This is a genomic window from Antarcticimicrobium sediminis, assembly GCF_004348975.1.
Classification (GTDB): domain Bacteria; phylum Pseudomonadota; class Alphaproteobacteria; order Rhodobacterales; family Rhodobacteraceae; genus Antarcticimicrobium; species Antarcticimicrobium sediminis.
This window is the reverse complement of record NZ_SMFP01000004.1, coordinates 169,899-225,442: the sequence shown is the minus strand read 5'-3', so window position 1 is coordinate 225,442 and position 55,544 is coordinate 169,899. Positions and strand designations below refer to the sequence as shown.

56 protein-coding genes (2 of these 56 cut by a window edge) are annotated in these 55,544 nt (G+C 63.9%); 24 read left to right on the top strand and 32 right to left on the bottom strand.

Features of this window, described 5'->3' with window-relative positions:
* The 3 genes in view from E1B25_RS08485 to E1B25_RS08475 are tightly spaced (at most 15 nt apart) and all read right to left on the bottom strand, a layout consistent with a single transcriptional unit that may run on beyond the window.
* On the bottom strand, positions 1-898 hold the 5' portion of the coding sequence (locus tag E1B25_RS08485; RefSeq protein WP_132828370.1) for a sensor histidine kinase. 503 nt of this gene lie to the left of the window's left edge; the window shows 898 of its 1,401 coding nt (coding positions 1-898); the start codon lies at positions 896-898; the stop codon falls past the left edge of the window.
* Positions 899-913: 15 nt separating this feature from the next.
* Positions 914-2,332, bottom strand: coding sequence for a dihydrolipoyl dehydrogenase family protein (locus E1B25_RS08480; RefSeq protein ID WP_132828546.1), 1,419 nt, complete (start codon positions 2,330-2,332; stop codon positions 914-916).
* Between the two features lie 5 nt (positions 2,333-2,337).
* Positions 2,338-3,078, bottom strand: coding sequence for a TVP38/TMEM64 family protein (locus tag E1B25_RS08475; protein ID WP_132828368.1), 741 nt, complete (start codon positions 3,076-3,078; stop codon positions 2,338-2,340).
* 290 nt (positions 3,079-3,368) lie between these two features.
* Between E1B25_RS08475 and rpmH the strand changes: the two genes are divergently transcribed.
* The 11 genes from rpmH to E1B25_RS08420 all read left to right on the top strand — a co-directional run bounded on the left by rpmH (position 3,369) and on the right by E1B25_RS08420 (position 12,303).
* Positions 3,369-3,503, top strand: coding sequence for a 50S ribosomal protein L34 (gene rpmH, locus E1B25_RS08470; protein WP_012177012.1), 135 nt, complete (start codon positions 3,369-3,371; stop codon positions 3,501-3,503).
* Positions 3,504-3,521: 18 nt separating this feature from the next.
* Positions 3,522-3,971 (top strand): ribonuclease P protein component, encoded by a 450-nt coding sequence (gene rnpA, locus E1B25_RS08465; RefSeq protein ID WP_132828367.1) that lies wholly within the window; start codon positions 3,522-3,524, stop codon positions 3,969-3,971.
* Positions 3,968-4,231: a membrane protein insertion efficiency factor YidD gene (gene yidD, locus E1B25_RS08460; protein WP_132828365.1), complete on the top strand. Its 264-nt coding sequence runs from the start codon at positions 3,968-3,970 to the stop codon at positions 4,229-4,231. The genes rnpA and yidD overlap by 4 nt, the downstream gene beginning before the upstream one ends.
* Positions 4,232-4,301: 70 nt before the next feature.
* Complete coding sequence (gene ttcA, locus E1B25_RS08455) at positions 4,302-5,198, top strand: tRNA 2-thiocytidine(32) synthetase TtcA (RefSeq protein WP_132828363.1); 897 nt, start codon at positions 4,302-4,304, stop codon at positions 5,196-5,198.
* Positions 5,199-5,265: 67 nt separating this feature from the next.
* On the top strand, positions 5,266-6,813 hold the full coding sequence (locus E1B25_RS08450; protein WP_132828362.1) for a putative bifunctional diguanylate cyclase/phosphodiesterase: 1,548 nt from the start codon (positions 5,266-5,268) through the stop codon (positions 6,811-6,813).
* Positions 6,814-6,956: 143 nt separating this feature from the next.
* The gene (gene yidC / locus E1B25_RS08445; protein ID WP_132828360.1) at positions 6,957-8,768 is read left to right on the top strand and encodes a membrane protein insertase YidC; all 1,812 of its coding nucleotides are present in this window, start codon (positions 6,957-6,959) and stop codon (positions 8,766-8,768) included.
* Positions 8,765-9,526 (top strand): MOSC domain-containing protein, encoded by a 762-nt coding sequence (locus E1B25_RS08440; protein ID WP_342635589.1) that lies wholly within the window; start codon positions 8,765-8,767, stop codon positions 9,524-9,526. The genes yidC and E1B25_RS08440 overlap by 4 nt, the downstream gene beginning before the upstream one ends.
* Positions 9,526-10,182, top strand: a complete 657-nt coding sequence (yihA, locus tag E1B25_RS08435) for a ribosome biogenesis GTP-binding protein YihA/YsxC (protein ID WP_132828358.1) — start codon at positions 9,526-9,528, stop codon at positions 10,180-10,182. Before E1B25_RS08440 ends, yihA begins: the two co-directional genes overlap by 1 nt.
* A gap of 50 nt (positions 10,183-10,232) precedes the next feature.
* On the top strand, positions 10,233-11,096 hold the full coding sequence (argB, locus tag E1B25_RS08430; protein WP_132828356.1) for an acetylglutamate kinase: 864 nt from the start codon (positions 10,233-10,235) through the stop codon (positions 11,094-11,096).
* 47 nt (positions 11,097-11,143) lie between these two features.
* Positions 11,144-11,797 carry a ferredoxin gene (locus E1B25_RS08425; RefSeq protein WP_132828354.1) on the top strand — a complete coding sequence of 218 codons (654 nt, stop codon included), beginning with the start codon at positions 11,144-11,146 and terminating at the stop codon, positions 11,795-11,797.
* The gene (locus E1B25_RS08420; protein WP_132828352.1) at positions 11,794-12,303 is read left to right on the top strand and encodes a SixA phosphatase family protein; all 510 of its coding nucleotides are present in this window, start codon (positions 11,794-11,796) and stop codon (positions 12,301-12,303) included. Before E1B25_RS08425 ends, E1B25_RS08420 begins: the two co-directional genes overlap by 4 nt.
* Before the next feature lie 51 nt (positions 12,304-12,354).
* On the opposite strand, the gene E1B25_RS08415 is transcribed toward E1B25_RS08420, so the two are convergent.
* The 10 genes from E1B25_RS08415 to E1B25_RS08370 all read right to left on the bottom strand — a co-directional run bounded on the left by E1B25_RS08415 (position 12,355) and on the right by E1B25_RS08370 (position 22,729).
* Positions 12,355-13,146 (bottom strand): amino acid ABC transporter ATP-binding protein, encoded by a 792-nt coding sequence (locus E1B25_RS08415; RefSeq protein ID WP_132828350.1) that lies wholly within the window; start codon positions 13,144-13,146, stop codon positions 12,355-12,357.
* 12 nt (positions 13,147-13,158) lie between these two features.
* Positions 13,159-14,466, bottom strand: coding sequence for an amino acid ABC transporter permease (locus tag E1B25_RS08410; RefSeq protein WP_132828348.1), 1,308 nt, complete (start codon positions 14,464-14,466; stop codon positions 13,159-13,161).
* A 1-nt stretch (position 14,467) separates the two neighbouring features.
* The gene (locus tag E1B25_RS08405) at positions 14,468-15,736 is read right to left on the bottom strand and encodes an amino acid ABC transporter permease (protein ID WP_132828346.1); all 1,269 of its coding nucleotides are present in this window, start codon (positions 15,734-15,736) and stop codon (positions 14,468-14,470) included.
* A 135-nt stretch (positions 15,737-15,871) separates the two neighbouring features.
* Positions 15,872-16,888 carry an amino acid ABC transporter substrate-binding protein gene (locus E1B25_RS08400; protein ID WP_132828345.1) on the bottom strand — a complete coding sequence of 339 codons (1,017 nt, stop codon included), beginning with the start codon at positions 16,886-16,888 and terminating at the stop codon, positions 15,872-15,874.
* A gap of 209 nt (positions 16,889-17,097) precedes the next feature.
* Positions 17,098-17,802, bottom strand: coding sequence for an ATP12 family chaperone protein (locus E1B25_RS08395; protein ID WP_132828343.1), 705 nt, complete (start codon positions 17,800-17,802; stop codon positions 17,098-17,100).
* Positions 17,799-18,473: an HAD-IA family hydrolase gene (locus tag E1B25_RS08390; protein ID WP_132828341.1), complete on the bottom strand. Its 675-nt coding sequence runs from the start codon at positions 18,471-18,473 to the stop codon at positions 17,799-17,801. Before E1B25_RS08390 ends, E1B25_RS08395 begins: the two co-directional genes overlap by 4 nt.
* Positions 18,470-19,513, bottom strand: a complete 1,044-nt coding sequence (locus E1B25_RS08385) for an RluA family pseudouridine synthase (RefSeq protein ID WP_132828339.1) — start codon at positions 19,511-19,513, stop codon at positions 18,470-18,472. Before E1B25_RS08385 ends, E1B25_RS08390 begins: the two co-directional genes overlap by 4 nt.
* The gene (gene crcB, locus E1B25_RS08380; RefSeq protein ID WP_132828337.1) at positions 19,510-19,890 is read right to left on the bottom strand and encodes a fluoride efflux transporter CrcB; all 381 of its coding nucleotides are present in this window, start codon (positions 19,888-19,890) and stop codon (positions 19,510-19,512) included. The genes E1B25_RS08385 and crcB overlap by 4 nt, the downstream gene beginning before the upstream one ends.
* 130 nt (positions 19,891-20,020) lie before the next feature.
* Complete coding sequence (locus tag E1B25_RS08375) at positions 20,021-21,331, bottom strand: replication-associated recombination protein A (RefSeq protein ID WP_132828335.1); 1,311 nt, start codon at positions 21,329-21,331, stop codon at positions 20,021-20,023.
* A gap of 3 nt (positions 21,332-21,334) precedes the next feature.
* Positions 21,335-22,729 carry a trypsin-like peptidase domain-containing protein gene (locus E1B25_RS08370; protein ID WP_132828333.1) on the bottom strand — a complete coding sequence of 465 codons (1,395 nt, stop codon included), beginning with the start codon at positions 22,727-22,729 and terminating at the stop codon, positions 21,335-21,337.
* Positions 22,730-22,898: 169 nt separating this feature from the next.
* Between E1B25_RS08370 and E1B25_RS08365 the strand changes: the two genes are divergently transcribed.
* Entirely contained in the window at positions 22,899-23,345 is a 447-nt protein-coding gene (locus tag E1B25_RS08365) for a host attachment family protein (protein WP_132828332.1), read from the top strand.
* Positions 23,346-23,432: 87 nt separating this feature from the next.
* Here the strand turns inward: E1B25_RS08365 and rplQ are convergent, their stop codons facing one another.
* The 7 genes from rplQ to rplO all read right to left on the bottom strand — a co-directional run bounded on the left by rplQ (position 23,433) and on the right by rplO (position 28,708).
* Positions 23,433-23,852, bottom strand: coding sequence for a 50S ribosomal protein L17 (rplQ, locus tag E1B25_RS08360; protein ID WP_132828331.1), 420 nt, complete (start codon positions 23,850-23,852; stop codon positions 23,433-23,435).
* Between the two features lie 151 nt (positions 23,853-24,003).
* Positions 24,004-25,020, bottom strand: coding sequence for a DNA-directed RNA polymerase subunit alpha (locus tag E1B25_RS08355; RefSeq protein WP_132828329.1), 1,017 nt, complete (start codon positions 25,018-25,020; stop codon positions 24,004-24,006).
* Positions 25,021-25,134: 114 nt separating this feature from the next.
* A complete protein-coding gene (rpsK, locus tag E1B25_RS08350) occupies positions 25,135-25,524 on the bottom strand; it encodes a 30S ribosomal protein S11 (RefSeq protein ID WP_132828327.1) in 390 nt (129 codons plus the stop codon).
* A 15-nt stretch (positions 25,525-25,539) separates the two neighbouring features.
* Positions 25,540-25,908, bottom strand: coding sequence for a 30S ribosomal protein S13 (gene rpsM / locus E1B25_RS08345; RefSeq protein WP_132828325.1), 369 nt, complete (start codon positions 25,906-25,908; stop codon positions 25,540-25,542).
* Positions 25,909-26,102: 194 nt separating this feature from the next.
* On the bottom strand, positions 26,103-26,747 hold the full coding sequence (locus E1B25_RS08340; RefSeq protein WP_132828323.1) for an adenylate kinase: 645 nt from the start codon (positions 26,745-26,747) through the stop codon (positions 26,103-26,105).
* On the bottom strand, positions 26,744-28,120 hold the full coding sequence (gene secY / locus E1B25_RS08335) for a preprotein translocase subunit SecY (protein ID WP_132828322.1): 1,377 nt from the start codon (positions 28,118-28,120) through the stop codon (positions 26,744-26,746). The genes E1B25_RS08340 and secY overlap by 4 nt, the downstream gene beginning before the upstream one ends.
* A 108-nt stretch (positions 28,121-28,228) precedes the next feature.
* Positions 28,229-28,708 (bottom strand): 50S ribosomal protein L15, encoded by a 480-nt coding sequence (gene rplO / locus E1B25_RS08330; RefSeq protein ID WP_132828320.1) that lies wholly within the window; start codon positions 28,706-28,708, stop codon positions 28,229-28,231.
* 474 nt (positions 28,709-29,182) lie between these two features.
* Between rplO and E1B25_RS08325 the strand changes: the two genes are divergently transcribed.
* Positions 29,183-30,568 (top strand): aminotransferase family protein, encoded by a 1,386-nt coding sequence (locus E1B25_RS08325; protein WP_132828319.1) that lies wholly within the window; start codon positions 29,183-29,185, stop codon positions 30,566-30,568.
* 90 nt (positions 30,569-30,658) lie between these two features.
* Here E1B25_RS08325 and E1B25_RS08320 read toward each other — a convergent pair whose 3' ends face one another.
* Both E1B25_RS08320 and E1B25_RS08315 read right to left on the bottom strand, forming a co-directional pair.
* Entirely contained in the window at positions 30,659-31,717 is a 1,059-nt protein-coding gene (locus tag E1B25_RS08320) for a permease (RefSeq protein WP_132828317.1), read from the bottom strand.
* Complete coding sequence (locus E1B25_RS08315) at positions 31,710-32,018, bottom strand: ArsR/SmtB family transcription factor (protein ID WP_132828316.1); 309 nt, start codon at positions 32,016-32,018, stop codon at positions 31,710-31,712. Before E1B25_RS08315 ends, E1B25_RS08320 begins: the two co-directional genes overlap by 8 nt.
* Before the next feature lie 365 nt (positions 32,019-32,383).
* Here E1B25_RS08315 and pdxR point away from each other — a divergent pair, with 365 nt between their 5' ends.
* Positions 32,384-33,859, top strand: coding sequence for a MocR-like pyridoxine biosynthesis transcription factor PdxR (gene pdxR, locus E1B25_RS08310; protein WP_132828314.1), 1,476 nt, complete (start codon positions 32,384-32,386; stop codon positions 33,857-33,859).
* A gap of 55 nt (positions 33,860-33,914) precedes the next feature.
* On the opposite strand, the gene E1B25_RS08305 is transcribed toward pdxR, so the two are convergent.
* Positions 33,915-34,823: a phosphate acyltransferase gene (locus E1B25_RS08305; RefSeq protein WP_245510650.1), complete on the bottom strand. Its 909-nt coding sequence runs from the start codon at positions 34,821-34,823 to the stop codon at positions 33,915-33,917.
* Positions 34,824-35,050: 227 nt separating this feature from the next.
* On the opposite strand from E1B25_RS08305, the gene E1B25_RS08300 reads away from it, so the two are divergent.
* The 3 genes from E1B25_RS08300 (at position 35,051) to E1B25_RS08290 (ending at position 39,593) form a co-directional block, all read left to right on the top strand.
* A complete protein-coding gene (locus tag E1B25_RS08300; RefSeq protein WP_132828313.1) occupies positions 35,051-37,882 on the top strand; it encodes a molybdopterin oxidoreductase family protein in 2,832 nt (943 codons plus the stop codon).
* Between the two features lie 87 nt (positions 37,883-37,969).
* Positions 37,970-38,722: a 4Fe-4S dicluster domain-containing protein gene (locus E1B25_RS08295; RefSeq protein ID WP_132828311.1), complete on the top strand. Its 753-nt coding sequence runs from the start codon at positions 37,970-37,972 to the stop codon at positions 38,720-38,722.
* Between the two features lies 1 nt (position 38,723).
* Positions 38,724-39,593, top strand: coding sequence for a dimethyl sulfoxide reductase anchor subunit family protein (locus tag E1B25_RS08290; RefSeq protein WP_132828310.1), 870 nt, complete (start codon positions 38,724-38,726; stop codon positions 39,591-39,593).
* 103 nt (positions 39,594-39,696) lie between these two features.
* Here the strand turns inward: E1B25_RS08290 and dapA are convergent, their stop codons facing one another.
* Positions 39,697-40,569, bottom strand: a complete 873-nt coding sequence (gene dapA, locus E1B25_RS08285; RefSeq protein ID WP_132828308.1) for a 4-hydroxy-tetrahydrodipicolinate synthase — start codon at positions 40,567-40,569, stop codon at positions 39,697-39,699.
* Positions 40,570-40,709: 140 nt separating this feature from the next.
* Here dapA and E1B25_RS08280 point away from each other — a divergent pair, with 140 nt between their 5' ends.
* A complete protein-coding gene (locus E1B25_RS08280) occupies positions 40,710-42,677 on the top strand; it encodes a lytic transglycosylase domain-containing protein (RefSeq protein WP_132828306.1) in 1,968 nt (655 codons plus the stop codon).
* On the opposite strand, the gene E1B25_RS08275 is transcribed toward E1B25_RS08280, so the two are convergent.
* Both E1B25_RS08275 and mnmC2 read right to left on the bottom strand, forming a co-directional pair.
* Entirely contained in the window at positions 42,651-43,526 is an 876-nt protein-coding gene (locus E1B25_RS08275) for a DMT family transporter (RefSeq protein WP_132828305.1), read from the bottom strand. The genes E1B25_RS08280 and E1B25_RS08275 overlap by 27 nt on opposite strands.
* A complete protein-coding gene (gene mnmC2, locus E1B25_RS08270; RefSeq protein ID WP_132828304.1) occupies positions 43,523-44,194 on the bottom strand; it encodes a tRNA (5-methylaminomethyl-2-thiouridine)(34)-methyltransferase MnmC2 in 672 nt (223 codons plus the stop codon). Before mnmC2 ends, E1B25_RS08275 begins: the two co-directional genes overlap by 4 nt.
* A gap of 54 nt (positions 44,195-44,248) precedes the next feature.
* On the opposite strand from mnmC2, the gene E1B25_RS08265 reads away from it, so the two are divergent.
* Positions 44,249-45,292 (top strand): NAD(P)/FAD-dependent oxidoreductase, encoded by a 1,044-nt coding sequence (locus E1B25_RS08265; protein WP_132828302.1) that lies wholly within the window; start codon positions 44,249-44,251, stop codon positions 45,290-45,292.
* A gap of 74 nt (positions 45,293-45,366) precedes the next feature.
* Here E1B25_RS08265 and E1B25_RS08260 read toward each other — a convergent pair whose 3' ends face one another.
* The 3 genes from E1B25_RS08260 to E1B25_RS08250 all read right to left on the bottom strand — a co-directional run bounded on the left by E1B25_RS08260 (position 45,367) and on the right by E1B25_RS08250 (position 47,797).
* Complete coding sequence (locus E1B25_RS08260) at positions 45,367-45,909, bottom strand: NADPH-dependent FMN reductase (protein ID WP_132828301.1); 543 nt, start codon at positions 45,907-45,909, stop codon at positions 45,367-45,369.
* Positions 45,910-45,978: 69 nt separating this feature from the next.
* Positions 45,979-46,641 (bottom strand): YiaD family glycine zipper/OmpA-like lipoprotein, encoded by a 663-nt coding sequence (locus E1B25_RS08255; RefSeq protein ID WP_132828299.1) that lies wholly within the window; start codon positions 46,639-46,641, stop codon positions 45,979-45,981.
* A gap of 268 nt (positions 46,642-46,909) precedes the next feature.
* Entirely contained in the window at positions 46,910-47,797 is an 888-nt protein-coding gene (locus E1B25_RS08250; protein ID WP_132828298.1) for a methylated-DNA--[protein]-cysteine S-methyltransferase, read from the bottom strand.
* A gap of 112 nt (positions 47,798-47,909) precedes the next feature.
* Between E1B25_RS08250 and nth the strand changes: the two genes are divergently transcribed.
* The 3 genes from nth to E1B25_RS08235 are packed head-to-tail and all read left to right on the top strand — an operon-like array spanning position 47,910 to position 50,142.
* Positions 47,910-48,554 (top strand): endonuclease III, encoded by a 645-nt coding sequence (nth, locus tag E1B25_RS08245; protein WP_132828296.1) that lies wholly within the window; start codon positions 47,910-47,912, stop codon positions 48,552-48,554.
* The gene (locus E1B25_RS08240; RefSeq protein ID WP_132828295.1) at positions 48,551-49,540 is read left to right on the top strand and encodes an adenosine kinase; all 990 of its coding nucleotides are present in this window, start codon (positions 48,551-48,553) and stop codon (positions 49,538-49,540) included. The genes nth and E1B25_RS08240 overlap by 4 nt, the downstream gene beginning before the upstream one ends.
* A complete protein-coding gene (locus E1B25_RS08235; protein ID WP_342635588.1) occupies positions 49,540-50,142 on the top strand; it encodes a GNAT family N-acetyltransferase in 603 nt (200 codons plus the stop codon). The genes E1B25_RS08240 and E1B25_RS08235 overlap by 1 nt, the downstream gene beginning before the upstream one ends.
* Before the next feature lie 122 nt (positions 50,143-50,264).
* Here the strand turns inward: E1B25_RS08235 and E1B25_RS08230 are convergent, their stop codons facing one another.
* Positions 50,265-50,750, bottom strand: a complete 486-nt coding sequence (locus tag E1B25_RS08230; RefSeq protein WP_132828293.1) for an RNA pyrophosphohydrolase — start codon at positions 50,748-50,750, stop codon at positions 50,265-50,267.
* Positions 50,751-50,881: 131 nt separating this feature from the next.
* Here E1B25_RS08230 and E1B25_RS08225 point away from each other — a divergent pair, with 131 nt between their 5' ends.
* The gene (locus tag E1B25_RS08225) at positions 50,882-52,909 is read left to right on the top strand and encodes an NADPH-dependent 2,4-dienoyl-CoA reductase (protein WP_132828291.1); all 2,028 of its coding nucleotides are present in this window, start codon (positions 50,882-50,884) and stop codon (positions 52,907-52,909) included.
* A gap of 281 nt (positions 52,910-53,190) precedes the next feature.
* On the top strand, positions 53,191-54,096 hold the full coding sequence (locus E1B25_RS08220; RefSeq protein WP_132828289.1) for a LysR family transcriptional regulator: 906 nt from the start codon (positions 53,191-53,193) through the stop codon (positions 54,094-54,096).
* 67 nt (positions 54,097-54,163) lie between these two features.
* Here E1B25_RS08220 and E1B25_RS08215 read toward each other — a convergent pair whose 3' ends face one another.
* Both E1B25_RS08215 and E1B25_RS08210 read right to left on the bottom strand, forming a co-directional pair.
* On the bottom strand, positions 54,164-55,114 hold the full coding sequence (locus E1B25_RS08215; RefSeq protein WP_132828287.1) for an OmpA family protein: 951 nt from the start codon (positions 55,112-55,114) through the stop codon (positions 54,164-54,166).
* Positions 55,111-55,544: the 3' portion of a peroxidase-related enzyme gene (locus E1B25_RS08210; protein WP_132828285.1), read on the bottom strand. The gene runs 139 nt beyond the window's last position; only the last 434 of its 573 coding nucleotides appear in the window; the start codon falls outside the window, past its right edge — the gene reads right to left on this strand; its stop codon occupies positions 55,111-55,113. Before E1B25_RS08210 ends, E1B25_RS08215 begins: the two co-directional genes overlap by 4 nt.

The following is a 55,544-nucleotide window of genomic DNA, read 5'->3' as shown; positions in this document are numbered from 1 at the left end:
CAAAGGCCAGCGTGCTTTCGCACAGGGTCACCGCGCGGGTGATCGAATTGACCAGCTTGGGCGCCAGACGCCGCACGCGGGGATCCTCGCTCATCTCGATCCGGTCGGTGAACAACTGCGCGCTGGTCAGGATATTGCGCAGATCATGGCTGACCTTGGCCACCGCCTCGCCCAGTTGCGCCAACCGCTCGCGCTGTTTCAACAGCTGCGTCAGCTCGATCTGGAGCGTCCTCAGTGCTTCTTCCGCCTCGCGCAGCTCGCTTACCCCGGCGTTGGGCTGGATGATCCCGCGCGCGTCCTCGGGCGCGGCGGCATAGCGTTTCATATACCCCACCACGCCCTTGATCGGCCGCACCAGAAAGCGCTGCACCGCCACAAACAGCAGCAGCGCGGTAAAGACCGAGATCACCGCCGACAGCAGCAGCACGCGCAGCCCATAGTCGATCATCGCCACCCGCAGCGGCGCAGTTTCCATCGTCACCTCGATCAGCCGCCCGGCATCGCGGGTCGGGGCCCCGATCACCCGCACGATCTGATTTTGCGGCGTGAAAAGACGCTTCAAGGCGTCGCGGATCAGCGTGATCGCCCCGGCATCGCGCAGATCATAGGTTTCCGAGATCGGTTCCGGGATCGGCGAGGACAGCATCAACTGGCGCATCTCGTCGCGCCGCAGCACGACGTTGAGTACCTGGGCATTGCGCAACAGCTCTGCCTCCAGATCGGTCCCCAGCATGTCGTCGGCCAACAGCGCCATCGACGCAATCTGCGCCCGCTCCAGCCGGTCGTTCAGGTAATCGACCCGAAACCGGGCGATCGACGGCACAAAGATCAACACCTCGGCCAGCATCACAAAGACCGTGGTCAGGATCAGAAATCGCCCCGAGAGCGTATTCAGCATGCAGCCCTTTCCCGGTCAGGGCAGCCACCTTTGAACCGCCCGAACCACCCGTTTGACCACCTGATTATCAAACAGTCTGGGTGAGAAATAGGCCCCCGCAACCCGTTTGTTAAGTTCGCCGATGCTCGGATAGGGTGCAACCATCGCCGCGACCTGCCCCATCTTCAGCCGATTGGCCAGCGCCAGCGCCCACAGAGAGATCAACTCGCCCGCCTGATGGCCCACGATGCTTGCCCCCACGGGGCGGCCCTTGACCACCATCACCTTGGCGAATCCGCCGGTCTTGCGCTCGGCAATCGCCCGGTCATTATGGGCATAGTCGAACCGCACGACCTCCAGCTTGTCGCCGTGGATCTCGCGCGCCTCGGCCTCACTTAGCCCCACTTGCGCCAATTCCGGGTCGCTATAGGTCACGCGCGGGATATGCGCGTCCGTGGCCCGCGACGGCAGACCAAACAGGGCCGAGCGGATAACGACACCCGCATGATAGCCTGCCACATGGGTGAACTGCAGCCCACCGGCCACATCGCCAATGGCATAGACACGGCTGTTACTGCTGCGCAGCCCGGCGTCCACGCGAATCCCAGTCTTGGTGGTCTCGATTCCCGCCGCTGTCAGGTTCAGCCGCTCGGTATTGGCCCGCCGCCCCACCGCCACCAGCAGGTGAGAGCCGGAGAACACCCGCCCGTCCTGCGCCGCGACCTCGATCGCACCGGCCCGGCCGGAAACCCGCGCCACCAAAGCCTCTTCAGCGATCTCGACGCCCTCGTCGCGCAACCGCCCGGTGACCAGATCCGCAAGTTCGGGATCATCACGCCCCAACGCGCGCGCCCCTTCGATCACCGTCACCTTGCAACCCAACCGCACATGGGCCTGTGCCATTTCCATCCCGATTGGCCCGCCGCCGATGATCAACAGGTGCTCGGGCGCCTCGCGCAGATCGAACAGCGTTTCGTTGGTCAGATACGGCACATCGTCCAGCCCGGGAATCGGCGGAACCAGCGGCGACGAGCCGGTGGCGATCACCACCCGCCGCGCCCGGATCAGATGATCGCCCGCCAGCACCTCATGCGGCGAGACAAACTGCCCGTATTCCCGGATCACCCGCACACCGAATCCCTCGAACCGGGTCTGGCTGTCCATCGGCGCGATTTGTGCGACCACATCGGCGACGTGTTCCATCACCGCGCCATAGTCCACCTGCGGCACCACATTGGCGATGCCAAAGACCTCTGCCGTCGCCTGCCCATGCGCCACCTTGCCCGCCGACAGCAGCGCCTTTGAGGGGACACAGCCGTAATTCAGGCAATCGCCGCCCATCCGGTGCCCTTCCAGCAGCACCACATCGGCCCCCATCTGCGCCGCACCCGACGCCACCGAAAGCCCGCCAGAGCCTGCACCGATCACCAGAAGGTCGGTTTTGATCCGTTTCATATCGCTCATACCTCTTTGCCTCCGCGCAACGCCTTGATCACGATCGGCAACGCCGCCAGCGCACACAGGCCCAGAATCGGCCCCATGATATAGGGCTCCCAGATCAGCGACAGATCCGGGCTTTCGCCTCGGGCGAACACCTCGCCCAACCCAACCCCGATCCAGGTAAAGACCAGCGCACCGGGTATGATCCCCAGCACCGTGGTCCACAGGAAATTCCAGAACCGCACACCGACCAGCGCCGGCAGCAGGTTGGCGACAAAGAACGGCACCGCCGGCACCAGCCGCAACAGCAACAGAACGCTGATTTCATGTTCCCGCAGCCCGGCGCGCAATCGCTGCATCCGCCCTTCGGAGGCATCGATTCGCGCGCTCAACGCCGCCCCGGCGCCCCAGCGCGCCACAAGAAAGATCACCGCCGCACCGATCGACGCGGCCATCACGTTGAACACTGTGCCCAGCCCCAGACCGAACAGGAACCCGCCCGTAACCGAGGCCACCGCCGCTCCGGGCAGTGAAAACGCCACGATCAGCACATAGATGGCGACAAAGCTCAGCGCGAGCCCGACGAAATTGCCATCGCGAAAGGCGATCAGCCCCTCGCGGTTGTCGCGCAGCGTGTCGAAACTCAGATCATCGCCCAGTGTCAGCGCACCGAATGCCGCCCCCAATAGAATCACGACCAGTGGGATATGGCGTAGCCACCTGCGTGCGCGAGGGGTCATCATCTGTTGCGTCTCCGTCATCTTGCCGCCTTTTCATGTTGCCTGCCCCCAAAGTGCGCCGCGCACCCGAAAAGAAACAGGGGCCTCACGCGGGGGTGATGGGTCTGGGGGAATTCGTGACAAATCCCGCAATCCGGCCCGGGTTTGAAACATTCCCGCGGTCGATGTCGCGCAAATTGTTGCAGGACTCGGTGCGAAACCCGGTCTGTGGGGTTTGACTTACCCGGCTACTGCCCGTAAAGGACGGGCTCTGAACATGACCGGGCGGCGAATCCGCGCTGCACCCGAAGTGCTATACTGGAGACGGAGCGATGAAACGCACCTTTCAACCCTCGAACCTGGTCCGCAAGCGGCGCCATGGCTTCCGCGCCCGCATGGCCACCAAGGCCGGTCGCAAAATCCTGAACGCACGCCGCGCTCGCGGCCGCAAATCGCTGAGCGCGTAACGCCTCAGTCAGGTTCCTATGACGACGATACCGCCGGAGGCCCCCGAGACCAACACGGGGACAACGCCCCCGGCGGTTTCGTCGTGTCCGAAGGGCGCGAAGCGCTCTACGCTTCCGATCCTGCGCAAGCGGGCGGAATTTCTTGCCGCATCCCGCGCCCGGAGACAGGCCACAGCCACCATGGTGGTGCAGGCGCGTCGCCGACCCCCGGAGGATGCGGCCAGCGGTATTCGCGTGGGCTTTACCTGCTCGAAGAAGGTCGGCAATGCCGTCGCCCGCAACCGTGCCAAGCGCCGGCTGCGTGAGGCCGCGCGCGCGATTCTGCCAGAGCTGGGCCATGACGGCTGGGACTACGTCTTGATCGGGCGCCGCGACACAACCGCCGCAGCCCCCTTTGAGACGCTGCTGGGCGATCTTAGATATGCGGTGTCGAAACTCCACGCCCCCCGCAAGAAGCCCCAGCCATGACCCCCCTCGCCCACCTTGCCGCCCTTCCGGTCCGTGCCTACCGGCTGATCTTTTCGCCCTGGGTCGGGCACAACTGCCGCTATCAGCCCACCTGCAGCGCCTATGCGCTTGAGGCGCTGGAAAAACACGGCGCGATCAAGGGCAGCTGGCTGGCGCTGCGCCGCATCGGCCGCTGCCACCCGTTCGGCAGCGACGGCTATGACCCGGTGCCGGACCCCAAGGGCAAGCCCAGCACTGGAAAAGCGGGCGACGGCCACTAGCGCACCCACCCGGTCGCGACCGCAACGCCCGGCGCTTGTCCGAACCTTCGAACTCCACTAAAGCCATCCCATGTTCGATGAACCCGACGATATTCACCCGCTGTTTCACGGCGCGCCCTCCTCGACGGAGTTCAAGAAGCTGCGCAAACGCATCGTCCGCGCCACCCGTGAGGCGGTCGAGCAATACGGCATGATCGAACCCGGGGCGCAACGGCCGAAATGGCTGGTCTGCCTGTCCGGCGGCAAGGACAGCTATACCCTGCTCGCGGTCCTGCACGAGCTGAAATGGCGCGGGCTTCTGCCAGTCGATTTGCTGGCCTGCAACCTTGATCAGGGCCAGCCCGGCTTTCCCGCCACGGTGCTGCCCGAGTTTCTGGAGCGGATGCAGGTGCCACATCGAATCGAATATCAGGACACCTATTCCATCGTGATGGACAAGGTGCCCGCCGGGCGCACCTATTGCGCGCTCTGCTCCCGTCTCAGGCGCGGGAATCTGTACCGGATCGCGCGGGAAGAGGGCTGCTCGGCCGTGGTTCTGGGCCATCATCGCGACGATATTCTTGAAACCTTTTTCATGAACCTGTTTCACGGTGGACGGCTGGCTACCATGCCGCCGAAGCTGGTCAACGAAGAGGGCGACCTTTTCCTCTATCGCCCGCTGGCGCATGTGGCCGAGGCCGATTGCGAAAAGTTCGCCCGCGCGATGAACTATCCGATCATCCCTTGCGACCTCTGCGGCAGCCAGGACGGGTTGCAACGCCAGCAGGTCAAGGCGATCCTCGACCAGTGGGAAAAGAATGCACCGGGCCGTCGTCAAGTGATGTTCAGGGCGCTGATGAATATCCGCCCGTCGCACATGCTTGACCCCAAGCTGTTCGATTTCGCCGGCCTGATGCGCGCCACCGAATCCCAGCCCGACGCAACGCGTCAGGGAGAAGACGGCGAAAAGATTCCCGTCCTGCGTTAACATATGGGTCAGACCCTTTGCGTTACCCTTGCCTTATGCAACGCAAACGGTAAAAGGCCCCTCCCCAATGTCCCTGCCGCCCTCCAGCCTTCTGGCCCGGCTGCGCCAGACCGTCCTCCCCATTCTCATGGGCCCTCCGGTTCTGGCGTTTCTGCCGGCGCTCACACTTGGCGCTTTCTGGCTGTGGGGCGAGGCGGCGCTTGTTTTCACCTCACTCGGCCTGCCGCTGTTCTTTGCCCTATCCGGGGCGTTCAACGAACGGACGCGGCGGACCTTGGCGCAACGCGACGGGGTCACCGGGCTGCTGTTGCGCGACGGGTTCGATGCGGCGCTGGAGCACACCTTTGAAGAAACCGAGCGGCCCGGCCTTCGATCGGCCTGCTTCATGCTCGAACTGGACGATTATCGCGACCTTGAAGAGCGGCACGGTCAGGCCGCCGCCGATCAGGTGGCTGCGCAAACCGGCGAGCGGATCTGCGCCGCCCTGCGTGGCACCGACACCGTGGCCCGGATCGGCGACAGCCGCTTCGCCATCTGCCTGACACCAGTGCGCCAGCTTGACCTTGAACTGTGCATTCAACTCGCCGGTCGGATGCAAAGCGCGGTCGAAGATCCGGTCGCGCTGGATGCCAGTACGATCTATATGTCCTGCTCGGTCGGGCTTTGCCTGCGCGGGCGGGCCCCGGGCCCGGATGCGGCGTCCTGGATCGGTGCCGCCAGCGCCGCGCTGAGCGAGGCACAGGCCAACGGCCCCTCGGGCATCCGCGTCTACAGCGCTGAAACCGGGCGGAAAAGCCGCGCCCGCCACGACCTGCGGGACGGAGTTGCCGCCGCCTTGGAGAACGGCCAGATCCAGCCTTGGTACCAGCCGCAGATTTCCACCGACACCGGCAAGATCACCGGCTTTGAAGCCTTGGCGCGCTGGACCCACCCGGTGCACGGCATGCTGCCCACGGATCAGTTTCTGCCCGCGCTGGAGGAGGCCGGGCTGATGAAACGGTTGGGTGAAGTCATCCTCTATAACGCGCTGACCGCGCTCAAGGCCTGGGACAGCGCCGGGGCCGAGGTGCCGCAGGTGGGCGTGAACTTCTCCACCGACGAGTTGCGCGATCCCGGCTTGGTCGACCACATCCGGTGGGAGCTTGACCGCTTTGATCTGACCCCCGACAGGCTGGCCGTCGAGATTCTGGAATCGGTGATGAGCACCGACCCCGATGACACCATCGCGCGCAATATCTCGGGGCTGGCCAAGCTGGGCTGCCGCATCGATCTGGATGATTTCGGCACCGGCCATGCCTCGCTGGCCTCGATTCAGCGCTTCGATGTGTCACGGATCAAGATCGACCGCTCCTTCGTGATGAAAGCCGATCGCGACCCCGAACAACAGAAATTGATCGGGGCGATCCTGACCATGGCCGAACGACTGGAGCTAGAGACGCTTGCCGAAGGGGTCGAAACCGTGGGCGAACACGCGTTGCTGGCGCAGCTGGGCTGCGACCATGTGCAGGGCTTTGGCATCGGGCGGCCGATGCCTTTTGACCGCACATTGGACTGGATCGCAACGCATCGCGCGAAATTGCAGGACGCGCCGCGAATCGGTGGCAAAATCGGTTGACGGGCGCTGTGAACCGCCACAACGGGCCTTGCAGGACGCAGCGAAGCCCCAGCAGGAGCGGCCAACCCGGAATCCGCTTGACCTTTGGGGCTGCACTCTGTTGAACCCACCCAGTCTTTGACAGCACAAGGTGGCAGTCCCCGATGGACGATCAGAACAAGAACCTCATCCTCGCAACGGCGCTCAGCTTCCTCGTGATCTTGGGGTGGTTCTTCATGTTCCCGCCCCCAGAACCGGAAGCGCCAGGCGCTCTGCCAGCCGAGCAGGCCAGCCAGACCGCGCCTGCGGCCCCCAGCGCCGATGCCGGCCCGGCCACAGCTGGCACCGGTCAGGGCACCGCGGTAGAGGAGGTCGTCGCCGACGCCCCCCGCGTCTCGATCGACACGCCGCGCCTTTCAGGCAGCATCTCGCTGTTGGGCGGGCGCATCGACGACCTGTCGCTGAAAGACTACCATGAAACGACAGAGCCGGGATCGCCGGTCGTCAAGATGCTCAAGCCGGTGGGCGACACCGGCGCCTATTACGCGCTCTACGGCTGGGCCCCGGGTGCGGGTCTGTCGCTGGACGATGTGCCGGGCGCGAATACCGAATGGCGCGTCGCTGCGGGCAACACCCTCGGCGTTGATACGCCGGTCACGCTCGCATGGGACAACGGCAAGGGGCTGACCTTTAGCCGCGAGATCGCCGTCGACAAGAATTACATGTTCACGGTCACCCAATCGGTCGAGAACAGCAGCGGCGGCACCGTCGGCCTTGCCCCCTATGGGGTGCTGGCCCGCCACGGCGAACCAGCTGATCGCAAGAAATTCTTCATCCTGCATGAAGGCGTCGTCGCCATGGCCGATGGCGAGCTGACCGAAACCGACTATAAAAAGATGCCGGATTTCGACTATAAGGAGCGCGAAGGCGCCCGTGCCGATGTCCGTCAGGTCGAGACAGACGGCTGGATCGGTTTCACCGACCACTACTGGATGTCGACCCTGATCCCCGCCCCCGGCAGCGCCTTCAAACAGGCCGCGAAATACGACGAGCGGCGCGACATCTACCAGACCGAGACCGTGCTGCCGACCGAGACCCTGACCAACGGGCAATCGGCCAGCGTCACCACCCAGCTGTTCGCCGGGGCCAAGGAATGGGAAACCATCCGCGCGTATGAAAAAGCCGGCATCAAGGGCTTTATCGACAGCATCGACTGGGGTTGGTTCTTTTTCCTGACCAAGCCGATCTTCTGGCTGCTGCACAACATTCACAACCTGATCGGCAACATGGGCTGGTCGATCATCGCGCTGACCCTGATCCTCAAGGCGATCTTGTTCCCGCTGGCCTTCAAATCCTACGTCTCGATGGCCAAGATGAAGGAACTGCAGCCGCAGATGGAGAAGCTGAAGGAAGCCGCGGGCGATGACCGCGCCAAGGTTCAGCAAGGCATGATGGAGCTGTATAAGAAGGAAAAGGTGAACCCGGCCGCCGGCTGTCTGCCGATCCTGTTGCAGATCCCGATCTTCTTCTCGCTCTACAAGGTGATCTTTGTCACCATCGAATTGCGCCAGACCGCCTGGTTCGGCCCGTTCCAGGATCTCAGTGCGCCGGATCCCACCTCGATCATGAACTTCTTCGGCCTCGCGCCTTGGGGCTCACCCGAGCCGGGAACGATGATGGCCACGGTGATGATCGGCATCCTGCCGCTGCTGCTGGGGATCTCGATGTTCCTGCAACAAAAGCTGAACCCGGCCCCCACCGATGCGACGCAAAAGATGATCTTTGCGTGGATGCCTTGGGTGTTCATGTTCATGCTGGGCCGCTTTGCCAGCGGGCTGGTGGTCTACTGGATCACCAACAACACCATCACCTTTACCCAGCAATACCTAATCATGCGCAGCCAAGGGTACAAACCTGACGTGTTCGGCAACATCAAGGAAACCTTCCAGCGCGGCGCCAAAGGGGACAAAAAGTGATCGCCCAGGTCAGGGAAATCTGGCGCCACCCGATCAAAAGCCATGGGCGCGAACGGGTGGAACAGGTGACCCTGACCGAGGGTGCCGCCCTGCCTTGGGATCGGCGTTGGGCCGTGGCACATGACCAGTCGCGGTTCGACCCGGAGCTGCCCGGCTGGCAGCCGTGCCGCGAATTTACCCGCTGCGCCCAATCCGCCGCGCTGCAGGCCATACAGACGCAAACGGATGAGGCCGACGGTCGGCTGACCCTGACCCACCCCGACCGCCCCGCGTTGAGCATCGACCCGGACGATCCGGCAGATGCGCTACGCTTTATCGACTGGGCGCGTCCGCTGTCGAACCCCGACCGGGCCCTCCCCGCCCGTCTGGTGCGCGCGCCCGACGTGGCGATGACCGACAGCGACTACCCCTCGATCTCGCTGATCAACATGGCGAGCCATGCCGCGGTCGAGGCGCAGCTCGGGCATGCCATCTCGCCCCTGCGTTGGCGCGGCAACATCCTGTTTGACGGCTTTGCCCCTTGGGCCGAAATGTCATGGCCCGGAAAACGCCTGCGCCTCGGCGCGGTCGAAATCGAAGTGGTGGAGCCGATCCGCCGCTGCATGGCAACCACAGCAAACCCCGAGACCGGGGTGCGCGACGCTGATACGCTAAAGGCCCTGAACGACGGGTTCGGCCATCAGGATTGCGGCGTCTACGCCCGCGTGATCCGGGGCGGACCGCTGGCGCAAGGCGACGAAATCGAGGTATTGAACTGATGCAGATGCGCTTTCCCCTAGCTGAAGAGCCCGATCCGCAGGCGGCAGAAGCCGGTCGGCTGCTGTTTGCCCGCGAATCGCTTTTCGTCAAGGGCGTGGTCGCGATGTCCGGCCTGCCCCCCGCCGACCGGATCGAGATCTGTTTTTCCGGCCGCTCGAACGTGGGCAAATCAAGCCTGATCAACGCGCTGACCGGCACCAAGGGGCTGGCGCGCGCCTCCAACACGCCGGGCCGGACGCAGGAAATTAACTTTTTCACCCAAGGCCCCGACCTCTATCTCGTGGACCTGCCCGGCTATGGCTATGCCAATGCGCCACTGCCGGTGGTGGAAAAATGGCAACGCTTGCTGAAACAATACCTGTCGGGGCGCCAGACCCTGCGCCGCGCCTTTGTGCTGATCGACGCGCGTCACGGGGCAAAACCCGTGGACGAAGAGATCATGACCCGGCTCGACAGCAGCGCGGTGACCTTCCAATGCGTGCTGACCAAGACCGACAAGATCAAGGCGGCAGACCTCGACAAGGTGGTGGAGCAGGTACGCGGCGTGCTGACCAAACACCCCGCCGCCTATCCCGAGATTGTCGTCACCTCGAGCGAAAAGGGTGACGGGATCGCCACCCTGCGCGCCATCATCTACGGATTGATGCAGGAATAACTTGCGCTGCGCCCGCGTTTCATGAGATTTCGCCCGCAACGGAGTTTCCGATGAAGACACAGGACATGAATCGCAACTGGATCGCCACCGCTGAAACCCTGTCGAATGCGCTGCCGTATCTGCAGCGTTATGATAACGCGATCGTTGTGATCAAGCTGGGCGGTCACGCCATGGGCAGCGACGAGGCGATGGACAGTTTCGCCCGCGACGTGGTGCTGATGCGTCAGGTCGGTGTGAACCCGGTGATCGTGCATGGTGGCGGGCCCATGATCAACGCCATGCTGGGCAAGCTGGGCGTTCAATCCGAATTCGTCGACGGCAAGCGCGTGACCGACAAAGCCACCGTCGAGGTGGTCGAGATGGTGCTCTCTGGCCTCGTCAACAAGCGGATCGTTCAGGCCGTCAACCGGCAGGGCGGCACCGCCGTCGGGCTGTCCGGCAAGGACGCCAACCTGATGATCTGTGACCAGACCGACCCGGCCCTGGGCTTTGTCGGCACCCCGGCCGAGATGAACCCGGCCCTGCTCACCGACCTTTTCGCGCATGAGATCATTCCGGTGATCGCGCCAATCGGTGCCGGTCGCAATGGCGAAACCTATAACGTCAACGGCGACACCGCTGCCGGGGCCATTGCCGCCGCGCTCAAGGCCGATCGCCTGCTGCTGCTGACCGATGTCTCCGGCGTCAAGAACGCCGAGGGCTCCGTTCTGACCGAGATGAAAGCCGAGCAAATTCGCGAGATGATCCGCGCGGGCGTGATTGCGGGTGGCATGATCCCCAAAACCGAAACCGCGCTGACCGCCATCGACGGCGGCGTACGGGCGGTGGTGATTCTGGATGGCCGTGCCCCCAACGCGGTGCTGCTTGAGCTGTTTACCGAACATGGTGCGGGCTCGCTGATCCGCGCCGACTAGACCCCGGAGCGACCCGCCATGATTGCGCCCCATCACCTTCCCCACCCATGACCTATGACCGCCTCTGCCGCGCCGCCAAGGCCAAGGGGCTGATCGTCATGGGCGCGCTGGATGTGGCGGCCACTGGGGCCAAGGGTCTCACCGGGGGCAGCCTGATCCTGTTGGGGGCCGGGGCGGGGTTCTGGCCCGCCTTCACCACATCGCCCGAGGCACAGGACGGGGGCCGCGACCTGGTGGATCGCTGGTCAGCCAGGGTGATCGGCGGGCTGGCGCCGGACCATGACGCCACCGCGTATTTCCCGTTCGGCGGCCCGCCCTATGCGCCTTTCATCGACTGGGCGCTGAAATCCGGCCGCGCGTTTTCCAGCCCCACAGGGATGCTTGTCCATGACGAGGTGGGGCTGATGATCTCCTATCGCGGGGCGCTGCATATCGCGGCCCCTCTGGCGCTGCCCGCGGCCGTTGCGCCCTCCCCCTGCGCGCGCTGTGCCGACCGGCCCTGTCTCACCGCCTGCCCGGTTGGCGCGCTCAAGGCGTCGGCCCCCTATGACGTACCCCGGTGCCACGATTTTCTCGACAGCCCGGGCGGAAAATCCTGTATGATGCAAGGATGCGCGGTCCGCCGCGCCTGTCCTGTCAGCCGTGGTGCCGGGCGACAACCGGCTCAATCCGCGCTTCACATGAGGTCGTTCCACCCATGACCCGAACCCTGATTTTGACCCGTCACACCAAATCGAGCTGGGACACCGTCGGCATGTTGGATCAGGATCGCCCGCTGAACGCGCGAGGTCGCCGCTCTGCCCGGGCCCTTGGCGAATGGCTGCGCGACAAGGGGCTGACCCCAGATCAGGTGCTCTGCTCCTCGGCCCGGCGGACCCGCGAAACCTATGAGCGGATGGGCTTTGACACCGCAGCTGAGGTGACCGACGATCTCTATCTGGTGGATGCCAACCGCATCCTGCGGGTGCTGAGCGAGGCCAGTGGCGAAACCGTGCTGCTGCTGGGTCACAACCCGGGCATCGCCCTGTTCGCCGCCGAGATCCTCGCCGCCGCCCCCGATCATCCGAAATTCGACATCTATCCCACCGGCGCCACGCTGGTCGCCCACTTTGACATCGACAGTTGGGACAAGATCGCGTGGCGTGGTGGCGAACTGGTCGCGTTCACCGTCCCGCGCGATCTGCTCGACGAGCAGACCGACAACTGAAAAAGGCCGAGCACATGGCCCGGCCCTCTCAATTGTCGTTCACAGGCTCTGTTAGTGGCCCAGAATCTGGCTCAGGAACAGCTTGGTCCGCTCGCTTTGCGGGTTGTTGAAGAACTCTTCCGGCTCGTTCTGTTCCACGATCTGGCCCTGATCCATAAAGATGACCCGGTTCGCCACCTGACGGGCAAACCCCATCTCATGGGTGACGCACAGCATGGTCATCCCCTCCTCGGCCAGTTCGATCATGGTGTCGAGCACCTCTTTGATCATCTCCGGGTCCAACGCCGAGGTCGGTTCGTCAAACAGCATGATCCGCGGCATCATGCACAGGCTGCGCGCGATCGCCACCCGCTGCTGCTGCCCCCCGGAGAGCTGACCGGGGTACTTGTTGGCCTGATCGGGGATCTTGACCTTTTCAAGGAAATGCATCGCCCGCTCCACCGCCTCTTTGCGGGGGGTCTTGCGCACCCAGATCGGCGCCAGCGTACAGTTTTCCAGAATGGTCAGATGCGGGAACAGGTTGAAGTGTTGGAACACCATCCCGACCTCGGAGCGGATCTTGTCGATGTTCTTGAGGTCGTTCGACAACTCCGTGCCGTCGACGGTGATCTTGCCCTGCTGGTGCTCCTCCAGCGCGTTGATGCAGCGGATCAGGGTCGATTTGCCCGAGCCCGATGGGCCAGCGATGACGATCCGCTCGCCAGAGTTGACCGTCAGGTTGATGTCGCGCAGCACGTGAAAGGTCCCGTACCACTTGTTCATGTTGATGATCTCGACGGCAACCTCATCCGAGACTTGCATCTTGGAGCGGTCGATTTCGCGGTCGATAGCCAAGTCAGCCATGGTTCAAATTCCTTACTTGTGGCTGGTCTGAAGCTTGCGCTCCAGATACATGGAGTAACGGGACATGCCGAAGCAGACGACGAAGAACAGCAGCGCGATAAAGCCATACAGCTCCCACACGATGCCGTTCCAGTTGGCGTCCGCCCGGATGGCGTTCGACAGACCCAGCGGATCAAGAAGCCCGATGATCGAAACCAGCGTGGTGTCCTTGAACACCCCGATAAAGGTTGAAACGATGCCGGGGATCGAGATTTTCAGCGCCTGCGGCATGATGATCAGCCGCTGCGCCTGCCAATAGTTCAACCCCAGCGAATCGGCGCCCTCGTACTGCCCCTTGGGCAGCGCGGCGAGCCCGCCACGGATCACCTCGGCCATATAGGCCGACGCGAACAGCGTCACCATGATCAGAACCCGCAGGATGATGTCGAAATCGGTTCCCGGCGGCATGAAGATATTGAGCAGGGTCGAGGCCACGAACAACAGCGTGATCAGCGGCACACCGCGAATGAACTCGATAAAGCCGACGCACAGGTATTTCACGATCAAAAGGTCGGATCGCCGCCCCAGCGCCAGAACGATGCCCAGAGGCAGCGAACAGGCGATGGCGACGACCCCAATGGTGATCGACAACATGAACCCGCCAAACCTGCGGCTGACGACCGGTTCCAGCCCGATCGCCAGAATGCTATCCAGCGCCGAAACCGCCAGCCCCGACAGTACCAGCCACCAAATCAAGGCCGCCGCAACGCCGCCGATCATGCCGGCGAGGCTGCTCATGGTGTCCGAAATCAGGCGATAGACCATATAGCCGATGCCAAAGCCCGCCGCAGCCACGAGCGGACCCCAGATGGTGCCCCCCCACAGAAGCCACGGAAAGATGAACGGATAGGCAAGCGAGAAATACAGCATCTTGCCCGGCACCTTGTCCGAAAACAGGACCGGCGCCAGCGCCACGGCCAGCAGCACAAACGACAGGATCGGGCGCCAATACTGATCGCTGGGATAGAACCCGAACATCAGTTGAATCCAACGTTCGCGGATCACCCCCCAACAGGCGCCGCCATGACCATCGTTGTGACCCGCGGCCGCCAGCATGTCGCGGCAGTCGGACAACGAGGTGCCGTTCCAGGTCGGCGACAGCACCCAGGGGATGATTGCCGCCAGCACAAAGTATACCACGGCCAGCGAAACCAGCGTCAGCACCGTGTTGAACACCCCAGAAAACAGGTTGGTCCGTGCCCAGCCGATGGCACCGGCCGAGGTAACGGGCGGGGCCTTTTCCGGCAGGATTTCCGTGCGGACAAAAGAAACATCGGTCATCTCAGCGCTCCTCCAGCTTTACGGATTCGTTGTACCAGTTCATCACCGTCGAAATGCTCAGGCTGATGATCAGATAGATCAGCATCAACAACAGAACGCATTCCAGTTCTCGACCGGTCTGGTTCATGGTGATGCCGCCCAAGGTCCCGGTGATATCCATGTACCCCACCGCAATCGCCAGAGACGAGTTCTTGGTCAGGTTCAGATATTGCGAAATCAGCGGCGGCACGATCACCCGCAGCGCCTGCGGCAGGATCACCAGCGACATGATCCGGTTCGACCGCAACCCCAACGCCGAGGCCGCCTCGGTCTGTCCGCTGGAAATCGCCATGATGCCCGAGCGCACGATTTCGGCCACGAAAGCCGCCGTATAAAGCGACAGCGCCAACCACAAGGCGATCAGCGAATTGCGCATATGTGTCCCACCCTTGAAGTTGAACCCTTTCAACTCCGGATGGCCCAGATAAAACCCCAGCGCGGCCAGAACGATGACCAGCGGCACCACGATCACGCCCAGACGCAGATACCAGGTGGTCGGCCGATCGCCGGTGCTTTCCTGAATTCGGTCTGCCCGACGCTTGATGAATTGAGACACCCAGACGCCGCCGATCAGCACCGCCAGAACAACGATCAGATCTAGGCTGACATTGAACCGCAGGCTGGACTCGCCCAGCAGGTGAATATCCCCCAGGCTACGCGAAAACAGCGGTTCGGGAATATAGACCCCGCGATTGGTCAACGCCACACTGTCGCCAAGCAACATGCTCGCCGTGGCGTTGTCGCCGCGAAACGCCCGTGGCGCCGGCAAGGTCTCGATCATGACCGCCATGATGAACACGATCCACAGCAGAACCGGCACATTGCGGAACATCTCGACATAGACCGTCATCAGCCGGGAAATCAGCCAGTTGTTCGACAGGCGCAAAACACCCACAGTAACGCCAAGCACTGTGGCCGTCGCACAGCCAAGCGCGGCCACGACAAGCGTGTTCAAAAGCCCGATCAGCGCCGCCCGCAGATGGGTGTCTTGTGAATCGTAATCCAACAGGCGCTGGTTGATATCATATCCGGCTGATTCACCGAAAAAACCGAAATCGATCGGCTTGCCCAGTTCGGCCAGGTTCTGGGCGGTGTTGCTGATCAGCCAAGCCGCCAAAAGCATGAAGCAAAGCAGCGCGATCACTTGAAACGTCGCTGAGCGGTAGCGCGTATCGTAGAGCAGCATGGATAGCCGAAACTGCTCCTTCGGCGGGTCAGTAAGTAGTGTCATGACCGATGGTTCCCCGTGGCACCCCGGTCTCTCCTCCGGCAGGGTTTTCCCCCGCTCCGCGAAAACCGGACCAATTGTTATACTTGAGAAAATAAAAAAGGGCGCGGAGTGATCCGCGCCCTGATCTTGTGTCTCTTAGCGGAACGGCGGTGCGTAGAGCAGACCACCGTTGGTCCACTGTGCGTTCAGACCACGCCCCAGACCAACCGGAGAATTCTCGCCGATGTTCTTGGCAAAGATTTCACCATAGTTGCCGTTGGCGGCAATCGCGCGCTTGGCCCATTCCTTGTCCAGGCCCAGCATTTCACCCAAGGTGCCTTCGGTGCCCAACAGACGGTTGATTTCCGGGTTGTTGGTCCCCTTGGCCAGCTCTTCGATATTGGCCGAGGTCACGCCATATTCCTCAGCGGCGATCAGCGCGTTGAGGGTCCAGCGTGCAATGTCGCCCCACTCGCTGTCGCCATGGCGAACAAGCGGGCCCAGCGGCTCTTTCGAAATGATCTCCGGCAGGATCACGTGATCGCCGGGGGCTTCAAAGGTGGCGCGGGTTGCGGCCAGACCGGACGCGTCGGTGGTGTACACGTCGCAAGCACCGGCAAGGTACTGCTGCTGTGCTTCGGCATTGGTTTCGATCGGCACCGGCTCATAGCTGATGTTGTTCGAGCGGAAGAAGTCCGCCAGGTTCAACTCGGTGGTGGTGCCGGTCTGGATGCAGACGGTCGCGCCGTCCAGTTCCTTGGCCGAAGACACGCCCAGGCTTTTGGGAACCATGAAGCCTTGACCGTCATAGTAGTTCACGCCGATGAATTCGAACTTCAGATCGACATCGCGCGAGAAGGTCCAGGTCGTGTTCCGTGCCAGCAGGTCGATTTCGCCCGAGGCCAGCGCGGTAAAGCGCGTCTTGCCCGTGGTCGGCACGAATTCAACCGCGTTCTGATCGCCCAGAACCGCCGCAGCAACCGCACGGCAGACGGACACGTCGAACCCGTTCCAGACCCCGTTGGCATCCGGAGCGGCAAAGCCGACCAGGCCAGTCGTCACGCCGCAGTTCAGCTTACCGCGGGCTTTGACATCATCCATCGTGCCCGCAGCGGCGACGCCGGCCATCAGGCCAGCGACGGTCAGCGCGCCCAAAAATACGGATTTATTCATATTCACCTCTTCCTGATTTACCGCCTCTTTGTAGGGACGGTTTCTCCGGCAACACAAACGCCGGTTCATGTACCAAGTGGGGTACTCCCCTTCAGTATGAGTGAGTTTGGGCGGATTCACCAACGGACGTCAAGGGTTGGATCAGACAATTAGATCCCCCTCCCCGCGCCGGGGGCCTCACGAAGCGACAGCGCCTAAGCCCTGCTCATTCATGCAAAATCATAGAATTTCTTGGCATGCAGGAAGGCATCGCGCTTGTACGCGGCCAGCGCGGCGGCCTCGTCATCGACGCCCCAATGCTCCTCCTGCCACAGCTCATCAAGCCGCGACAGATCCCACAGCGCCTCGGCATCGCGCCAATTCTGCGCCGCCGCAAATCCCAGCACCAGCGAACCCGACAGGCTGACCAGATCGTGAAACGCCGCCAGCCGGAACGCATCAAGCGCATGCACCTGCGCCCGCAGCCGCTCCAGCGCGTCCGGCTGCTGCGGCCTGTGAACCACACCGCTGCGCAGCTCAAGACGCGTTCCAAGCGCCGTCTCGGCCCACTCCAGCGCCGGGTCCCAGGCCTCGGCCTGCCGCTCCACCAGTTCCTGCGGGCTGTCGGCGCGATAGCACAACAGATCTGAATCGCCATAGGCGGCCAGCATGTCGGCCACCTCGCCATGCTGCGTGCGCACCTTGTCGATCGCCGCATTGGCCGAGCGGGTGAACGGCATCCGGCGCGGGTCGATCTCGCCCTCCTGCGCGGCCCATTCGGCGGCCACGGCCTCGGCCATAGGCCGGGCTGGCAGGCGCAGCGGGGCCTTGGCGGGCGTCTTGATCAGCCGTCCGTCCAGCGCCACGGAATATCCATCCGCATCTTTCTCGACGCTCACATCGGTCCAAAACCGCTTCTGCTTCCACTCACTCATGTCGGGTCTTTCCAAATCTGGTTCAACGCCAAGGGCAGATCCGCGATCCGATCGATCACCCTGCGCGCCGCCGTCAATGCCGTACGGGGGTGATAGCCCCAGCTCACGCCCAGCCCGGCAACACCGGCGGCGCTGGCCATCTCCATGTCATAGCTGGTGTCGCCCACCATCACCGCATCGGCGGCCAAGACGTCGGCCTCCTCCAATGCCGCCAGGATCATCCCCGGGTGCGGCTTTGACGGGTGATCATCGGCCACCTGGGTTGTGACGAAATAGCGCTCCAGCCCATGCGCCGCGATCAGCGCATCAAGGCCCCGGCGCGATTTTCCGGTGGCCACGCCCAGCACCAGCCCGGGCTGCGCCGCCAAGTCCTCCAGCATCTCCAGCGTTCCGGGGAACAGCGGCGAATGCGCCGCCCCCTGCGCCAGACGATGCGCCTGATAGGCGGCGCGATAGCCCTCGACCAGCTGCGCACGGATATCAAGCGCCAGATCAGGCGCCAGCCGCAGCATCGCGTGATCCAGCGACAGACCCACGATCGACAGAATCGCGCCACGATCAGGCACCGCCAGCCCCTGCGCCTCGAACGCCGCCGTCATGGCCGCGACAATGCTGTGCTGGCTGTCGACAAGCGTTCCGTCCACGTCAAAGATAACCAGCCGTTGGGTCAACGCAGCGCCTCGAACGGGTCATTTTCGGCCAGATCTTCGGTCCAGCCAAAGGTCTCCCAGGTCTGCTTCATATGCTCTGGCAGATCGGCGGTGATCAGGATCGTCTTTTTCGTCTTCGGATGCTCAAAACTCAGGCTGCGGGCGTGCAGATGCAATTTCTTGCTGATGATGCCACCCAGTTGCGCGCCCCAGCCGTCGCCCATGTTCTCTTGCCCCGAGCCACCGTATTTGCCGTCGCCCACGATCGGATGCCCCATCTCGGCCATATGGGCGCGCAACTGGTGCGTGCGCCCGGTCAACGGTTCCATCGCGACCCAAGCCGCGCGCCCCGCCACCCGGTACAGCGTGGCGTACAGCGTATGCGCCCGTTTCGCCCCCGGTGTGCTGTCGATGTCACGCGGATGCACCGCGATCATCTTCTCGCCCTCGCCCTTGCCACCATGCCCCGAGGCCTTGACCAGGCCGGCCTTGATCTCGCCCAGATAGGGGGTCGGAACACCGGCAACCAGCGCCCAATAGATCTTGTGTGTCGCCCGGTGCCGGAACGCCGCCGTCAGCGCCACCGCCGCCTCGCGCGTGCGCGCCAGCAACAGCACGCCCGAGGTGTCCTTGTCCAACCGATGCACCAGACGCGGCTTTTCGTCATAGCCAAAGCACAGCGCTTCGGACAGCCCGTCCACATGTTTGGTCGTGCCGCTGCCGCCCTGCACTGCCAGCCCCGGCGGCTTATTCAGCGCGATGATCTGGTCGTCGCGATAGATCACGCAATCCTGAATCATCTTGGCGTCCGCGTCCGAAATATGCGTGCGCGGCGGCGCCGGCTTGTGGTCGGCGTCCGGCAGCGGCGGGATCCGCACCTGCTGGCCGACCTGCAACCGGGTCGAGGCCTTGACCCGCCCGCCATCGACGCGCAGATCGCCCTTGCGGCACATCTTTTCGATGCGGCCCTGACTGACGTGCGGCAACAGACGCCGCAGCCAGCGGTCCAACCGCTGCTCGCCGTCGCCGTCCTCTACCGTGATCATCTGTACGCCACTCATGCCAACACTCCACGCGTCAAAATCATACCCAGTGCAAGCGCCAGAATTGACACCACCACCGACAGCAGCACATACAGCGCCGCCTGCCCCAAATCGCCGCGTTCGATCAGGTTCACGGCCTCCAGCGAAAAGGTCGAAAACGTGGTGAACCCGCCAAGCATCCCGGTCATCACCAGCGGGCTCAGATGCGTCAGCCCCTTGTGCGCCGCCACCACGACAAAGACCCCCATCAACAAAGAGCCCAGAATATTCACGATCAAGATCGCCACGGGAAAACTGGTATGCCCCAGCAGCCGCAGGAGTCCGAGCCCCGCAAGGTAGCGCAGAGTCGCGCCGAGCGCGCCGCCCAGTGCCACGAATGAAACCGTTTGCATCATGGCCGGTCTGTCGCGCGGCACGGGGCAGGAGTCAAGCCACAGTGGAGTTTCCCGCCAATGTCACGCCGAAAATCGACCTTCCGGCCAACCGAGTCCCCCTGCGCGGAACAAGACCGCAGGCCGCCGCGCCCTAGCCCTCCTGCCGCTGCAGCCGCAGCTTGGCGAAATAGTCCAACCGCTTCTTCAGCTCGCGCTCAAAGCCGCGCTCGACCGGGGCGTACATCACCGGGCGCTTCATCTGTTCGGGGAAATAGTTCTGGCCCGAAAAGGCCCCCTCGGCATCGTGGTCATAGGCATAGCCGGCGCCGTAGCCCTGCTCCTTCATCAAGCCGGTAGGCGCGTTCAGGATATGCTTGGGCGGCGGCTCGCTGCCGGTCTTCTTGGCCAGTTGCCGCGCCATCTTGTAAGCCATGTAGCCAGCGTTGGATTTCGGCGCGAGGGCCAGATAGATCACCGCCTGCGCCAGCGCCAGCTCGCCCTCGGGGCTGCCCAGCCGCTCATAGGTTTCCCAGGCATGCAGGCAATGGGTCTGCGCCTGCGGATCGGCAAGGCCAATATCCTCGACCGCCATCCGGGTGAGGCGGCGCGCCAGAAACCGCGGGTCCTCGCCGCCCTCCAGCATCCGCGCGAACCAGTACAGCGCCGCCTCCGGGTCTGACCCGCGCACCGATTTGTGCAGCGCCGAGATCAGGTTGTAATGCTCGTCCCCCGATTTGTCGTATTTTGCCGCCCGCCGCATCAGCCGGGTGGCAAGCTGATCCGGGCTCAGCTTATCCGCCACCTTCCACGCCATCACCTGTTCGATCAGGTTCAGCGCCGCGCGCCCGTCGCCATCGGCCATTTCCAGCAAGGCATCGCGCGCCTCACCGGTCAGCGGCAGCGCCCGGCCCAGTTCCTGTTCCGCGCGTTGCACCAGCCGTTCCAGATCGGCAAGGCTCAGCCGTTCCAACACCAGCACCTGCGACCGGCTCAGCAACGCCGCGTTCAGCTCGAACGAGGGGTTCTCGGTGGTGGCCCCGATCAACAGGATCGTGCCATCCTCCATATAGGGCAGGAACCCGTCCTGTTGCGCCTTGTTGAACCGGTGGATCTCGTCGACGAACAACAAGGTGCCCTTGCCGTTGCTGCGGCGCATCCGGGCCGCCTCGAACACCTTTTTCAGATCGGGAACACCGGTAAAAATGGCGCTGATCTGCACGAAATGCAGATCGCTTTCCTCAGCCAGAAGCCGCGCGATGGTGGTTTTCCCCACCCCCGGCGGCCCCCAAAGGATCAGCGACGACAGCGACCCCGACGCCAGCATCGCCCCCAGCGGCCCGTTCTCGCCAAGGATCTGCACCTGCCCGATCACCTCGGCCAGCGTTTGCGGCCGCAGCCGGTCGGCCAGCGGGCGGGTGCGGGACGGGGTCGGCTCTGCGCCGGTATCGAACAGATCCGCCATACGCTACAGCCGGAACCGCAGGCGCAGGCGTTGACCCCGGCGCAGCAGGTCCATCGTGAACCGCCGGCCCGGATCGCTCAGCGCGCGGCGCACATCGCCGGGCACCGTCACAGCCGTGTCGTTGATCGCGCCGATCACATCGCCCGGTTTCAACCCGGCCCGCGCGCCATAGGGGCCCGGGTCCGTCACCACCACGCCCTCGGTCGCAAGCGACAGGCCCAGCCGCGCGATCACCGCCGGATTGGCCCGCGCCACCGACAACCCCGGCACCACGGTTTTTTCGTCCAGCGTCACCGGCTCGGCAGGTGGATCATCGGGGGCGGCGATCATATCGACCACGATCTCGTCCGATTGCCCCGCGCGCGCGCGCGTGACCCGCGCCGTCGCACCGATGCCCTGCACCGACATGCGAAACACCATTTCCGAGGGCGAATTGACCGGTTGACCGTCAACCTTGGCAATCACATCGCCAACCTCGAACCCGGCCTTGCGAAACGGGCTTTGCGGATGCAGATCCGAGATCACGATCCCCTCGGGCAGGTCCAGCCCCAGCGACTGCGCCAGATCGGCATCCACCGGCTGCCCCGACATCCCGGCCCAAGGCCGCTCGAACTGGGTATTGCCAGCGCGCGCCTGTTCGACGAACTGCGCCACCATATCGGCGGGAATGGCAAAACCGATACCGTTCGACCCGCCAGAGCGGCTGAGAATGCGGGTATTGATCCCGATCAGCGCCCCGTTCACGTCGATCAAAGCCCCGCCCGAATTTCCGGGGTTGATCGGCGCATCGGTCTGCAGGAAATAACCCCGCCCGGCCCCGGTGGCCGCGCCCGAGCGCGCCAGCCCGGACACGATGCCGCTGCTCACGGTCTGACCGACCCCGAACGGGTTGCCGATGGCCAGCACCAACTCGCCCACCTCTACATGATCGGACGCGCGCAGCGGCAGGTACGGCAGCCCCTGCGCCCCCTCCAGTTGTAGAATGGCGAGGTCAGCCTCCTTGTCGGACAGCACCACGCGGGCCTCGTATTCATGCCGGTCCGCCGTCACCACGCGGATATCGGTGGCCTGACCGACCACATGGTAATTCGACACCACGATCCCGTCCGGCGACAGGATCACCCCCGACCCGAGCGAGTTTTGCACCCGCGGGCGGGACGAGCCGAAGCCGCGAAAGAGATCTTCAAAGAACGGATCACCGGCAAACGGGCTGGGCTGCCCCTGGGTGACGATGCGGGCATAGATATTCACCACCGCCGGCGCCGCCTGTTTGACCAGCGGCGCGAAGCCGAGCGATATCTCGGCCTGCGACTGCGGCACTTTCGTCTCTGCAGCCACGGGGCCGGAGATCGACGCCGAAAACGCCAGACCGAGCGTGATGAGAAGAACGCGGAACATGGACGCCTCCTTTGCGGTTTGGCCCGATATGCGCGCCACCGGGCGCGATTGCAAGGCGTGGCGCCCCCCGGCCCCGTCACGGCCCCGCCCCGACACCGCGCGTTGGCGCACTTTACGCAAAGGCCCCGCTCCGGCTACCCTCCTGCGGGAACAGGAGGAGGAGAGCCAAATGAGCAAGCTGACAAAGGGAACCTGGGTCGTTGTGGCGGACAGCGAAAAAGCGCTCCTGATGCGCAACCTGACGGGCCACGCCAACCCCGATTTCGAAGTTATCGCCCGCGAGGTCCAGCCCAAGGTCGCCGACAATGCCGACCGTCCGGGCCGCCGTGCGGATCCCGGCGCCGGGCAAAGCTCGGCGATGGAACAGACCGACTGGCACGACCTGGCGCGCGACAGGTTCGCCAAGGAGCTTGCCGGGATCCTGTATGGACACGCGCACAAGGGTGCCTATAGCCAGCTGGTGATCGCTGCCGCCCCCGATCTTCTGGGCAAGCTGCGCGACGCGTTGCACCCAGAGGTGAAAGCCAAGGTCGTGGCCGAAATCCCGAAGAACCTGGCAAACCATACGGTCCGCGACCTCGAGCGGCTGATCAAGGCCGACCTGGACGCCGAGTAGCGGGCAACGCGCAGCGCTGAACGGAAACGAAAAAGGGTGCCGCCCGGTCAGGCAGCACCCCAAAACTGTAAGCCGATGGGTCGTGGATTAGTCCTCGACACCCTCTTCGGCGGCAACACGGGCCTTGTCGCCCGCGCCTTTGGCATCGGTGTCACGGTCGACGAATTCGATGATCGCCATCGGTGCCATGTCGCCATAACGGAAGCCGGCCTTCAGAACCCGGATGTAACCACCCTGACGGTCCTTGTAACGCGGGCCCAGAATATCGAACAGCTTGGCGACATGCGGATCTTGCTTCAGCCGGGCTGCGGCCTGACGACGGGCGTGCAGGTCGCCGCGCTTGGCGAGCGTGATCAGCTTTTCGACGATCGGACGCAATTCCTTGGCTTTGGGCAAGGTCGTCTTGATCTGTTCATGTTCAATCAGCGACCCGGCCATGTTGGCAAAGAGCGCCTTGCGGTGCTCATGGGTGCGGTTGAGGCGGCGGTAACCACGTGCGTGACGCATTTTCTTTTCTCCAGTAGGTTGCCCTCTACGGGCGGTTTTGCTTTGTCTGGCCGACGATGCGTGTCACCGGCTCTCCTTGGGGCGTGGCGGGTTTGTGGCCCGCCCTGCCCGGGGGCTTTGCGTCAGGCGGACCTAAGCCCGCCCATCGCGATCAAAACGTGTCTTCGAACTTCTTCGCCAGATCTTCGATGTTGTCGGGCGGCCAGTCTTCGACATCCATCCCCAGATGCAGACCCATGCCCGAAAGCACTTCCTTGATCTCGTTCAGGGATTTGCGGCCAAAGTTCGGGGTGCGCAGCATCTCGGCTTCGGTCTTCTGGATCAGATCGCCGATATAGACGATGTTGTCGTTCTTCAGGCAGTTCGCAGAGCGCACCGACAGTTCCAGCTCGTCCACTTTCTTCAGCAGAAGCGGGTTGAACTCCAGCCCGTCTTCTTCCGATTCGCGGCCGGCGGCTTCGGGCTCGTCAAAGTTGACGAAGATCGACAGCTGGTCCTGCAGGATGCGGGCGGCATAGGCCACCGCATCGTCCGGGGTCAGCGAGCCATCGGTCAGAACCTTCATGGTCAGCTTGTCATAGTCCAGAACCTGCCCTTCACGGGTGGGCTGAACGTCATAGCTGACGCGCTTGATCGGCGAATAGATCGCGTCGATCGGGATCAGGCCAATCGGCGCATCCTCGGGCTTGTTCTTTTCAGCCGAGACATAGCCTTTGCCGGTGTTGACCGTCAGTTCCATGAACAGGTCGGCGCCATCGTCGAGGTGACAGATCACGTGATCGCGGTTCAGGATCTCGATCCCCGCGCTCTCGCTGATGTCGCCCGCGGTGACCACGGCCGGACCTTTTGCGCTGATCGACAGACGCTTGGGGCCTTCGACCTCCATGCGCAGCGACACACCCTTCAAGTTCAGGATGATGTCTGTAACATCCTCGCGCACGCCGGCGACCGAGGAAAACTCATGCAGCACGTTGTCGATCTGCACGCTGGTGATGGCGGCGCCCTGAAGCGACGACATCAGAATACGGCGCAGCGCGTTGCCGAGGGTCAGACCAAAGCCGCGTTCCAGCGGTTCAGCCACCACAGTGGCTTCGCGCGCGGGATCGTTGCCCGGCGTCACCTCAAGCTGCGTCGGCTTGATCAGTTCGGCCCAGTTCTTATGGATCATGCGGTCCCTCCATTCCTGTCTGTGCTCCATGTCCTTAAAGCGCAGACGCCCGAGGTTTAAAGTAACGTACCGGGGCCGTGCTCTGACACGGCCCCGTCAAAACTGTCTCTGCCCTTAAACGCGACGGCGTTTCGGAGGGCGGCAGCCGTTGTGTGCAATCGGCGTCACATCACGGATCGAGGTGATGTTGAAACCAGCCGCAGCCAGCGCACGCAGCGCCGATTCACGACCCGAACCGGGGCCCTGCACTTCGACTTCCAGCGTCTTGACGCCGTGTTCCTGCGCCTTGCGGCCAGCATCCTCGGCAGCCATCTGGGCCGCATAGGGGGTCGATTTCCGCGACCCTTTGAAGCCCATGGTACCAGCAGACGACCACGAGATCGCGTTGCCCTGCACGTCAGAGATCAGGATTTTGGTGTTGTTGAACGAGCTGTTCACATGCGCCACGCCAGCGGCGATGTTCTTACGCTCTTTTTTCTTGGTACGAGTCTTATCGCGTGCCATTGATCGAACCCTCCCTTACTTCTTCTTGCCGGCAATGGCCTTAGCGGGGCCTTTGCGGGTGCGAGCGTTGGTGTGGGTGCGCTGACCGCGAACCGGAAGGTTGCGACGATGACGCAGACCGCGATAGCAGCCCAGATCCATCAGACGCTTGATGTTCATCTGCGTCTCACGGCGCAGGTCACCTTCAACGGTGAAGTTGGCGTCGATATGTTCGCGGATCTGCAGAACTTCGGCGTCGGTCAACTCGTTGACGCGACGGGACAGCTCAATACCCACGGCTTCACAGATTGCTCTGGCCGAGGTGTTGCCGATTCCGGTGATATAGGTGAGGGCGATAGGGACCCGCTTTGCAGTGGGGATGTTTACGCCGGCAATACGTGCCACGTGTCACTTTCCTTTCGTTGCGGTTCCGTAACGCCAGAACCTTTTTTCACAACGCTCAACCTTGGCAGGGATCGCCAGCAGGCCAGCATTTCATGAGGTGATCGCAGGACGGACGAATCCCGTACCGCGTGTTTGATTCCCTTTCGGGATGGGGGTCGATATGGGCTTTTTTGTGCGGGGTCAACCCCCCGACCTTATTTGTCCAGCACGCGACCAATCGCGGCGCGCACATCGTTGATCTCGCCCAGCCCGTCGATCCGGGTCAACTTGCCCTTGGCATAGTAATAACCAATCAGCGGCGAGGTTTTCTTGTAATATTCCATCAGCCGCGTGCGCAGGCTGTCTTCGTTGTCGTCGGCCCGACGCTTGAACTCGGTGCCGCCGCATTTCGCGCATTTGCCATCTGCCGGGATCGGCTTGGTGATGTCGTTGTAAACCTCACCACAGCTGCCACAGGTCGACCGCGCGGTGATGCGTTGCACCAGCGCCTCGTCGTCGACCGCCATCTCGACCACCGCGTCCAGCGTCTGGCCCTCGGCCTGCAGCAACGCGGCCAGCGCATCGGCCTGGGCCAGCGTGCGCGGGAAGCCGTCAAAGATGAACCCGTTGGCCTTCACCGTTTCCAGCTTTTCGCGGATCAGCCCAATCACGATCTCGTCGGTCACCAACTGGCCCTTGGCCATCACCTCGGCAACAACGTTACCCATCTCAGTACCGCTGTCCTTGGCCTCGCGCAGCATGTCACCGGTGCTCAACTGCACCATGCCGCGGTCCTCGACCAGATAGCGCGCCTGTGTTCCCTTACCCGCGCCGGGCGCCCCTAGCAGAATAATGTTCATCGCCGTGCCGGTCCCCGTTTTGCGCGTTTCTTCGCCGCCCCTTTGCCGCGCCCACGCAGCTGCGATTTCTCGATCAGCCCTTCGTACTGGTGCGCCAGAAGGTGGCTTTGCGCCTGCTGGATCGTGTCCATCGTCACCGACACGATAATCAGAACCGAGGTGCCGCCAAAGTAGAACGGAATCGCAAACTGCCCACGCAGGATTTCCGGCAACAGACAGACCGCTGTCAGATAGGCCGAGCCCAGCACAAGCACGCGGTTGACGACGTATTCCAGATACTCGGCCGTCTTCTTGCCCGGACGGATCCCGGGAACAAAGCCGTTCTGGTTCTTCAGGTTGTCGGCCACGTCATCGGGTTTGAACGACACGTTGAAGGTATAGAAATAGGCAAAGAACACGATCATCGAAGCAAAGAACAACAGGTACAGCGGCTGTCCCGGACCGAAATTGGCCAGCAACCACGACATCACCGGTCCGCTCGCCGCATTCGCCGAGAAGGTCGAGATCGTGACCGGCAGCAGCAACAACGAAGAAGCAAAGATCGCCGGGATCACGCCCGCCGGGTTGACCTTGACCGGCAGGTGCGACGAGCCGCCGTCATAGACCTTCATCCCCACCTGACGGCGCGGATACTGGATATGGATCTTGCGCAGGGCGCGTTCCATGAACACCACAAAGGTGATCACCGCGATCACCATCACCATCACGAGGATAATGACCGCCGGGCTCAGCGCGCCGGACCGGCCACTGGCAAAGAACTGCGCGATCGCGGCAGGCACCTCGGCGATGATGCCGACGAAGATGATCAGCGAGATGCCGTTGCCCAGCCCGCGCGAGGTGATCTGTTCCCCCAGCCACATCAGGAACATGGTGCCGCCAACCAGCGTGACCATGGTCGAGAACCGGAAATACAGACCCGCATCCGTGGCCAGATCGCCCGACTCCAACGAGACCGCCAGCCCATAGGCCTGCACCGTGGCCAGCGCCACCGTCCCGAACCGGGTGTACTGGTTGATCTTCTTGCGGCCCTGTTCGCCCTCTTTCTTGAGCTGCTCCAGCGACGGAACCATCGAGGTCATAAGCTGCACGATGATCGAGGCCGAGATATAAGGCATGATGCCCAGGGCAAAGATGCCCATCCGACCCAACGCGCCGCCGGTGAACATCGACACCATGCCGCCGATGCCCTGCCCCGCCTGCTCCATGAACTCACGCAGGGCCGCGCCGTCGATCCCCGGCACCGGAATAAAGGTACCCAGCCGATACACGATCAGCAGGCCCAGCGTGAACAGGATGCGATTGCGCAGATCGGTCGCTTTGCCAAGGGCGGCCCAGCTGGTATTCGCCGCCATTTGTTCTGCTGCTGATGCCATGAAAGAGGTCTCTCTTATGATTGCGCCGCCCAGAGCCGTTTTCCGGCTCGGGCGGCGTCATGGAAAACTGAAGTCTATGTAAGCGGCTGGTACGCCGCCCACAACCGCTTAGGCATCAGCGCCCGCAGTCGTGACCTTCAGCGTCAGCGCACCGCCCGCAGCCTCGACAGCGGCAACAGCCGATTTGGAGGCGCCGGTGACTTCGATCGTCACCTTGGTGTTGAACTCACCCTTGGCAAGAACGCGAATGCCGTCCAGCTTGCGGCGCACCAGACCCGAGGCAATCAGCGCGTCCTCGGTGATGGCCTGACCGGCGTCCAGCTTGCCGGCTTCGATGAATTTCTGGATCAGACCAAGGTTGATCACCGAGAATTCCTTGCGGTTCGGCTTGTTGAAGCCGCGCTTAGGCAAACGTTGGTACAGCGGCATCTGGCCGCCTTCATACCCGTTGATCGCCACACCCGAACGGGATTTCTGACCCTTGATACCGCGGCCAGCGGTCTTGCCCTTGCCCGAACCCGGGCCACGGCCAACGCGTTTGCGGGATTTCGTCGCGCCATCATTGTCGCGCAGTTCATGCAGTTTCATATCGCTTCTCCATTGCCGGATGCGTCCCCGAAGCGAACAGGACGACCACGGCGTTTCGTGAATGTGAGTCGGGCCCAAACGGACCACTGGGCGCGTATAGACGCATGACAATCACGATGCAAGAGCGCGGCAGGCCCCGGCTTGCCCCCCCGGCGCCGACACGTCGATGCCAACCCCGCCCCCACCTGCCCATAATTTGGGCGTTCCGGTTGGTTTTTGGCGACCCGCCCAAAACCTCGCAGACATCGAAACCGCCCCTCCGGTTTCGCAAACCAATGGTTTTCGACCGAATTCCCCATACCGATCCAACGTCCACCGGGCGCTAAACCCCCGCCCCAGAAACTGGACTTATGTCAAAATTTCGTCTGGACCTACGAGAATCCCGAAATCTGGCGTTTGTGATAGCATAAACGCCAACCCCGCCTGCGGGGTATTGCGCGCCCACGAATTCCTGAGAAAGCGAAAGGACAGGCTATGGACGGCACGTTCAACGAAAACGACATCAGTCGCATCATCGAGGCCGACAAGGCCCATGTCTGGCATCACCTGATCCAGCACAAACAGTTCGAAACCAACGACCCGCGCATCATCCTCGAAGGCAAGGGCATGCGCGTCTGGGACCAGAACGGGAAAGAGTATCTCGATGCGGTCTCCGGCGGGGTCTGGACGGTCAACGTCGGCTATGGCCGCGAAAGCATCGCCAAGGCGGTCTATGACCAGTTGATGAAACTGTGCTATTTCGCCCAGTCAGCCGGCTCGATCCCGGGCTCGCTGTTCTCGGAAAAGCTGATCTCGAAAATGCCGGGGATGAGCCGGGTTTTCTACACCAACTCCGGCTCCGAGGCGAACGAGAAGGCGTTCAAGATGATCCGCCAGATCGCGCACAAGAAAAATGGCGGCAAGAAACACAAGATCCTGTACCGCGACCGCGACTATCACGGCGGCACGCTGGCCACCATGTCGGCCGGCGGTCAGGACGAACGGGCGATGCAATACGGTCCCATGGCCCCCGGTTTCGTCCGCGTGCCGCACTGCATGGAATACCGCGCACAATGGGATCTCTCGGGTGAAGAATACGGCCAGCGCGCCGCCGATGCCATCGAAGAAGTGATCCTGGCCGAGGGCCCCGATACCGTCGGCGGGCTCTGCCTTGAACCCGTAACCGCCGGTGGCGGCGTCATCACCCCGCCGCCGGGCTATTGGGAGCGGGTGCAGGAAATCTGCAAGAAATACGACATCCTGCTGCATATCGACGAGGTCGTCTGCGGCATCGGTCGCACCGGCACATGGTTCGGTTATCAGCACTACGGCATCAAGCCTGATTTCGTGACCATGGCCAAGGGCGTTGCCTCGGGCTATGCCGCCATCGCCTGCTGCGTGACCACCGAAGAGGTGTTCAACATGTTCAAGGACGACGCCGCAGACCCGATGAACTATTTCCGCGACATTTCGACCTTTGGTGGCTGCACCGCAGGACCGGCGGCGGCGCTGGAAAACATGCGCATCATCGAGGACGAGAACCTGCTCGACAACTGCAACACCATGGGCGCGCGGATGATGGACAACCTCGGCGCCCTGATGGAAAAGCACAAGGTGATCGGCGACGTGCGCGGCAAGGGGCTGTTCTGCGGCGCCGAACTGGTCGCCGACCGCGCCAGCAAGGAACCGGTCAGCGAAAAGCAAATCGCGCAGGTCTCGGCCGAATGCGGCGCGCAGGGGGTCATCATCGGCGCCTCCAACCGCTCGGTGCCGGGGCTGAACAACGTGCTGTGCTTCTCGCCCGCACTGATCGCCACCGCCGACGACATCGACCAGATCACCGATACCGTTGACCGGGCGCTGACCAAGGTCTTCGGCTAAGACAACAAGGCGGGGCGCCCCACACCGCGCCCCGCCCGCTTTTCCTTTCACTCGAAATATCCCGGGGGTGAGGGGGCAGCGCCCCCTCCCTCACGCCACGATCTGGAACAACACCCCCGCGATCACCGCACCCAGCACCCCCAACCCCAGGTACACCGCGAAGACCCGTGGCTTGACCAGCGACCACACCGCCGCCATCGCCGGGATCGAACTGACCGCCCCGGCGATCATGAAGGCCATCGCCGCCCCCGCGCTCATGCCGCTCTCCATCAACCCGGCCAGCAGCGGCGGCGCGACATAGGAATTCAGATAGGCCGGCATCCCGACCAGCGCCGCGATCGCGATCGCCCCGATCCCGTCGCCGCCAACCACCTGTGCGATCAGATCCGCAGGCACGTAATGCACCAGCAGCGCCTCCAGCACATAGGCCAGCGCCAGCCATTTCAGCAGGAACAGCCCGTTTGAAATGAACTCGACCCGGAACGTCGCGCGCCGCGCCGCCTCGCCCCAGAACCGCCAGACCGGCTTGCCATCCAGTTTTGGCCCACCGCAGCCACAACACCCGCTGCTCGGCGCCTGCCGCAGCGGGCTGGCAAAGGCACCACCCCGCATCAGCGCCCGAACCACAAAGCCCCCGAACAGCCCCAGCGCCACCGCCGCCACCGCCTTGCCCAACGCAAACGGCCAGCCCAGCGCTGCGGCGGTGATCAACAGCGTCGGCGGGTCGATCAGCGGTGACGACAGCCAGAACGCCATCACCGCCGACAGCGGCGCGCCCAGGGCCAGCAACCCGGCGACAAAGGGGATCACCTCGCAGGAGCAGAACGGCGCCAGCCCGCCGAACAGCGCGGCAAGGAAAATCATCCGTACTTCGCGCCCGACAAAGGCACGGGCGACCATCACCTCGGCCCCGGTGGCCTTGAGATAGGCCAGCAGCAGCACCGCGAACAGGATGTATTGCCCAGTATGCGCCAAAGCCTTGCTGGCGAACACCACCGTATCGCGCAGGTTGCCCGGATCCAGCACCGCCAGTGCCAGCAGGATCGCCACGATCACCGCCCAGGGTGTTTTCAACGCCTGTTTCAGCGCCAGCTTCCCGGCCCCGCCCCGCCCGGCCCCGCCGGGACGCACCTGAGTCGTATCAGCCATCGTTCGCCGCCTTTCTCTGCGTGTCGATGCAACATTCATCCAGAATGAACGCCGCCAGTTCTTCCAACCGGTCATAGCGGGCGCGGTTGATCACCGTGCGCCCGGTCTTTTGCTGTTCCACCAAACCACCGGCGGCGAGGAATTTCAGATGATGCGCCAGTGTCGAAGGCGCGATGCCGGTGCGTTCCTGAATCTCGCCGACGCTCAGCCCGGCCTCACCGGCGCGAACCAACGTTTTGAGCACCCTCAAACGGGAGTCCGATCCCATCGCGGCAAATCCCTGTGCGGCCTCTTCCAACATCTGCGTCTCCACCAAAACTATAAACCTAGTTATTTCGAACTATTTGCCTCTGTCAATCTATTTGAACGGCCCAAATCCGCTCCCGGCCCCACCCGTTAACCCTGTTCAGGGCAACTACGCGGGCAAACCCGCCCTTCTGTACAAAACAGCATGGATACTCCCCAATCCGCTCCTCCCGGACAGGATCATGCCCAAGCCGACTGTACGAAACAGGGACCAAACCCCCCAAAATAGAGACTCTAATCATGAGAAAACGCGGCGATTCGCCTCTCCCACAGCCCGGTAAACATCCCGAGCGTTGGTCCAGACGGCGCCGCCTCTATATCCAGTTTACAAGCCAGATCAGTCCAGCCTATTCTGCCGCCATGCCTATCGCCGTCGACACCTTCTTTCTCAACCCCGATGCGCCCGGCACGCTGCAGGCGCAGGTGCAGCAGATGATCGCCGAGGGCATCCTCTCCGGCCGCTTCCACATCGGTGAGAAACTGCCCTCCTCGCGCAAGCTCGCCAGCCATCTCGGCGTCAGCCGGATCACCGTCACCCTCGCCTATACCGAGTTGGTGGCGAACGATTATCTGACCTCGCGCGGCCGCTCCGGCTACTATGTCTCAGAGAACGCGCCGGTGCCGCCGGTCTATTCGCCGCGCCCGCGCGCCGCCGATACCGTGGACTGGACCCGCGCCATCGCCCAACGGTTCACCGGCGGCGACACGCCGCACAAACCGGTCGGTTGGCGCGACTTCCGCTATCCGTTCATCTATGGTCAGGCCGATCCCACGCTGTTCGACCACACCAATTGGCGCCACTGCGCCCTGCGCGCCCTTGGACAGAAAGATTTCGCCGCCTTAACAGACGACTACTTTGATCGCGACGACCCGCTTCTGGTCGAATACATCGCCCGCCACACGCTGCCCCGGCGCGGGATCTCGGCCCGGCCCGAGGAAATCCTGATCACCCTCGGGGCGCAGAACGCGCTGTGGATCGCCGCCCGCGTGCTGCTCAACCACCGCCGCCGCGCCGTAATCGAAGACCCCTGCTATCCCGCCCAGCGCGACCTGCTGACCCATGCCGGCTGCCAGCTGACCCCGGTGCGGGTCGATGCCGACGGGCTGCCCCCCGATGCGATCCCGGCAGACACCGACGTGATCTTTACCAGCCCCAGCCACCAATGCCCGACCACCGCCACCATGCCGCTGGAACGCCGCCGCGCGCTGCTGGCTCACGCCCGCGACATCGACGCGCTGGTGGTCGAGGATGATTACGAGTTCGAGATGGCCTTTCTCGCCGCCCCCTCGCCGGCGCTGAAGTCGCTGGATGAGGACGGGCGCGTGATCTATGTCGGCAGCTTTTCCAAGTCGCTGTTTCCCGGCCTGCGGCTCGGCTACATGGTTGGATCCGAACCCTTTATCCGCGAGGCCCGCGCCCTGCGCGCCACCATGTTGCGCCACCCTCCCGGCCACATGCAGCGCACCACCGCCTATTTCCTGTCGCTGGGCCATTACGACAGCCAGATCCGGCGGATGGGCGCGGCACTGCACGACCGGCGCGCCGCGATGGAGGCCGCGATATCCGCCCATGGGCTGAGCATCGCCGGGCGCGGTGTCTATGGCGGCTCGTCGCTTTGGATGCGAGCCCCGGAGGGCACCGACAGCGCACAGCTTGCCGCGCGCCTACAGGCACAAAGTGTCTTTATCGAACCCGGCGCGCCGTTTTTCGCCGGGCCAGAGCGCGCGAAACGCTATTACCGACTGGGATATTCCTCGATCCCGGTCGCACGTATCGGCGACGGCATCGCGCGGATCGCCGAGGCTCTGGGCCAAATGCAAGCCGACGACGGATAGGGCACCTCACGGCAAAGGACGCAGTCGCGACGCCCGATGTGACCCTTCCCCGCCCTCAGGCCAGCGCCAGCGTCACCACGGTGGCGGCCACGATATCCTCCACCGTCGCCCCCCGGCTCAGATCACAGACGGGGCGACGGAACCCTTGCAGAATCGGGCCCAGCGCCTGCGCCCCGGCCAGTTCCTGCGCCAGTTTATAGGCGATATTGCCCGCGTCCAGATTGGGGAAGACAAGGACATTCGCATCGCCCGTGCCCAGCCCCTTGGCCACGGCCACCCGAGGATTGAGCGCCGCGTCCCCCTGCACCGGGCCGGTAAAGCCACTGGCCTCGGCTGCCGCGCGCACCTTGTCCACGCTGGCCCCCGCGCCGCTGCGGCCGGTGGAAAAGGACAGCAACGCCACCCGCGCCGCGCCCAACAATGCCCGCCCGGTTTTCTCGGAGGCGCGCGCGATATCGACCAGTTGGGCCGCATCTGGATCCACGTTCAGCCCGCAATCGGCAAAGATCAGGTCGCGCCCGTCGGGAAACACCATCAGGAAAAAGGACGAGACGGCCCTCCCCTCCTCGGCCGGACCGATGGCGAGGCTGGCCGCCTCGATCACCTTTTTGCTTGCCGCCACCGCACCGGCAACCATCGCGTCGGCCTCGCCTGCGGCAACCATGGCGGCGGCCCGGATCAGCGGGCGATTCAGCATCCGCCGCGCCAGCGCCGCTTTCACGCCGCGCCTCTCGACCAGCGTCGCGATCTGCGCCGCGCTCATCTCGGCCAGCGCGATCGGATCTGCCAGCCCCCCGGCCCGCAACCGCGCAACCGCCGCGTCGATGCGCGCATCCTGTCCCAATTCAGGAAACACCACACGAAGCCGCCGCGCACGGGCCGCCTCAAACGCCCTTTCCAGTGCTGACATATCGCCCTCCATTGCCCCCAAGGGGCCAGCCCCGCGCGAAAACGTCAAGATCATCCGGGGCTTTGCGGGGGCCATTTCGGCCGCGCCGGAACCAGCGATATCGACGGCACCATGCGCGTGTTGCCCTATCGTGGCGATCCCCCCGATGTCGCGCGGGACAGCCACCCGCCCATACCGTAGATATAAAAGATCAAGTTCCGCCTTAACGGAGGAGACTGAAAAACTGTCGCGCGGACGGAAATTCTGCACTAGCGTTCAATGAAAAACAGGGAAACCGAGGGATGAGCCACCGCCAGCCGGACCTGAATCTGTCGCCCAAGGTCTCGGACGAGGTTCGCAAGACCACGTGCTACATGTGTGCCTGCCGCTGTGGCATCAACGTGCATATGAAGCGCGGCGCGGATGGGACGCAGCAGGTCGCCTATATCGAGGGCAACCGCGACCACCCGGTGAACAAGGGCGTGCTTTGCGCCAAGGGCTCGGCCGGGATCATGCAGGTCAACGCGCCGTCACGCCTGCGCGCACCGCTCAAGCGGGTGGGGCCGCGCGGATCGGGCCAGTTCGAAGAAATCTCATGGGACGAGGCGCTGGAGATTGCCACGGGCTGGCTGAAACCGCTGCGCGAAAAGGCCCCGGAAAAGCTGGCCTTCTTCACCGGGCGCGATCAGTCGCAAAGCTTTACAGGCTGGTGGGCACAAAAATTCGGCACGCCGAACTATGCGGCCCACGGCGGGTTCTGTTCGGTCAACATGGCAACCGCGGGCATCTACACCATGGGTGGCTCGTTCTGGGAATTTGGCCAACCGGACTGGGATTACACCAAGCTTTTCATCCTGTTCGGGGTGGCCGAGGATCATGACAGCAACCCGATCAAGATGGGAATCGGCAAGATCAAGGCGCGCGGCGCACGGGTGATCGGGGTAAACCCGGTGCGCAGCGGCTATAACGCGGTGGCCGATGATTGGGTCTCGATCACACCGGGCACCGACGGGCTGTTCATCCTGTCGCTCATTCATGTGCTGATGACGGCGGGCAAGATCGACCTTGAGTATCTTGCCCGCTATACCAACGCCCCCTGTCTGGTGGCCGAGGCCCCGGGCACGCCAGAGCATGGCCTGTTGCTGCGCGGCGCCGACGGCAAGACGCTGGTGATCGACCGGGCCAGCGGCGCGCTCACCCCGTTCGACCAGCCCGGCGTGCGCCCCGATTTGTCCGCGACCCATACCCGCGACGGCATCCTTTATCGCCCGGTCCTGCATCTGATGGCAGAGCGCTATCTCTCCTCTGACTACGCCCCAGAAACCGTGGCCGAGCGCTGTGGCATCCCGGCAGACAAGATCCGCGCCGTGGCCGGAGAGATCGCCCGCGTCGCCTTTGATGAGGCCTTTGAGCTGGACCGGCAATGGACCGATTTTCGCGGCGAAACTCACCCGACCATGGTGGGCCGCCCGGTCAGTTTTCACGCGATGCGCGGTATCTCGGCCCATGCCAACGGCTTCCAGACCGCCCGCGCGCTGCACGTGTTGCAGATCCTGCTGGGCACGGTGGAAGTGCCGGGCGGTTTCCGCTTCAAGCCGCCCTATCCGAAACCCGCCGAGATCCACCCCAAGCCGCATTTCAACGTCACCCCCGGCGCACCGCTGGACGGGCCACATCTGGGGTTCGTTCAGGGGCCGGAGGATCTGGCACTAAAGGTAGACGGCAGCCCGGCGCGCATCGACAAGGCGTTCACTTGGGAAAACCCGATGTCGGCGCATGGGCTGATGCATATGGTGATCTCGAACGCCCATGCCGGTGATCCCTACAAGATCGACACCCTGTTCATGTATATGGCGAACATGGCGTGGAATTCCTCCATGAACACGCGCAGCGTAATGGAAATGCTGACCGATACCGATGAGAGCGGCACCTATGTCATTCCGCATATCATCTATTCCGATGCCTACAGTTCCGAGATGGTCGCCTATGCCGATCTGATCCTGCCCGATACCACCTATCTGGAGCGCCACGATTGCATCAGCCTGCTCGACCGCCCGATCTGCGAAGCGGATGCCCTGGCTGACGCGATCCGCTGGCCGGTGATCGCCCCGGACCGCGACGTGCGGGGGTTTCAGTCGGTGCTGATCGACCTCGGTGTCAGGCTGGGCCTGCCGGGGTTCGTCGATGAGAGTGGCGCGGCGGTCTATGCCGATTACGCCGATTACATCGTCAACCATGAACGCAAGCCCGGCATCGGCCCACTCGCCGGTTGGCGCGGCGAAGGTGGCAACAAGACCGGACGCGGTACACCGAACCCCGGCCAGATGGCGCGCTATATCGAAAATGGCGGCTTCTTTGTCAGCCATATCCCCAAGGCGGCGTCCTATTACAAACCGTGGAACGCGGCCTATCAGAACTGGGCCGTCGAGAGCGGGCTCTACGACAGCCCACAGCCCTATCTGTTCCAGCTCTATGTCGAACCGCTGCGCAAGTTCCAGCGCGCCGCCGAGGGGCATGGAGAGCACCAGCCGCCCGAGCATCTGCGCGACCGGCTCAAGACGGTGATGGACCCGCTGCCGATCTGGTACGAGACCGACCAGCAGGGCAACGCCGGGTTCACCGTCAACGCGCTGACACAACGCCCGATGGCGATGTATCACAGCTGGGGCAGCCAGAACGCTTGGCTGCGGCAGCTGCACGGGCACAACCCGCTGTACGTGCCGACCCGGCTGATGCGCGAACATGGGCTGCGCGATGGGGACTGGGCAAAAGTGACATCGCCGCACGGTGAAATCACCGTCCCGGTGAGGGAAATGGCCGCGCTCAACGACGCCACGGTCTGGACATGGAACGCCATTGGCAAACGCAAGGGCGCCTGGGCGCTGAAGGGCGATGCGCCGGAGGCGACGCGCGGCTTTCTGCTCAATCACCTGATCCACGAGTTGCTGCCGCCCAAGGGCGACGGGCTACGCTGGGCCAATTCCGACCCGATCACCGGGCAGGCCGCTTGGTTCGACCTGAAGGTCAAGATCGAGAAAGCCATCCCCCCGGACGAAAGCCAACCGGCCTTCGCCCCTCTCACCTCCCCCGTCGGGCAAGGCCCGGATCATCTCGAATGGAAGGTGGGGAAATGATCCACCCCTTCCTTTCTCCACAAATATCCCGGGGCCCGGGGCAGCGCCCCGGTCCGACCATAGCCTCCAGTGCCGAGGGCTGAGCACATGACCGAACTCCCCGACACGACCAAGCGCAAGTTGGGCTTGGTGATCGACCTCGACACCTGCGTCGGCTGCCATGCCTGTGTGATCTCCTGCAAGGGCTGGAACACCGAGAATTATGGCGCGCCGCTTTCGGATCAATCGCCCTATGGCGCCGACCCGTCAGGCACCTTCCTCAACCGCGTGCATTCCTATGAGGTGCAGCCAAAGGAGGGCGCGGCGCAGCTGATCCATTTCCCGAAATCCTGCCTGCATTGCGAAGACGCCCCCTGCGTCACGGTCTGCCCCACCGGGGCCAGCTACAAGCGGGTCGAGGATGGCATCGTGCTGGTCAACGAGAGCGATTGCATCGGTTGCGGGCTGTGCGCCTGGGCTTGCCCTTACGGCGCGCGCGAGATGGACGCGGCCGCGGGGGTGATGAAGAAATGCACGCTCTGCGTCGATCGCATCTATAACGACACCCTGCCCGAGGAAGACCGGGTACCCGCCTGCGTGCGCAGCTGCCCGGCAGGCGCGCGCCATTTCGGCGATCTGGGCGACCCGGACAGCGCGGTGTCAAAGCTGGTGGTCGAACGCGGCGGCATCGACCTGATGCCGGAACAGGGCACGAAACCCGTCAACAAATACCTGCCACCACGTCCCAAGGACCGGATCACCGAAACCGCGCCAAGGCTGACCCCGGTGGCGCAGGACATCGGCGGCTTCCTCGGCTGGCTTGACCGGACGCTCGAGCGTTTGCCGGGCGGAGACAGTTAAGATGCATCCAGCCAAATCCGTCATCGCCTTCACCACGCTGTCCGGGCTGGGGTTCGGCCTGTTGATCTGGCTCGGGCTGGGGGCTCCAGCCGTCACCGGGCGCAGCGCCTTTGCCTTTTTCACCATCGCCTACCTGCTGGCGACGGGCGGGCTGATCGCCTCGGCCTTTCACCTCGGCCACCCTGAGCGCGGGCTGAAGGCGTTTACCCAGTGGCGGACAAGTTGGCTGAGCCGGGAAGGCTGGGCCGCGCTGCTCGCGCTGGGGGTGATGGCGGCCTATGGTGCCGGGCTGGTGTTTCTCGACACCCGTTGGGCGTTGCTGGGTTGGCTCGGCGCGGGGCTGAGTCTGGGCACCGTGGTCACCACCGCGATGATCTATACCCAGCTCAAATCCGTGCCGCGCTGGCATATGGCGCTGACACCGGCGCTGTTTCTTTGCCTGTCACTGGCCGGTGGCGCGCTGCTGGCAGGACAGACCCGCTGGGCGGTGCCACTGTTGATCTTGGCGGGAGGGCTCCAGATCGCCCATTGGCGGCGCGGCGATGGCGCGCTGGCCCGCTCGGGCACGACACTGGCCACGGCCACCGGCCTCACGGGTGGCAGCCTGCGCGCCTTTGAGCCGCCCCATACCGGGCCGAATTACCTGTTGCGCGAGATGGTCCATGTGGTCGGGCGACGTCACGCCACCAAACTGCGGGTGATCGCGCTGGCGCTGATGAGCGTGGTTCCCGTGGTGCTACTGCTTGCCCCGTTCAGCCACGCGCTCGCCGCGCTGGCGGTGCTTAGCCATCTCACCGGTGTTCTAACCGCCCGCTGGCTGTTCTTTGCCGAGGCAGAGCATGTGGTGGGGTTTTACTACGGCGCCCGTTGAACGCCTAGGCGCAGTTCGGGGATGGGGGCGCTGCCCCCCTCGCCCTTTCGGGCGAGTCCCCCGGAGTATTTCAGGCCAGAAAAAGACCTTGATCGCTAAGCGCTCAGAGCAGTCCGGCGTGTTTCATCGCGGCGTCGATCACAGCCTTGGTGCTGTCTTCAAGCCCGGTCAGGGGCGAGCGGACCTCTTCGCTGCACATCCCCAGTTTCGACATCGCATATTTGGCCCCGACGAGACCCGGCTCAAGGAAGATCGCCTCGTGCAGCGGCATCAGCTTGTCCTGATACTCCAGCGCCAGCTTGTAGTCGCCCGCCAGCGTCGCGGCCTGAAACTCGGCACAGAGCCGGGGCGCCACGTTGGCGGTCACCGAAATGCAGCCGATACCGCCATGGGCGTTGAAACCCAGCGCGGTGGCATCTTCGCCCGAAAGCTGGATGAACTCCGGCCCGCAGCTGATCCGCTGCTGGCTGACACGGGCCAGATCGCCGGTGGCGTCCTTGACGCCGACGATGCGGGGCAGCTTGGCCAGCGTGCCCATGGTGGCGGGCGTCATGTCGACCACCGAGCGGCCGGGGATGTTGTAGATGATGATCGGGATCTCGGCGCAATCATGCGCGGCGGTGAAATGGGCGATCATGCCGCGCTGGGTCGGCTTGTTGTAATAAGGGGTCACCACCAGCGCCGCATCGGCCCCGATCCGGGCGGCGAATTCAACAAAGCGAATCGTCTCGACCGTGTTGTTGGAGCCAGCCCCCGCGATCACCGGCACCCGACCGGCAGCGGCCTTGACCACCTCGGCGATGACGGTTTCATGCTCAACATGGGTCAAGGTCGGGCTTTCGCCGGTTGTGCCCACCGGCACCAACCCGCTGGAGCCTTCGCTGATCTGCCAATCCACAAGACGTTTGAGCGTCTTCAGGTCCAGCTTGCCGTTGGAGAACGGGGTAACAAGCGCTGGCATTGAACCTTTGAACATTGGAGGACGCTCCCTATCTGTGTTTTGGCGCGCGCGGTGCCCTGCCGAATCAGGGCGTGTTCCGCGATTGTGTGTTGATCCGGGCGGGCCGCGGATTATCGTCAGTGGCTCTAGCCACGGTTAGGTGAAAAATGCAAGGGATGACACGCTTTCTGGCGCTTGTGCTGGGCCTGCTTCTGCTCGCTCTGCCACTGCGGAGCATGGCTGGGCCGGCCGAGGAACTTACCCTCGGGCTGGCGGCGATGCGCGACGGCGACTGGGATCAGGCGCTGGCGGTTTCGGGCAAACGCGGATCGGTGTCGCGCGACGTCATCGTCTGGCACTGGCTGCGCGCGGGCAAGGGCACGGCGGGCGATGTGATGGTCTTTCTCGACCGTCGGTCTGACTGGCCCGGTCTGGCCTGGTTGCAGCGCAAGAGCGAGCCGGCGTTTTCCGATGCGCCACCGGCGCAGGTTTTGACGTTCTTTGCCCAACAGCCACCGCAGACCGCCGAGGGCATGTTGATCCATGCCGCCGCGTTGGAAAAGACCGGTCAGGGCGGCGATGCGCAGGCCGGGATAGTGCTGGCCTGGCGCAGCATGCCGATGGGCAAGGGGCTGATGGACTTGTATCTTTCCCGATACGGCGATCTGCTGCGCCCGCACCATGCCGCACGACTGGATCGGATGATCTGGGACGGTCAACTGACCAGCGCCCGGGCGATGGTGCCGCTGGTGGACGAGGCGGATCGCGCATTGGCCGAGGCCCGCATCGGTTTGCTGGATCTGGCCCCCGGCGTGGACACACTGATTGCGCGGGTGCCAGATGCGCTGCAACAGGATCCGGGGCTGGCGCATGCGCGGTTTGTCTGGCGTCACCGCAAGGGGCGCACGGACGACGCGATTGTGCTGATGCTCCAGCACAGCGACAACGCGGCATCTTTGGGCGAGCCGGTGCATTGGGCCGACCGCCGCCGGTCGCTGGCCCGGGAAAAGATGCGCGACGGTGATGCCAAGCTGGCCTATCGCATCGCGGCCAACCACCAGCTGACCCCCGAGGCCGGCTATGCCTATGCCGATCTGGAATGGATCGCGGGCTATGTCGCGCTGACGCAGCTGGGCGATCCGACCACGGCGTTGCGCCATTTTCAGCGGTTCGACGCTGCGGTGGAAACCCCGATCTCCAAGGCGCGCGCCGGCTACTGGGAAGGGCGCGCGCAGGAGGCCTTGGGCGATGCCGATGCGGCCCATGCCGCCTATGCGATGGGCGCCGAATATCAGACCGCCTTCTATGGCCTGCTGGCCGCCGAGCGGATCGGACGCCCCTTTGATCCCGGCCTTGCCGATCCGTCGCCGCCGCCGCCGTGGCGCAAGGCGCCGTTCCTGCGCTCCAGCGTGGCCGAGGCCGGGCTGATGCTGCTCAAGGCGGACGAACCGGTTCTGGCCGAACGTTTCCTGACCCATCTGGTCGAATCGCGCGATGAAACGCAGGCGCTGCAAATGGGCGCGATGGCGGTCGACATGGACCTGCCGCATCTGGCGGTGATGATCGCCAAGCGCGCGGCGCAGCAAGGACAAGTGCTGAACGGGGCCTATTACCCGCTGCATCCGGTGGCCAAACTGAAATTGCCGATGGCCCCTGAAATGACGCTCGCCATTGCCCGGCGGGAAAGCGAGTTTGACCCCCGGGTCGTCAGCGGCGCGGGTGCGCGCGGGCTGATGCAGGTGATGCCCGCGACCGCGCGATTGGTCGCTGGTCAATTGGGAATCCTGAGCGGACACAGCACCGACCGGTTGCTGAGCGACCCAGACTACAACGCCAAGCTGGGTGCGAATTACCTCGCCGGGCTGGCGGGTGCGTTCGACGGCAACGTGGTGATGATGGCGGCGGGCTATAACGCCGGCCCGCGCCGTCCGCAGCAATGGATGGAGCTTTACGGCGATCCACGCACGGGGGCCGTGGATATCGTCGACTGGATCGAACACATCCCGTTCAACGAGACCCGCAACTATGTCATGCGGGTCACCGAGAGCCTACCGGTCTATCGCGCCCGTCTGGGCGAGGTGCCGCTGCCGATCCCGTTCTCGAGGGAGCTGTCCGGCTCAACCCTGCGCGCGTTCGCGCCATAGGGTGAACAGACCGGCCAGCACGATGATCCCCGCGCCGATGACGATGTTGCTGCGCAACACCTCGTTAAAGATCACCGTGCCAAGGATCGCGGCCCAGATCAGATGGAAATAGGCAAAGGGCTGCACCGCGCCGGCCTCGGCCACCTCGTAGCATTTGATCAACAACCAATGCCCCGACACACCGGTGACACACAGCACCGCCATCCAGACCCAGTCGGGGCCGGTCATCGGTTCCCAGAACCACAGGCCGATCGCGGTCATCATCACCGCGCCAGCAGTGCCGGTATAGAAAAAGCTGGTCTCGGTCCGGTCGCGCCGGGCCACATAGCGGGTGAGCAGACCATAAAGCGCGAACATCAGCGCCGAAATCAGCGGGATAATAGCGACGGGGTCGAACACCCCCATGCCCGGTTGCAGGATGATCAGCACCCCGATCAGGCCGACGCCGATCGCCGCCCAGCGCCGCCAGCCCACCCGTTCGCCCAGCACCGGGCCGGACAGGGCGGCGATCAGCAGCGGATAGCAGATGAACACCGCCTGACTTTTGATCAGCCCCAGCAGGGTGAACCCGTAGATCGCCACGCAAACCTCGCCCGCCAGCAGTAACCCGCGAAAGATCTGCAACAGCGGCTGCTCGGTTCTTGCCACCCGGCGCACACCGCCCGGCGCGCGCGCCGCCAGCGCGATGACGAAGGCCGCGAAGAACCAGTAGCGGATCATCACCACCATCCAAGTGTTGTAGGTTCCCGCCAGATGGCGCGAGATCCCGTCCTGAAGCGCAAAGACAATGGTCGATGCGACCATCAGCAGGATGCCCAGCGGCACCGTGTTGCGTTGTGGCGCGGTCATAGCGGCATCCTTGCGCGGGTCATGTGGCGTTTGCGGCCATGTCCGGGGATCCGCTCGACGGCGAACCCTGCCGCCTCCAGCCCCCGGCGCACGAAGCCGGCAGCGGTATAGGTGGCCGCCGTGCCGCCCGGTGCAGTATGCCGGGCGACCTGTGCCAGCAGGTCGTCGCCCCAAAGCTCCGGGTTCTTGGCCGGGGCGAACCCATCGAGAAACCAGGCATCGGCCCGCCCGGCCCAATCTGGCAGCGTTGCGCGTGCATCCCCCGCGATCATCTCGAACTGCAGGGTGCCAAGATCAAGGGCCCCGGTCCCGCTCCAACCCGCGAGAAACCGCGCCGCCCAGGGCGACAGCTCGGGAAATGCCTTGAGCGCGCGGGCCATATCGGACGGCGCCATCGGAAATGCCTCGAATGTGGTGAACCAAAGCGCCCCGTCTTGCCCACTTCGCTCCCATGCGGCCCATGTCGCCAGCAGGTTCAAGCCGGTGCCAAAGCCCAGTTCGGCGACATGAAACCCGGGGCAGAACCGCGCCGGCAGGTCATTGCCCGCCAGAAACACATGCCGGGTCTCTTCCAGCCCGTTCTGGTCCGAGAAATAAGGATCGTCGAACCGGGACGAGACCGGGACGCCCTCTTCGCGCCAGGTGAGTTCCGCCCGCTGGTCGGCCATCGCTATTTTCCGTAAAGGTGGTGAACGGCGCGACACTGGAGAAAGGTGGCAGGAATGGCAATGGCAGATGTGACAGTACGCGGGGCGGGGGTTTTCGGCCTCTCCATCGCATGGGTCTGTGCCCGGCGCGGTGCGCGCGTGCAAGTGATCGACCCCTTTGGCCCCGGCGCGGGGGCAAGCGGCGGGTTGGTCGGCGCCTTGGCCCCGCATGTGCCGGAAAACTGGAATGCGAAGAAGGCGTTTCAGTTCGACAGCCTGATTCTGGCGGAACCTTTTTGGGCCGCGGTCGAGAAAACGGGCGGCGTCTCGTCCGGCTATGGGCGCACCGGGCGGTTGCAACCGATCGCCGATGACCGCGTGCTGGGGCTGGCCCGCGCCCGCGAGACCACCGCGGCAGAGCTGTGGCAAGGCAAGGCACGCTGGCAGGTGCGCCCCGAAGCCGAACTGGCCCCATGGGCTCCGCCCAGCGCCACGGGCTATCTGATCCACGACACACTCAGCGCGCGGATGCATCCGCGCCGCGCCTGTGCCGCCTTGGCCGCCGCGCTGCGCACATTGGGGGTGGATATCCTCACCGAGGGGGCCGATCGCGGCCAGGTAATCCATGCCACCGGCGCGACCGGTCTGGCCGAGTTGAACGCCCATTTCGGCAAGACCGTGGGCGGGGCGATCAAGGGACAGGCGGCGCTGTTTCGGTTTGATGCCGGGGTCGACGCGCCGCAGATCTTTGCCGATGCGGTGCATATCGTGCCCCATGCCGACGGGACCCTTGCCATCGGCTCGACCAGTGAACGAGAATTCGACGACCCGACAGCCACCGACGCCCAGCTTGAGACGGTGATCGAACGCGCCCTGGCCGCCATGCCGGTGCTGCACGGGGCCACGGTGATCGAACGCTGGGCCGGGCTGCGCCCCCGCGCCAAATCGCGCGCGCCAATGCTGGGCGCACACCCGCTGCACCCGGGCCAGTTCATCGCCAATGGCGGCTTCAAGATCGGCTTTGGCATGGCCCCCAAGGTGGCCGAGGTGATGGCCGACCTTATGCTGGAGGAGCGCGATACGATCCCCGGCGATTTCCGCCCCGAGGTCTCGCTGTAACCCAAGCACAGGCTTCCCCCCTCCCCGGCCCCCAAGGAAAGCCGTTGCGAGAGGGGGCTTGGTCTGGATCGGCGTTAGCGCGTGACCTCGACGCGCAGCTTGTCCATCAGCACCTGCAGCGTCTTGGTGTAGGGAGCGCTGATCAACCGGCCCTCCGCGTCGAACTGATTGCGGCAATCGGCCAGATGCAGCTCTGGTCCCGACAGCAGGCGCGACTGGAACGGAACCAGAAAGCTGCGCAGCACCATCTGCGCCCGCTCGCCCCCGGCGCGGCCCGCCGCCGCCGACATCACCGCAACGGGCTTGTCCGCCCAAGGCGTGCCGCTGGTGCGACTGACCCAGTCCAGCGCGTTCTTGAGCACGCCGGACGGCCCCTTGTTGTATTCCGGGGTTGAAATCACCACCGCATCGGCCTGCGCAATCTGCGCCGCCAGATGCTGCACCGCCTCGGGGATGCCTTCGCCCTCTTCGAGGTCGCCGTCATACAGCGGCAGGTTCAGATCGGCTTCGGTCAAATCCGCCGTGCCGAACAGGCGCGCCGCCTCTCGGATCAGCTGGCGGTTGGCGGATGCCCGGCGCAACGCGCCGGACAGGCCCAGAAGGGTGATATTGGACATAGGGGGCGGCCTCCGGTCACGATTTTTCCCTGACATAGGACAGATCGCGCCGGTGGGCCACCCAGCCCTTTACTTGGTGGGAATCATCACGATTTCCACCCGGCGGTTGCGCGCCTTGCCCTCTTCGGTGAGGTTCGAGGCGACAGGCACCTCTTCGCCACGACCGACGATGGCAAGCCGGGTATAGGACACGCCGCCAGCCTGAAGGATATCGGCCACAGCATTGGCCCGGCGCTTTGACAGGCCGATATTATAGGCGGCATCGCCATCGCTATCGGTATGGCCGATCACCTGTACGGTCATGTCGGGATAGCGTTGCAGATGCGCCGCCACCCGGTTGACGTCGGCCCGCAGACCCGGACGCACCGCGAAGCTGTCGGTGGCAAAGGTGATATCATTGGGCAGCGACACGATCAGCCGGTCGCCGGTATTGGTGATGGTAATGCCGTCGCTGGACAGCGCGTTGCGCAGCTCGGCCTCCTGCCGGTCAAGGCTTTCGCCGATCCCGGCGCCGACAATTGCCCCCAGCGTCGCGCCGCCCAGCACTGCGGTGGTCTTGTGCGGCGACCCTGATACGGCGCCGATCCCGGCCCCGAGCAGCCCGCCGATCAGCGCGCCCTGTTTGGTCTTCTGATACGGATCACCGGAATCGACCCGGGCCGGATCGGTACAGGCGGCCAGCAGAAAGACGGTACTGATCGCGGTAACGGTCGTGAGTTTCACAAGCTTCATCAAGTTGCCTCTTGCTCTCATTTTGCGCGCTTCGGGGTTTGGACCCACGCGGTTGAATATCCTGCCATACTATATCAGAGGCGCGGTGCCGTCACTCAAGCACTGCGCCCTCCGGCTCGGCGGATTGCCGCGCATTTCCATCCACCTTGAAGCCCATAAAGGTGCAGACAAACCGCCCGCCCACACCACCTCCCGCACAGCGGCGTCACCTTTTCGGCAAGGGGCCGGTCAGGGCCGTTTGCCACCCGACCTCCGGCCTGTGCAGCGGTCAGGAACCGGCGACCGCCCCCTCCCGCCGCTCAGATCCCTCCTCGGCCCGGGCCGCCTCATAGGCCAACATGGCGCGCTTGACCGGCACCCCCCAGTGATAGCCGCCCAGCCCCCCGGATTTGCGCAGCGCACGGTGGCAGGGGATCAGCCAGCTCACCGGATTGCGCCCCACGGCCGTGCCCACCGCCCGCACCGCGCGGGGCAGGCCGATCGACTGGGCAATCTCGGAATAGGTCGAAACCTGACCGGAGGGGATGCGCAACAGCGCCTCCCAAACCTTGATCTGAAGCGGCGAGCCGATCATGTGCAACGCGGTCTCGCCTCGCTGCTCAAAGACCGCCGTGACCAATGGCGCCAAGGCCGCGGGGTCTTCGACGAACTCCGCTTCGGGCCAGCGCCCGCGCAGGTCCGCCATCGCGGCCTCGGGTCCGGTCTCGGCCGAAAAGGCAAGACCGCACAGCCCCTTGTCCGTGCCCATCGCCAGCGCCGGACCAAACGGACTGTCGAACCACCCCCACATGATCACCAGCCCAGCCCCGTGGCGCGCATACTCGCCGGGGCTCATCGCCTCCCACCGCAGGAACAGATCGTGCAGCCGGCCGCTGCCCGACATCCCAACCGCATGGGCGGTGTCCAGCGTGGTGAACCGATCGCGCAGCAGCGCCTTGGCATGGCCCAGCCGCAGGTACTGTTGATAGCGTTTCGGCGACACCCCGACCCAGCGCGAGAACAGCCGCTGGAAATGCGCCGGGCTCATCTCCATCGCCGCCGCCAGCGCCTCCAGCGACAGCGTCTCGCCGCCGTCTTGCTGGTGCTCATCAATCACCGCGATCGCCCGACGCATCACGTTGAAATGATAGCCCTGTTCGTTGTCGCCCTCACCCATCGCCAACACTCCATTCCGATCCGCCCAACCTAGGGGCAGCGATGCACCGATGCGACCCGTTTCCTGCGCTTTCACGTTGCGCCACGCCGCCGCGCACGGCATTAAGACCCGGATGGCAAAACAGCTCGATTACCATACGATCCGCGAGATCTTTACCCGGTTTCAGGCCCGCGAACCCGAACCCCGGGGCGAACTGGACCATGTCAACGCCTATACCCTCGTGGTTGCCGTGGCGCTCAGCGCGCAGGCGACCGACGCGGGCGTCAACAAGGCCACGCGGGATCTGTTCCCAATCGCCGACACACCGCAAAAGATGCTCGATCTCGGCGAAGAGCGTCTGATCGAGCATATCAAGACCATCGGCCTGTTCCGCAACAAGGCCAAGAACGTGATCAAACTCAGCCGCATTCTGGTCGAGGATTATGACGGCGTGGTGCCCAATTCCCGCGCCGCGCTGCAATCGCTACCGGGGGTGGGACGCAAAACCGCCAATGTGGTGCTGAACATGTGGTGGCACTATCCCGCTCAGGCTGTGGATACCCATATTTTCCGCGTCGGCAACCGCACTGGCCTCTGCCCGGGCAAAACCGTGGACGCGGTCGAACGCGCCATCGAAGACAACGTGCCGGTGGATTTTCAGCAGCACGCGCATCACTGGCTGATTCTACATGGCCGCTATCACTGCAAGGCGCGCAAACCGCTGTGCGGCACCTGCCTCATCCGCGACCTGTGCCAATTCGAGGACAAAAATCTATGACTACCTATCAACTCGTCGGGATCGGTAACGCGATCGTCGATGTCATCAGCCAGACCGAAGATGCCTTCCTGACCGGAAACGGAATTGAAAAGGGCATCATGCAGCTGGTCGAACAGGACCGCGCCGAGCTGCTTTATGGCGCGATGACCAACCGGGTTCAGACACCGGGCGGCTCGGTCGCCAACACCATTGCGGGCGCTGGCGCGCTGGGGCTGAACACCGCCTTTATCGGCCGGGTGCGCGATGATGAGCTGGGCCACTTTTACGCCAATGCGATGAACGAGGACGGGGTCGATTTCGTCAACCCGCCCGCAGCAGGGGGCGAACTGCCGACCTCGCGCTCGATGATCTTTGTCTCGCCCGACGGCGAACGCTCGATGAACACCTATCTGGGGATCTCCTCGGAGCTCAGCTCTGACGACGTGCCCAGCGAGGTCGCAGGCAAGGCCGAGCTGATGTTCCTTGAGGGCTATCTGTTCGACAAGGACAAGGGCAAAGAGGCCTTTCTCGAGGCCGCGCGTGACTGCCACAAGGGCGGCGGCAAGATCGGCATCGCCATTTCCGACCCGTTCTGCGTCGACCGGCACCGCGACGATTTCCTGTCGCTGATCGAACACCAGATGGATTTCGTGATCGGCAACGAAGCCGAGATCCAGTCGCTGTTCCAGACCGATCACCTGGACGATGCGCTGGTGATGACCGCCGCGCTCTGCCCGCTGGTGGTCTGCACCCGCTCGGGCGACGGCGTCACCGTGATGGAGGGCACCTCGCGCATCGACGTGCCGGTGCAAAGGATCACACCCATCGACGCCACCGGCGCCGGCGACCAGTTCGCCGCCGGGTTCCTCTATGGCATGGCCACGGACCGCGATCTGGAAACCTGCGCCCGCATCGGCAATGTCTGCGCCCGCGAGGTGATCAGCCATATCGGCCCGCGTCCCGAAACCAACGTGGCCGAGCTTCTGCGCGACGCCGGGCTGCTTTGATGGTGCTGACGCCGGGGGACTACGACGTCCCACCGGGCATGGTGGCCTCGGTGGTGACGCATCTGGAGATGCGCACCGCCGCCGCGCCGCGCCCGGTGCCGGCGCCCGAGGGCGTCAGCCTGCGCCGTATCCACGCCCCCGCGCCCGACTGGTACCGCGACCTGTTCACCCGGGTCGGCGGTCAGGACTGGCTCTGGTTCTCGCGTCTCGGACTGGACGACGCGGCGCTTTCCAAGATCCTCTGCGATCCCAAAGTCGAACTCTACGCGCTCGAAAAACAGGGCCACGCCGAAGGGCTGCTGGAGCTGGATTTTCGCGACAAGGGCGCTTGTGAGCTGGCCTTTTTCGGCGTCACCCCGGTGCTGATCGGCTCTGGCGCCGGTCGGTTCATGATGAACGCCGCCATCGAAAAGGCCTGGGCGCACCCGATTGCACGGTTCCACCTGCATACCTGTACGCTCGACCATCCCGGAGCGCTCGCTTTCTACCGTCGCAGCGGATTCACACCGCTGCGCCAACAGATCGAAATCGCCCCCGACCCACGCCTGAGCGGCAATCTTCCACGCGCGGCCGGGCCCCATATCCCGATCTTCGAAGGCTGAGCCCCCCGCGATCATGATCCCGCCCCGGCTTCTTCTTGGCAAAAATACTCCCGCCGGAGGCATCGCGCCGGCAGCGCCGGCGCCATCCCCCTAAGTCCACCGGACGCCGGAGAAACGCGCGCTCAGCCCAGATAGGGCGCGAATTCTTCGACCACTTTTTCATAGACCACACGCTTGAAGGGCACGATTCGCTCCACCAGATGCGCCGGGTCCTGCCAGCACCAGGTGCTGAACTCGGGGTGTTCGGTCGCGATGTTCACCTGTTCGTCGTCCCCATGGAAGCGCATCAGAAACCATTTCTGCTCCTGCCCACGATAGCGGCCCTTCCAGATCTGCGGCACCAGATCGTGCGGCAGGTCATAGGGCAACCACTGCGCGCTTTCGGCGACGATCTCGACCAGATCGGCCGTCACCCCGGTCTCCTCCCACAGCTCGCGCAGGGCGGCGGTGCGCGGCGCCTCGCCCTTTTCCACCCCACCCTGGGGCATCTGCCAAGCCTCTTCGAATCGGTCCTTGCGCTGGCCGACAAAGATATGTCCAGCGGCATTCATCAGCATGACGCCGACACAAGGGCGATAGGGCAGCTTGGCGATTTCTTCCGGGGTCATTTTTGACGGCTCCTCAATTGCCCCTCCTGTCTAGCGCCTGCACCGCGCGGTGCAAGCGGGTGACGCAGGGTTGCGGGGTGACAGAGCAGCGCAATAAGGCAATCCTGCGCGCAAATTGAGGGAGGGCGATCATGACCGACTACCCAAATCTTCTGGCGCCGCTGGATCTGGGCTTCACCACATTGAAGAACCGCGTGTTGATGGGCTCCATGCATACGGGGCTGGAGGAAACCGGCGACTGGAACCGGGTTGCCGAGTTCTATTCCGAACGCGCGCGCGGCGGAGTCGCGCTGATGGTGACCGGCGGGATCGGCCCGAATCTGGAAGGCTCGGTCCTACCCGGCGCCGCGATGATGACCACCGAAAAGGACGTGGCGAACCATTCCGTGGTAACGGACCGCGTACATCAGGCCGGCGGCAAGATCGCCATGCAGATCCTGCATGCGGGGCGCTATTCCTATGGCCCCAAATGCGTTGCACCCAGCCCGGTGAAATCCCCCATCTCGCCCTTCCCCCCCAACGAGCTGGACGAAGAGGGGATCGAAAAGCAGATCGCCGACATCGTCAACGCCGCCGTGCTGGCGCAGCAGGCCGGCTATGACGGGGTCGAGATCATGGGCTCCGAGGGGTATTTCCTCAACCAGTTCCTCGTGACCCACACCAACAAGCGCACAGATCGCTGGGGCGGCAGTTATGAAAACCGCATGAGACTCCCCATCGAGGTGGTGCGTCGCACCCGCGCGGCGGTGGGGCCAAATTTCATCCTCATCTACCGGCTGTCGATGATCGATCTGGTGCCCGATGGCTCCACCCATGACGAGGTGGTGCAACTGGCGCAGGAGATCGAAAAGGCCGGCGCCACAATCCTCAACACCGGCATCGGCTGGCACGAGGCCCGGGTGCCGACCATCGCCACCTCCGTGCCGCGCCGCGCCTTTGCCTGGGTGACGAAAAAGCTGATGGGCAAGGTCGGCATCCCGCTGATCACCTCGAACCGGATCAACACCGCCGAGGTGGCCGAACAGGTGCTGGCCGAGGGCTGCGCCGACATGGTGTCGATGGCGCGCCCGATGCTGGCGGATCCGCATTTCGTCGCCAAGGCGCAGGCCGGGCGGGCCGCGACCATCGCCCCCTGTATCGCCTGCAATCAGGCCTGTCTGGACCATACCTTTGGCGGCAAGCTGACCTCCTGCCTGGTCAATCCGCGCGCCTGCCATGAGACTGAGCTGACAATCGAACAGACGCCCAAAGCGAAATCCATCGCCGTTGTCGGCGCCGGGCCGGCGGGGCTGTCGGCGGCACTGACCGCAGCGGAGCGGGGCCACAAGGTCACGCTGTTCGACAAGGCCGGTGAGATCGGCGGTCAGCTCAACATGGCCAAGCAAGTTCCCGGCAAGGAAGAGTTTCGCGGTCTGGTGGACTGGTATCGCACCATGGTAGATCAGGCCGATATCACGGTGCAGCTGGGCCAGGCCGTGACGGCAAAGGATCTGACCGGGTTCGACGATGTCATCCTCGCCACCGGGGTCATCCCGCGCGATCCCCAAATCCCAGGGCAAGACGGCGCGAACGTGCTCAGCTATATTGACGTGCTGGCGGGCAAGGCCCCGGTGGGACCGCGCGTGGCGGTTCTGGGGGCCGGCGGCATCGGGTTCGACGTCAGTGAATTTCTGGTCGAGGACGGCGACAGCCCGACCGAGAACCTCCCCCTGTGGATGGAGGAATGGGGCGTCACCGACCCGGCAAAGCAGCGCGGCGGGCTGGTGCCCGGCGGGCCACACCCACATGCGCCCGCGCGGCAGGTGACCCTGTTTCAGCGCAAGGCTGAGAAACACGGCAAGCGGCTGGGCAAGACCACCGGCTGGATCCACCGCGCCACATTAAAAATGAAGGATGTCGCCTTCGTCGGCGGCGTGAATTACGAACGTATCGACGAAGATGGCCTGCACGTCAGTTTCGGCGAGGCGCGGGAAAACCCGACCTTGATCGCGGCCGATACCATCGTTTTGTGCACCGGTCAGGACTCCGAACGTAGCCTTGTCGATGCGCTGGCGAACCTCGGCATCACAGCCCATGTGATCGGCGGCGCCGACGTGGCCGCGGAACTTGACGCCAAACGGGCGATCAACCAGGGCACGCGACTAGCCGCGACGCTCTAGCCGCCCGCGCCCCCCTCTCCCCACCGCAAGGGGAAAGGGGGCGCCCAAGACGCAGCGCGCCGTCAGCCCCCCCTTTTTCTGGCTGCAAATACTCCGGGGGAGTCGCGGCTCGCCGCGACGGGGGCAGAGCCCCCGATTCCGCCCCCTGCCCAGCCGCCCGCCGTTTCCCAGACCCGAACGATCCCGGCCAATACCGCGATATTATCCCATCGTTGCCCCCTTCTTGCCCAGATTGAGCGGGATAACGAGGACAGCGAGACCTGGGAACCGAGGATGATGGCATGGACCGACTGACCGAAATGGAAGCCTTTGCCAATGTGGTGGACCAAGGAGGGTTCACCGATGCGGCCAAGAAGATGGGTATCTCCAAATCGGCGGTGTCCAAACATGTCTCCAGCCTCGAGGCGCGGCTGGGCGCACGGCTGTTGAACCGCACCACGCGCCGCGTCAGCCCGACCGAGATCGGCTTGGCCTATTACGACCGTGCCCGCCGGGTGCTGAATGACGCCGGCGAAGCCGACGCGCTTGTCACCTCGATGCAATCGGCGCCATCGGGGCTGCTGCGGATCAGCGTGGCCACCGATTTCGGCGTCAATCTTTTGTCTCCGATCCTGTCCGAATTTCTGTCCGATTTCCCCGACATCACCGTCAATATGGTGCTGAACAACCGCTATGTGGAACTGATCAGCGAAGGCTTTGACCTCGCGATCCGCATTGGCGAGTTGGAGGATAGCTCGCTGCGCGCCCGCAAGCTGACCGAGACCACCAAACGACTGGTCGCCAGCCCGGGATATATCCAGAAATTCGGCCGCCCGCAGAAGATCGACGATCTCAACACGCACAAGCTGCTGCATTATTCCAGCCAGTCGAGCGGTAATGTCTGGAAGCTGACCGCGCCCTCGGGCGAAAAGCGGCAGGTGCGCACCGCCGGCTGGCTCAGCGTCAATGACGGGCAATCGCTGCTCAACGCCGCGATCTCGGGCCTTGGGATCGCCTATCTGCCCAGCTATCTCTATGCGCAAGCGATGGAGGAAGGGCTGGTCGAGGATGCGATGCCCACCCTCCCGGTCGAGATGCTGGGCGTTTACGCGGTCTATCCGCCGGGTCGTTTTACCCAGCCCAAGGTTCGCGCCTTCATCGACTTTCTGGTTCATGCCTTTGCCGACAAGGGCCCGACCGAGTGGTAACAAGTTTCATGTTGCTTCCCTTGGCAACTTGCCTGCCCCCGTGCTCCGCACGGGGGCTTTTTTCATGTCACTTCAACGGCAGCACCATCGCCTCGACCCGGCGGTTCTTTTCGCGCCCCTCAGCTGTAAGATTCGAGGCGATCGGCCCCAGATATCCCACCCCCTCGGCCTCAACCCGGTCCGGCGCCACCGCATATGCGCTGACAAGGCGGTCCCGCACGGTTTCGGCCCGCCGTTTCGACAGCGTGATATTCGCCGCCAGCCCGCCGACGCTGTCGGTATGACCAACCAGAACGATCCGGTAGCTCGGGTTGGCGGCCAGAAAGGCGGCAATTCCGGCCAGCGTGTCATAGCTGCCCGGCGGCCCCAGCGCATTGGCACCGGTGCCGAAATCCAGATCCCCAAGAAGAATATGACCGCGCGACAAAAGCGCGTCACTCACGGCGTTGCCCAATGCGCTCGCCCCCGGCAACGCCTCATCCGGCACCAGTCCTGCGACCGGCGGTTGCAGCGCGTCTTGCACCGCACCCTCCGCCGCAGGCGCGACGGGCACGACATGAATCTCCTGAATATAGGAGCTTCTGCCGGTGCTGCTGACCAGCAGGCTCAACGCCTCGTCACCCTTGCGGATGGCCGAAAGAAAGCGAAAATTGCCAATATCCACATGCATATGCGGAGCCGGGGCAATTTCGGTCCCGAAGCGGAAATCGAATCCGCCACAGCCCTGCGCCCGGCATTCAAACAGGATCTCATAGCCGCGCGCCGCAAGCTGATCGCGCAGCGGCGCCAACAGCTGCAGCGGTGCGAACGGCCCACCTTCCATGCGCCATGTGCGGCGCTCGACCTGGCCCTCGAATATCTGCGCGGGCACTCCATCGCCCACAAACGCCGCACGCGGCAGAGCATAGCTGTCGAACGGCGAGACCCGCTCGGACAGAAGCCGCGCCCCCTGCGGGAGCTCCAACGCCACCGCCGGACAGGCGGTGAGAAGGGTGCAGAGGGCGACGGCCCGTATCATCTGGATTGCTTGTGATATCCGTCGTTGGGCCACATGGCGGTGGCGCTGGCCACACGGTTGGTCATGTTGAAGAACCCGGCGACGTTGGCGATGTCCCAGATATCGCGGTCGGAACAGCCCACATCGCGCAATACCTGACGGTCATCTTCCTCGATGGTGTAGCTTTCGGTTGTCATCTTGGCCGCGAAATCCAGCATCGCGCGCTGGCGCGGGTCCAGATCCGCAACCCGGTAGTTGATCGCCAGCATCTCTCCCAGCATCGGATCGCCCGACAACTGCCGCACCGCCGCCCCATGGGCCACGATGCAATAGAAACAGCGGTTGATCGAGGACACCACGACCGCGATCATCTCGCGTTCCAGCTTGCTCAGCCCGCTCTTGGCCAGCATCAGGTCGTTATAGATGCCGCTAAAGGCATTCAGCTTGTCGA

Excerpts from the sequence above, each read along its gene's own strand:
- E1B25_RS08480 (WP_132828546.1), bottom strand. The coding sequence starts at position 2,332 with ATGAAACGGATCAAAACCGACCTTCTGGTGATCGGTGCAGGCTCTGGC.
- E1B25_RS08475 (WP_132828368.1), bottom strand. The coding sequence starts at position 3,078 with ATGACGGAGACGCAACAGATGATGACCCCTCGCGCACGCAGGTGGCTA.
- rpmH (WP_012177012.1), top strand. The coding sequence starts at position 3,369 with ATGAAACGCACCTTTCAACCCTCGAACCTGGTCCGCAAGCGGCGCCAT.
- rnpA (WP_132828367.1), top strand. The coding sequence starts at position 3,522 with ATGACGACGATACCGCCGGAGGCCCCCGAGACCAACACGGGGACAACG.
- yidD (WP_132828365.1), top strand. The coding sequence starts at position 3,968 with ATGACCCCCCTCGCCCACCTTGCCGCCCTTCCGGTCCGTGCCTACCGG.
- ttcA (WP_132828363.1), top strand. The coding sequence starts at position 4,302 with ATGTTCGATGAACCCGACGATATTCACCCGCTGTTTCACGGCGCGCCC.
- E1B25_RS08450 (WP_132828362.1), top strand. The coding sequence starts at position 5,266 with ATGTCCCTGCCGCCCTCCAGCCTTCTGGCCCGGCTGCGCCAGACCGTC.
- yidC (WP_132828360.1), top strand. The coding sequence starts at position 6,957 with ATGGACGATCAGAACAAGAACCTCATCCTCGCAACGGCGCTCAGCTTC.
- yihA (WP_132828358.1), top strand. The coding sequence starts at position 9,526 with ATGCAGATGCGCTTTCCCCTAGCTGAAGAGCCCGATCCGCAGGCGGCA.
- argB (WP_132828356.1), top strand. The coding sequence starts at position 10,233 with ATGAAGACACAGGACATGAATCGCAACTGGATCGCCACCGCTGAAACC.
- E1B25_RS08425 (WP_132828354.1), top strand. The coding sequence starts at position 11,144 with ATGACCTATGACCGCCTCTGCCGCGCCGCCAAGGCCAAGGGGCTGATC.
- E1B25_RS08420 (WP_132828352.1), top strand. The coding sequence starts at position 11,794 with ATGACCCGAACCCTGATTTTGACCCGTCACACCAAATCGAGCTGGGAC.
- E1B25_RS08415 (WP_132828350.1), bottom strand. The coding sequence starts at position 13,146 with ATGGCTGACTTGGCTATCGACCGCGAAATCGACCGCTCCAAGATGCAA.
- E1B25_RS08410 (WP_132828348.1), bottom strand. The coding sequence starts at position 14,466 with ATGACCGATGTTTCTTTTGTCCGCACGGAAATCCTGCCGGAAAAGGCC.
- E1B25_RS08405 (WP_132828346.1), bottom strand. The coding sequence starts at position 15,736 with ATGACACTACTTACTGACCCGCCGAAGGAGCAGTTTCGGCTATCCATG.
- E1B25_RS08400 (WP_132828345.1), bottom strand. The coding sequence starts at position 16,888 with ATGAATAAATCCGTATTTTTGGGCGCGCTGACCGTCGCTGGCCTGATG.
- E1B25_RS08395 (WP_132828343.1), bottom strand. The coding sequence starts at position 17,802 with ATGAGTGAGTGGAAGCAGAAGCGGTTTTGGACCGATGTGAGCGTCGAG.
- E1B25_RS08385 (WP_132828339.1), bottom strand. The coding sequence starts at position 19,513 with ATGAGTGGCGTACAGATGATCACGGTAGAGGACGGCGACGGCGAGCAG.
- crcB (WP_132828337.1), bottom strand. The coding sequence starts at position 19,890 with ATGATGCAAACGGTTTCATTCGTGGCACTGGGCGGCGCGCTCGGCGCG.
- E1B25_RS08375 (WP_132828335.1), bottom strand. The coding sequence starts at position 21,331 with ATGGCGGATCTGTTCGATACCGGCGCAGAGCCGACCCCGTCCCGCACC.
- E1B25_RS08370 (WP_132828333.1), bottom strand. The coding sequence starts at position 22,729 with ATGTTCCGCGTTCTTCTCATCACGCTCGGTCTGGCGTTTTCGGCGTCG.
- E1B25_RS08365 (WP_132828332.1), top strand. The coding sequence starts at position 22,899 with ATGAGCAAGCTGACAAAGGGAACCTGGGTCGTTGTGGCGGACAGCGAA.
- rplQ (WP_132828331.1), bottom strand. The coding sequence starts at position 23,852 with ATGCGTCACGCACGTGGTTACCGCCGCCTCAACCGCACCCATGAGCAC.
- E1B25_RS08355 (WP_132828329.1), bottom strand. The coding sequence starts at position 25,020 with ATGATCCATAAGAACTGGGCCGAACTGATCAAGCCGACGCAGCTTGAG.
- rpsK (WP_132828327.1), bottom strand. The coding sequence starts at position 25,524 with ATGGCACGCGATAAGACTCGTACCAAGAAAAAAGAGCGTAAGAACATC.
- E1B25_RS08340 (WP_132828323.1), bottom strand. The coding sequence starts at position 26,747 with ATGAACATTATTCTGCTAGGGGCGCCCGGCGCGGGTAAGGGAACACAG.
- secY (WP_132828322.1), bottom strand. The coding sequence starts at position 28,120 with ATGGCATCAGCAGCAGAACAAATGGCGGCGAATACCAGCTGGGCCGCC.
- rplO (WP_132828320.1), bottom strand. The coding sequence starts at position 28,708 with ATGAAACTGCATGAACTGCGCGACAATGATGGCGCGACGAAATCCCGC.
- E1B25_RS08325 (WP_132828319.1), top strand. The coding sequence starts at position 29,183 with ATGGACGGCACGTTCAACGAAAACGACATCAGTCGCATCATCGAGGCC.
- E1B25_RS08320 (WP_132828317.1), bottom strand. The coding sequence starts at position 31,717 with ATGGCTGATACGACTCAGGTGCGTCCCGGCGGGGCCGGGCGGGGCGGG.
- E1B25_RS08315 (WP_132828316.1), bottom strand. The coding sequence starts at position 32,018 with ATGTTGGAAGAGGCCGCACAGGGATTTGCCGCGATGGGATCGGACTCC.
- pdxR (WP_132828314.1), top strand. The coding sequence starts at position 32,384 with ATGCCTATCGCCGTCGACACCTTCTTTCTCAACCCCGATGCGCCCGGC.
- E1B25_RS08305 (WP_245510650.1), bottom strand. The coding sequence starts at position 34,823 with ATGATCTTGACGTTTTCGCGCGGGGCTGGCCCCTTGGGGGCAATGGAG.
- E1B25_RS08300 (WP_132828313.1), top strand. The coding sequence starts at position 35,051 with ATGAGCCACCGCCAGCCGGACCTGAATCTGTCGCCCAAGGTCTCGGAC.
- E1B25_RS08295 (WP_132828311.1), top strand. The coding sequence starts at position 37,970 with ATGACCGAACTCCCCGACACGACCAAGCGCAAGTTGGGCTTGGTGATC.
- E1B25_RS08290 (WP_132828310.1), top strand. The coding sequence starts at position 38,724 with ATGCATCCAGCCAAATCCGTCATCGCCTTCACCACGCTGTCCGGGCTG.
- dapA (WP_132828308.1), bottom strand. The coding sequence starts at position 40,569 with ATGTTCAAAGGTTCAATGCCAGCGCTTGTTACCCCGTTCTCCAACGGC.
- E1B25_RS08280 (WP_132828306.1), top strand. The coding sequence starts at position 40,710 with ATGACACGCTTTCTGGCGCTTGTGCTGGGCCTGCTTCTGCTCGCTCTG.
- E1B25_RS08275 (WP_132828305.1), bottom strand. The coding sequence starts at position 43,526 with ATGACCGCGCCACAACGCAACACGGTGCCGCTGGGCATCCTGCTGATG.
- mnmC2 (WP_132828304.1), bottom strand. The coding sequence starts at position 44,194 with ATGGCCGACCAGCGGGCGGAACTCACCTGGCGCGAAGAGGGCGTCCCG.
- E1B25_RS08265 (WP_132828302.1), top strand. The coding sequence starts at position 44,249 with ATGGCAATGGCAGATGTGACAGTACGCGGGGCGGGGGTTTTCGGCCTC.
- E1B25_RS08260 (WP_132828301.1), bottom strand. The coding sequence starts at position 45,909 with ATGTCCAATATCACCCTTCTGGGCCTGTCCGGCGCGTTGCGCCGGGCA.
- E1B25_RS08255 (WP_132828299.1), bottom strand. The coding sequence starts at position 46,641 with ATGAAGCTTGTGAAACTCACGACCGTTACCGCGATCAGTACCGTCTTT.
- E1B25_RS08250 (WP_132828298.1), bottom strand. The coding sequence starts at position 47,797 with ATGGGTGAGGGCGACAACGAACAGGGCTATCATTTCAACGTGATGCGT.
- nth (WP_132828296.1), top strand. The coding sequence starts at position 47,910 with ATGGCAAAACAGCTCGATTACCATACGATCCGCGAGATCTTTACCCGG.
- E1B25_RS08240 (WP_132828295.1), top strand. The coding sequence starts at position 48,551 with ATGACTACCTATCAACTCGTCGGGATCGGTAACGCGATCGTCGATGTC.
- E1B25_RS08235 (WP_342635588.1), top strand. The coding sequence starts at position 49,540 with ATGGTGCTGACGCCGGGGGACTACGACGTCCCACCGGGCATGGTGGCC.
- E1B25_RS08230 (WP_132828293.1), bottom strand. The coding sequence starts at position 50,750 with ATGACCCCGGAAGAAATCGCCAAGCTGCCCTATCGCCCTTGTGTCGGC.
- E1B25_RS08225 (WP_132828291.1), top strand. The coding sequence starts at position 50,882 with ATGACCGACTACCCAAATCTTCTGGCGCCGCTGGATCTGGGCTTCACC.
- E1B25_RS08220 (WP_132828289.1), top strand. The coding sequence starts at position 53,191 with ATGGACCGACTGACCGAAATGGAAGCCTTTGCCAATGTGGTGGACCAA.
- E1B25_RS08215 (WP_132828287.1), bottom strand. The coding sequence starts at position 55,114 with ATGATACGGGCCGTCGCCCTCTGCACCCTTCTCACCGCCTGTCCGGCG.